At 67.0% G+C, this 57,671-nt stretch carries 47 protein-coding genes and 1 pseudogene (1 of these 48 cut by a window edge); 24 read left to right on the forward strand and 24 right to left on the reverse strand.

All coding sequences use genetic code 11. The annotated features are described in order from the left end of the window. The 9 genes from EV186_RS11890 to EV186_RS11930 all read left to right on the forward strand — a co-directional run. On the forward strand, positions 1-420 hold the 3' end of the coding sequence (locus EV186_RS11890) for a ketoacyl-ACP synthase III family protein (protein WP_166659133.1). The gene continues 459 nt to the left of window position 1, outside the view; the window shows 420 of its 879 coding nt (coding positions 460-879); its start codon lies beyond the left edge, outside the window; its stop codon occupies positions 418-420. Between the two features lie 260 nt (positions 421-680). Continuing rightward, positions 681-1,616 carry a hypothetical protein gene (locus EV186_RS11895; RefSeq protein WP_133849290.1) on the forward strand — a complete coding sequence of 312 codons (936 nt, stop codon included), beginning with the start codon at positions 681-683 and terminating at the stop codon, positions 1,614-1,616. Further along, a complete protein-coding gene (locus EV186_RS11900) occupies positions 1,613-1,864 on the forward strand; it encodes a hypothetical protein (protein WP_133849291.1) in 252 nt (83 codons plus the stop codon). The genes EV186_RS11895 and EV186_RS11900 overlap by 4 nt, the downstream gene beginning before the upstream one ends. Before the next feature lie 6 nt (positions 1,865-1,870). Beyond that, entirely contained in the window at positions 1,871-2,278 is a 408-nt protein-coding gene (locus EV186_RS11905) for a hypothetical protein (RefSeq protein ID WP_133849292.1), read from the forward strand. Beyond that, the gene (locus EV186_RS11910) at positions 2,278-4,866 is read left to right on the forward strand and encodes an ATP-binding protein (RefSeq protein WP_133849293.1); all 2,589 of its coding nucleotides are present in this window, start codon (positions 2,278-2,280) and stop codon (positions 4,864-4,866) included. The genes EV186_RS11905 and EV186_RS11910 overlap by 1 nt, the downstream gene beginning before the upstream one ends. A gap of 122 nt (positions 4,867-4,988) precedes the next feature. Continuing rightward, on the forward strand, positions 4,989-6,869 hold the full coding sequence (locus EV186_RS11915) for a hypothetical protein (protein ID WP_133849294.1): 1,881 nt from the start codon (positions 4,989-4,991) through the stop codon (positions 6,867-6,869). 1,218 nt (positions 6,870-8,087) lie between these two features. After that, the gene (locus EV186_RS40470) at positions 8,088-9,065 is read left to right on the forward strand and encodes a C40 family peptidase (protein ID WP_279538292.1); all 978 of its coding nucleotides are present in this window, start codon (positions 8,088-8,090) and stop codon (positions 9,063-9,065) included. Between the two features lie 53 nt (positions 9,066-9,118). Beyond that, complete coding sequence (locus EV186_RS11925) at positions 9,119-11,104, forward strand: type IV secretory system conjugative DNA transfer family protein (protein ID WP_166659134.1); 1,986 nt, start codon at positions 9,119-9,121, stop codon at positions 11,102-11,104. Then, entirely contained in the window at positions 11,101-11,670 is a 570-nt protein-coding gene (locus EV186_RS11930) for a hypothetical protein (RefSeq protein ID WP_133849297.1), read from the forward strand. The genes EV186_RS11925 and EV186_RS11930 overlap by 4 nt, the downstream gene beginning before the upstream one ends. A 134-nt stretch (positions 11,671-11,804) precedes the next feature. Here EV186_RS11930 and EV186_RS11935 read toward each other — a convergent pair whose 3' ends face one another. Next, a complete protein-coding gene (locus EV186_RS11935) occupies positions 11,805-13,310 on the reverse strand; it encodes a tetratricopeptide repeat protein (RefSeq protein ID WP_133849298.1) in 1,506 nt (501 codons plus the stop codon). Continuing rightward, complete coding sequence (locus EV186_RS11940) at positions 13,267-14,709, reverse strand: helix-turn-helix domain-containing protein (protein WP_133849299.1); 1,443 nt, start codon at positions 14,707-14,709, stop codon at positions 13,267-13,269. Before EV186_RS11940 ends, EV186_RS11935 begins: the two co-directional genes overlap by 44 nt. Positions 14,710-14,853: 144 nt before the next feature. Between EV186_RS11940 and EV186_RS11945 the strand changes: the two genes are divergently transcribed. After that, on the forward strand, positions 14,854-15,063 hold the full coding sequence (locus EV186_RS11945; protein WP_133849300.1) for a hypothetical protein: 210 nt from the start codon (positions 14,854-14,856) through the stop codon (positions 15,061-15,063). Between the two features lie 71 nt (positions 15,064-15,134). On the opposite strand, the gene mobF is transcribed toward EV186_RS11945, so the two are convergent. Then, positions 15,135-20,417 carry a MobF family relaxase gene (gene mobF, locus EV186_RS11950; RefSeq protein ID WP_166659135.1) on the reverse strand — a complete coding sequence of 1,761 codons (5,283 nt, stop codon included), beginning with the start codon at positions 20,415-20,417 and terminating at the stop codon, positions 15,135-15,137. A gap of 380 nt (positions 20,418-20,797) precedes the next feature. Here mobF and EV186_RS11955 point away from each other — a divergent pair, with 380 nt between their 5' ends. Continuing rightward, positions 20,798-21,238, forward strand: coding sequence for a hypothetical protein (locus tag EV186_RS11955; RefSeq protein ID WP_133849302.1), 441 nt, complete (start codon positions 20,798-20,800; stop codon positions 21,236-21,238). Positions 21,239-21,466: 228 nt separating this feature from the next. Here EV186_RS11955 and EV186_RS11960 read toward each other — a convergent pair whose 3' ends face one another. The 12 genes and pseudogenes from EV186_RS11960 to EV186_RS12005 form a co-directional block, all read right to left on the reverse strand. Further along, positions 21,467-22,369: a hypothetical protein gene (locus tag EV186_RS11960; protein ID WP_133849303.1), complete on the reverse strand. Its 903-nt coding sequence runs from the start codon at positions 22,367-22,369 to the stop codon at positions 21,467-21,469. A 418-nt stretch (positions 22,370-22,787) separates the two neighbouring features. Further along, entirely contained in the window at positions 22,788-23,480 is a 693-nt protein-coding gene (locus EV186_RS11965; protein WP_166659136.1) for a class II glutamine amidotransferase, read from the reverse strand. 53 nt (positions 23,481-23,533) lie between these two features. Further along, positions 23,534-24,307, reverse strand: a complete 774-nt coding sequence (locus EV186_RS11970) for a hypothetical protein (protein WP_208115572.1) — start codon at positions 24,305-24,307, stop codon at positions 23,534-23,536. 551 nt (positions 24,308-24,858) lie between these two features. Next, positions 24,859-25,323, reverse strand: coding sequence for a single-stranded DNA-binding protein (locus EV186_RS11975; protein ID WP_133849305.1), 465 nt, complete (start codon positions 25,321-25,323; stop codon positions 24,859-24,861). A 228-nt stretch (positions 25,324-25,551) separates the two neighbouring features. Further along, positions 25,552-26,031, reverse strand: coding sequence for a hypothetical protein (locus EV186_RS11980; RefSeq protein WP_166659137.1), 480 nt, complete (start codon positions 26,029-26,031; stop codon positions 25,552-25,554). A 17-nt stretch (positions 26,032-26,048) separates the two neighbouring features. Further along, entirely contained in the window at positions 26,049-26,618 is a 570-nt protein-coding gene (locus EV186_RS11985) for a hypothetical protein (protein ID WP_208115573.1), read from the reverse strand. 169 nt (positions 26,619-26,787) lie between these two features. Beyond that, the gene (locus tag EV186_RS11990) at positions 26,788-27,867 is read right to left on the reverse strand and encodes a DUF4192 domain-containing protein (RefSeq protein ID WP_133849307.1); all 1,080 of its coding nucleotides are present in this window, start codon (positions 27,865-27,867) and stop codon (positions 26,788-26,790) included. A gap of 454 nt (positions 27,868-28,321) precedes the next feature. Beyond that, positions 28,322-29,299 (reverse strand): DNA-processing protein DprA, encoded by a 978-nt coding sequence (locus tag EV186_RS39900; protein ID WP_243753982.1) that lies wholly within the window; start codon positions 29,297-29,299, stop codon positions 28,322-28,324. Next, the gene (locus tag EV186_RS39905; RefSeq protein WP_243753983.1) at positions 29,296-29,556 is read right to left on the reverse strand and encodes a hypothetical protein; all 261 of its coding nucleotides are present in this window, start codon (positions 29,554-29,556) and stop codon (positions 29,296-29,298) included. The genes EV186_RS39900 and EV186_RS39905 overlap by 4 nt, the downstream gene beginning before the upstream one ends. Positions 29,557-29,611: 55 nt before the next feature. After that, a pseudogene (locus tag EV186_RS40770) lies at positions 29,612-29,935 on the reverse strand (magnesium chelatase domain-containing protein); the annotation flags it as partial. Further along, positions 29,932-30,897 (reverse strand): bifunctional DNA primase/polymerase, encoded by a 966-nt coding sequence (locus EV186_RS12000; RefSeq protein WP_243753984.1) that lies wholly within the window; start codon positions 30,895-30,897, stop codon positions 29,932-29,934. The gene EV186_RS12000 and the pseudogene EV186_RS40770, both read right to left, overlap by 4 nt. Positions 30,898-31,029: 132 nt before the next feature. Next, positions 31,030-32,502, reverse strand: a complete 1,473-nt coding sequence (locus EV186_RS12005) for a ParB/RepB/Spo0J family partition protein (RefSeq protein WP_133849309.1) — start codon at positions 32,500-32,502, stop codon at positions 31,030-31,032. Between the two features lie 1,031 nt (positions 32,503-33,533). Here EV186_RS12005 and EV186_RS12010 point away from each other — a divergent pair. Continuing rightward, the gene (locus EV186_RS12010) at positions 33,534-34,490 is read left to right on the forward strand and encodes an alpha/beta fold hydrolase (protein WP_166659139.1); all 957 of its coding nucleotides are present in this window, start codon (positions 33,534-33,536) and stop codon (positions 34,488-34,490) included. A 675-nt stretch (positions 34,491-35,165) separates the two neighbouring features. Continuing rightward, positions 35,166-35,783 carry a tetratricopeptide repeat protein gene (locus EV186_RS12015; protein WP_133849311.1) on the forward strand — a complete coding sequence of 206 codons (618 nt, stop codon included), beginning with the start codon at positions 35,166-35,168 and terminating at the stop codon, positions 35,781-35,783. Positions 35,784-36,088: 305 nt separating this feature from the next. On the opposite strand, the gene EV186_RS12020 is transcribed toward EV186_RS12015, so the two are convergent. The 7 genes from EV186_RS12020 to EV186_RS12055 form a co-directional block, all read right to left on the reverse strand. Further along, the gene (locus EV186_RS12020) at positions 36,089-38,506 is read right to left on the reverse strand and encodes a helix-turn-helix domain-containing protein (RefSeq protein ID WP_279538293.1); all 2,418 of its coding nucleotides are present in this window, start codon (positions 38,504-38,506) and stop codon (positions 36,089-36,091) included. Positions 38,507-38,774: 268 nt separating this feature from the next. Further along, positions 38,775-39,443 carry a hypothetical protein gene (locus tag EV186_RS12025; RefSeq protein WP_133849313.1) on the reverse strand — a complete coding sequence of 223 codons (669 nt, stop codon included), beginning with the start codon at positions 39,441-39,443 and terminating at the stop codon, positions 38,775-38,777. A gap of 13 nt (positions 39,444-39,456) precedes the next feature. Next, a protein-coding gene (locus EV186_RS12030; RefSeq protein ID WP_424982535.1) for an IS3 family transposase occupies positions 39,457-40,628 on the reverse strand; the annotation gives its coding sequence in 2 pieces (ribosomal slippage) (positions 39,457-40,340 and positions 40,340-40,628; 1,173 coding nt in all). Positions 40,629-40,750: 122 nt separating this feature from the next. Then, the gene (locus tag EV186_RS12040) at positions 40,751-41,914 is read right to left on the reverse strand and encodes a hypothetical protein (protein WP_133849316.1); all 1,164 of its coding nucleotides are present in this window, start codon (positions 41,912-41,914) and stop codon (positions 40,751-40,753) included. 676 nt (positions 41,915-42,590) lie between these two features. Next, positions 42,591-44,777 (reverse strand): S53 family peptidase, encoded by a 2,187-nt coding sequence (locus tag EV186_RS12045; RefSeq protein WP_133849317.1) that lies wholly within the window; start codon positions 44,775-44,777, stop codon positions 42,591-42,593. Between the two features lie 145 nt (positions 44,778-44,922). Further along, a complete protein-coding gene (locus tag EV186_RS12050; RefSeq protein ID WP_133849318.1) occupies positions 44,923-45,459 on the reverse strand; it encodes a hypothetical protein in 537 nt (178 codons plus the stop codon). A 752-nt stretch (positions 45,460-46,211) separates the two neighbouring features. Next, the gene (locus tag EV186_RS12055) at positions 46,212-47,045 is read right to left on the reverse strand and encodes a hypothetical protein (RefSeq protein WP_133849319.1); all 834 of its coding nucleotides are present in this window, start codon (positions 47,043-47,045) and stop codon (positions 46,212-46,214) included. A 524-nt stretch (positions 47,046-47,569) separates the two neighbouring features. Here EV186_RS12055 and EV186_RS12060 point away from each other — a divergent pair. The 4 genes from EV186_RS12060 (at position 47,570) to EV186_RS12075 (ending at position 52,528) form a co-directional block, all read left to right on the forward strand. Continuing rightward, positions 47,570-47,764, forward strand: a complete 195-nt coding sequence (locus EV186_RS12060; protein ID WP_279538298.1) for a helix-turn-helix domain-containing protein — start codon at positions 47,570-47,572, stop codon at positions 47,762-47,764. Between the two features lie 126 nt (positions 47,765-47,890). Next, positions 47,891-48,868, forward strand: coding sequence for a helix-turn-helix domain-containing protein (locus tag EV186_RS12065; protein WP_133849320.1), 978 nt, complete (start codon positions 47,891-47,893; stop codon positions 48,866-48,868). A 347-nt stretch (positions 48,869-49,215) separates the two neighbouring features. Continuing rightward, positions 49,216-50,607 carry an MFS transporter gene (locus tag EV186_RS12070; RefSeq protein WP_341815044.1) on the forward strand — a complete coding sequence of 464 codons (1,392 nt, stop codon included), beginning with the start codon at positions 49,216-49,218 and terminating at the stop codon, positions 50,605-50,607. A 556-nt stretch (positions 50,608-51,163) separates the two neighbouring features. After that, complete coding sequence (locus EV186_RS12075) at positions 51,164-52,528, forward strand: GGDEF domain-containing protein (protein WP_133849322.1); 1,365 nt, start codon at positions 51,164-51,166, stop codon at positions 52,526-52,528. Between the two features lie 142 nt (positions 52,529-52,670). On the opposite strand, the gene EV186_RS12080 is transcribed toward EV186_RS12075, so the two are convergent. Next, complete coding sequence (locus EV186_RS12080) at positions 52,671-52,877, reverse strand: DUF397 domain-containing protein (protein WP_133849323.1); 207 nt, start codon at positions 52,875-52,877, stop codon at positions 52,671-52,673. Positions 52,878-52,881: 4 nt separating this feature from the next. Beyond that, positions 52,882-53,757: a helix-turn-helix domain-containing protein gene (locus tag EV186_RS12085; RefSeq protein WP_166659142.1), complete on the reverse strand. Its 876-nt coding sequence runs from the start codon at positions 53,755-53,757 to the stop codon at positions 52,882-52,884. Between the two features lie 510 nt (positions 53,758-54,267). Between EV186_RS12085 and EV186_RS12090 the strand changes: the two genes are divergently transcribed. The 7 genes from EV186_RS12090 (at position 54,268) to EV186_RS12115 (ending at position 57,570) form a co-directional block, all read left to right on the forward strand. Further along, complete coding sequence (locus EV186_RS12090; RefSeq protein ID WP_133849325.1) at positions 54,268-54,504, forward strand: hypothetical protein; 237 nt, start codon at positions 54,268-54,270, stop codon at positions 54,502-54,504. Continuing rightward, on the forward strand, positions 54,504-54,878 hold the full coding sequence (locus EV186_RS12095) for a hypothetical protein (RefSeq protein WP_133849326.1): 375 nt from the start codon (positions 54,504-54,506) through the stop codon (positions 54,876-54,878). Before EV186_RS12090 ends, EV186_RS12095 begins: the two co-directional genes overlap by 1 nt. Continuing rightward, positions 54,875-55,123: a hypothetical protein gene (locus EV186_RS12100; RefSeq protein ID WP_133849327.1), complete on the forward strand. Its 249-nt coding sequence runs from the start codon at positions 54,875-54,877 to the stop codon at positions 55,121-55,123. The genes EV186_RS12095 and EV186_RS12100 overlap by 4 nt, the downstream gene beginning before the upstream one ends. Before the next feature lie 250 nt (positions 55,124-55,373). Next, positions 55,374-56,162, forward strand: coding sequence for an SAM-dependent methyltransferase (locus tag EV186_RS12105; RefSeq protein WP_133849328.1), 789 nt, complete (start codon positions 55,374-55,376; stop codon positions 56,160-56,162). A gap of 167 nt (positions 56,163-56,329) precedes the next feature. Continuing rightward, complete coding sequence (locus EV186_RS12110; protein WP_133849329.1) at positions 56,330-56,569, forward strand: hypothetical protein; 240 nt, start codon at positions 56,330-56,332, stop codon at positions 56,567-56,569. A gap of 21 nt (positions 56,570-56,590) precedes the next feature. Further along, positions 56,591-57,349, forward strand: a complete 759-nt coding sequence (locus EV186_RS38865) for a hypothetical protein (RefSeq protein ID WP_166659090.1) — start codon at positions 56,591-56,593, stop codon at positions 57,347-57,349. A 2-nt stretch (positions 57,350-57,351) separates the two neighbouring features. Then, the gene (locus tag EV186_RS12115; protein WP_208115574.1) at positions 57,352-57,570 is read left to right on the forward strand and encodes a helix-turn-helix domain-containing protein; all 219 of its coding nucleotides are present in this window, start codon (positions 57,352-57,354) and stop codon (positions 57,568-57,570) included. The last annotated feature ends 101 nt before the right edge of the window (positions 57,571-57,671 follow it).

Here is a 57,671-nt window from a genome sequence, read left to right on the forward strand (position 1 = left end):
GCGCCGCTGGATCTCCGCTCGCGGAAACGCAGCTGGTTCGCAAGTCATGGCGGACCGGAGGTCGTCGTGCAGCGATCGGTTCGCGCTGTTCGACGCGTTGTGGGTCAAGCGTTGGCGGATGCGGGCATCGGCCTACTCGACGCGCGGTGGGTTCTGCTGCCGTTCTTCGGCGAGAAGATCATGCGCGAGCAGTACCTCGATCCGTTGCAGATCCCACGGTCGCGAACCTTGGTGGACCTGGGGTTGCGGTTCGGCCACCTGGGGGCGGCGGACAACGTTGTTGCCCTGCATCACCTGTGGTCCAACAAGATGGTTGGCTTGGGTGACTCGGTTGTGTTGGTGTCCAGTGGCGTTGGCATGACCTGGACCGCAGCTGTTCTCGAGTTCACGCGTGATCCGATTTCGTCGTCGAGCGCGTGATGAGAAGGAATCAGGCTCGCCAACCCGGAGCGTCTCGACTGCGACCTCGTCCGGCAGCCGGGCGTCAGGCGCCTATGGCTGGAGGAGCTCGCCTCGGCGGATCCTGTCCGCCAACTGATCGGATACCAGTTCTGTCGTTGCATCGACCGCCAGGACATGGCCGAACCGCATCGCCTGTCTCTGGCTGGGCCGTGATGGCCCGACCACCGGCTGAGCCGTGGCTTCGTCGTGCCCGGCGAACAGGAAGCATCCTTGGCTTGGTGGTCGTCGTGTTGGTCGGCGCTTGCACCATCGTGGCGCAGGTCATCGGCTGGGTACACCCGAGCGGGCCGGTCAGCCCGCACGGTCCGGCAGACGCCGACTTTCGTGCAGCCGCTGTCGTAACGGCGACGGACTACCTGACGTGGAGCCAGGCTGACCGATCCGAACGTCCGACCGTGTCGGCTCGCTTTGCACCATCGCCGCCGCAGGCAAACCCGCAGCAATCGCAGCCCGTCGATGGGTGGAACGGTGTCGGCCGTCAATGGGCCGACAGCGCGGCCGCCGTGGCGGTGTTGCGTATCGCGCCGGACGCCGCGCTGGTCACGGTCAACACCCGCGTCAGCTCCCTGCCAGTCGTCGGTGACACCACGTCCGGAACCGATCCTGGTGCGTCAGCGAGCACGACCGCACCGGCGACGACGACGCCGTCCGCGAAGAATCCCTCGATCTCGACCTGGCCGTTGGGGCGCTCTCGGTGGGTGATGCTGACCGTCGCGTTGGCGTGGCGGGATGCGCGGTTCGTGCTCACGGGATTGCCCGCACTGGTCGGGTCGCCGCCCGCCACCGCACCGGTAGTACAGAGGCGATCGGACACCGGCGACGCGGCCTTCGCAGAGTCCACCAGGGACGCCGTCGTCCGGTTGCTGACCGCTTACGGCACCGGCGATCTCGAGTTTGTGCGCGCGCCGGGCACCCGATTCACCGGTCTCGGTGGTGTGGCGTCGTTGCACGCGGTCACGAGCTGGCAGGTCGCACCGGCCAGCGCGGATGCGCGGACTCGGACGGGTGTTGCAACTGTCGTCTGGCAGCTGGTGAACGACGCGGGGTCTTCTGCGCCTGCGGCCATGTTGACGTGCGCGTATCGGATCGACCTGCGCTGGCAAGACGACCGCTGGCTGCTGCAGTCGATCACCGGGGATTGGGGGACGCTGTGATCGTCGCGCAAGGGGCGTTGAACTCGGATTCCGGCGCTGCGCTGGCGCATGTGGCGCTCGGGATCATCGGCAGCTTCATCCTGGTGATCTTGGCCTTCCGGGCGCTCGCGGCGTTCGCGGACGAACGCTACGGCAAGATCGTGACCTGCTTCCTCGCCGCCGTTCCGGTGTTCGGGTTCGCGTATCTGCCCGACCAGACCAGAAGCTTGCTCAGCACGTTGTGGTCGATGTTCGCAGGCGGCGGGTGACTCACGATGGCCATGCAGTTGCCGACCGACACGCAACATCTGCGGTTCGAGACCAGGCAGTACGAGTTGTTCCACCGCCCGCTGGGTCAGGGAGTGGCGCGGAACAAGCTCGCGGTGGGCGCCGCGGCGACCGGTATGTGGGCTCCCGTGTTGTTCCTCTGTGGACTCAGCCCGTTGACGGAGTTGGGCCCGTTACTCTATGTCGGCCCAGTGGCCGGATTCGTCGTCCTGGGTACTCGCTTGGACGACACCGGCCTGATGCATCTCATTGGTTGGCTGGACGCGCTCAGGGTTCGAGCACCTCGACGGCGGCGCGTGATCGACAACCCCCTGCTCCGCATGGCCACGGATCGGCCTGCGCAGGTGCTGAGCGTGGCCGTTCACGCCGAGCTTGTTCCGCCCGGAGGTGGCTGATGAGCAAGGCTCGCTACACCCGAGCCCAACTGGAGCGGGACAGTCGCACCCCGTTGGTCACGCCACGGGTGTTCGCCCGCGGTGTCCAGGTCACCGACGACGCCGTATGGGTGTGGGTCCAGATTCCCTCGGCATCCTCATTCCTGCTCGAAGAACCCGACATCGAGACCGCGACGTGGCGAACCGCGCAGGCGATGGCCGGTCTACTTCCCGCGGGAGCGGAATACCACCTGAAGGTCGTGTGGGCTCGGCACGAACCGGAGTCCTATGTGGCCAGTTGGGATCAGGTCCACAGTGTGCGCGCCCCGGGAGCGGACAACTACATCGCGGTGGGAACGGAGCGGATCGCACGCAACGCACGGGAAGGTCATTTCCGACGGCGGGTCGTTCTGCTGGGTGTGCGGTGGCGGGAGGCTGACCTGCTTCCTGACGTCGGCGCCGCCGGATCTATCGGGACAGCGGGCCGTCGTGCTGGGCGGGTCTTCCGGGCCAAGCTGCGTGAACAAATGTGGTCGCAACGGCAGTTGCACCGTGATGCCCGTTCCCGCCTGGACTTCGTGATGCCGGCGGTCGAGCGGTGGTTCGAGCAGGCGGCCAACTGCGAGCTGCGGGCGACTCCAGCCCCGGCGTCGCTGATCGCGTGGTCGTTCGCGCGGGAGATCCGGCGCGCGAATGTGACGGTGCCCAGCGACGAGGCGCTGGCGGGGCCGGTGCTGGTGGATTTGGCGCAGGGCAGCGTTGATCCGCGGGAGTCGCCTCGCTACGTCGTCGTCACCGACCTGAAGACCGGTGAACGCCGCTTCGTGTCGATCCTGGTGCCGGCGACCAACGGGTTCCCCGTGTCCGAGTTGGAGATTCCGGGCGGGGAATGGCTGGAGATCCTCACCGAGTTCGACGGCCGCGTTGAGGCTTCGGTCCGAGGTGTGAATCACGGCCAGGCCGAGTCGATCGCTCTGTTGGACGCCGGACGGAAGCTGACTCGGTCGCAGGCCCGCGAGGCCAGCGCTCAGGGCGCGCAGGTGCCCTTGGAGATCGTCGACGCGGACGACACGTTGAACATGCGACGTCGCGAGGTGCAGCGCCGGCTCGATGTGCTGACCACCAACCACGCGCGCTGGGTCGTCGACGCCGGTTCCCCGGACGAGCTCGAGGACCTGATAGCCGCGGTCCGGCACCGCTACACCGGGATCGTGCAGCTGGAGGTTGCCCGCAACCTGCAGGACCTGTTGTGGCGCGAACTGCTCCCCGGTGACAAGGTCCGCGTCCCCGCGTTCGGTCAGGACCAGCCGATGCGGACCCTCGCGGGTTCGTGGTTTCACGGTGGCTCCGCGGTCGGCGATGACACCGGCCCCTACCTTGGAGCGAACCTGGGCTCCACGCCAGGACCGGTGCAGTGCCACATCGTGTCCCGGGCGGAGACCGACCGGACGCGGCCGACGAGCGTGTCGTTCACCGGCATGTCGGGCGCGGGCAAGTCCACCGCGGTGTCGCTGGCGATCCTCGGTGCCCTCGCCGAGGGTGCGTGGTCGCTCCTGGTCGATCCGAAGGGAGATCTACGCGGCATCCTCCGCGTCGCGGAGCAGCTCCTGCGCGTTCCGGTGCAGGCCGTCGACGTCACCGATCAGCGGTGCTCCGGGATCATGGATCCGATGCGGTTCACGGCAACCGCCGACGATGCGCGCGGGCTGACCCTGGACGCCATGCTCGGTGCGCTGTCCGCGGACGACCGCCGCCGCGGCGAGGTCCTGCTCGAGCATGCCATCGACTCGGTGTTGCGCGACTTCCCGCAGCCTGTGTGGTCGGCGCAGGCCGTGATCGGTGAGCTGATGTCCACTCCGGACACCCAACCCGATCATCTGATCGCACGGGCGCTCGGGCGCACCTTGTCGTTGCGGGCGAAGCAGGCGCAGTTGCGCGCTGTGCTCGGTCCCCTGGCGGAGAATTCGCTGCCGCTGATGACTGGTCGCGGCCTGGTCTACCTGGGCCTGGCCGGCCTCGATCTGCCCCGCCACAACCCGGATCCGGACAAGTGGACCGTGACCGAGCGATGCTCGATCACCACCTTCCGCATGGCCTTGTCCTACGGGCTGCAGCAGTCCCGCAACGTTCGCGCGTTGAAGAAGCTAGTGGCCCTGACGGAGCTGCACCTGATCACCGGCTACCCGGAGGGCAAGGCGTTCGTCGAGTGGCTTGCGCGGACCGGCCGTGCGCTGCAGGTGTGGCTACTGCTGGACACCCAGGCCGCACATGACCTCGCGCAGCTCACCGGACTCACCGAGCAACTGGTCATGTCGTTTGCCTTCCGCGCGGTCAGCACGGCCGAACAAGACGCCCAAGCGGCCCTGCTCGGACGGCCAGAACCTGGACCCCGGCTGCGGCAGATGCAGCGTTCGCTGAGCACGGGGCAGTGCATCATGCGCGATCGCAACGGTCGGCTCGCGCCCGTGCAGTTCGACCGGCTGACCCAATGGATCGCCAACGCGTTGTCCACCGACGCTGCCGAGGACACCGCAGACGCAACAAGCACGCCAACTGCGGAGGACGCCGGGCCGGTGGATGCTGCCGAACACCAGGGCAGGCGTCCATGACCAGCGCACCGAGCGCCGTCCGCCCGATCCAACGCATCAGCAGGTGCCTCGGGCGTCTCCCCCGCCGACTGGCCACGGCGCCGAAATGGCCAGGACGATGGTTGCTGCGGCCTGTCGGGTGGTTGCTGCGCGAACCGCGCCGCCTGTTGTTGCTGGGATGGCTGGTCGGCCTGTTGATGGCGGGCGCGGCCCGATCGGCCGCTGCCGAAGGTTTCGTCGTCGGGCCCGACTTGGCGCACGGCCAGCCCAGAACCTTGTTCGAAACCTACGACTACTCCGACTACCAGCTGACCGTGAAGCCCGACGACGAGGCGTCCGGCTTCATGAACATCGGCAAGGTCGTCTTCGAAGTCATCGGGTTCCTGAACAACGTGATCGCCTGGATATGCCTTGGCCTGTTGTTCGGTGCCCTGACGCTGCTGGAGTGGCTGCTCAATCTGACCGTCTACCGGGATTCCGCCGGCCAAATCGATGTGGCGACCCAGCTCATTGCCTCACACGTGTTCTGGCCGCTGATCGCCGCCACGGTCGCTGTCGGCGCATTCGTCACGTACGCACGCTGGCGCGGCGACGGTCGTGGGTTCGTCTCGGACCTGGGCTGGGTCGTGGCCGCGGGAGCGCTCGCGGTCGGGTTCGCAACCGGCCCGTCGCAGGTCATGGACTCCGTCGATTCGCTGCGCACCGATCTCGCGACCGGGATGACCAGTGGCGCCGCCGACTACGTCGCGACGCAGGGCAGCCCGACTGGGTTCGCCGAGCCGCCAATCGGCGGTTCGGGCCAGGAGACCAGCACGCGACGGCTCACCGACGGGCTGTGGAACACCTTCGGCGCCACCACATGGTGTTTCGCCGAGTTCCATGACCTGGACATCTGCAAGGTCGCGGGCTATCACGCGCTTGCCCAAGACGAGACCTGGCAGAAGTGGATGGGCGTGTTCGACGACCAGGGCTCGGTGCCGGAGTTCAAGCAATACGGTGACTGGATCCGCGGCCAGGACCTCGGCCGCACGGCCTACCTGCTGATGCTGGCCGTCATCACCGTGCCCATGGGGTTCCTGCTGCTGCGGCTGGTGATCGCCGGGTTGATGGCCGCGGTCGGCTTCCTGCTGATGTTGATCCTCTGCTTGCTGTTCCTGACGTTCTGGGCGATTCCCGGGTGGCTACGACAGGTCGGAATCCGCTACCTGATCTACACGCTGGGCATGGAAGGCCAAGCCCTGTTCATCACCGCGTTGCTCGCCGGCGTGCTCGACGTGTCGGCGATCCTCGCCACGCTCGCCGGGAAGTACGGCTTCCTCGTCATCGCTTGCCTCAACGCAGCGCTGCTGGCGGCCGCGGTCCGTGCTCGCGCCTGGCTGGACATGATCACGACGGTTCCCGGCGCGGCCGGGATGGGTTATCTCGGCGCCGCGATGACCGTGGGTGCCGTGCGTGCCACTGGGCGAGCCGCCGGCGCGCTGGTCGGCGCCGCGACCGGTACAGCCCGATCCGGGTTGACCGCGGTCGGCCGTGGCGTCGCCAACGCCGGACTCGTCACCACTTCAGGGGGACTATCACCGCGTCTCGCCGGTGCACGATGGCGTCGCGTGGCACTCGCCGAGCCGTCGCCAGGTCGCCCGCTCCAGGTGAAGTCCACTCGCCTGGACACGATCCAGCAGGGCGGGCATACCGGATCCTCGCCGTCGCCGGGCGGCCGACCAGCAACTCCGAGTGGGCCTCCACCTTCGGGAGGCCCCGGCAACGGTCCTAGCGGCGCAGGCGGAGGATCGGCGACGCAACGATCTGACGGCGCCGCCTCAGGTCCTCAATCCTCGAGCAGGTCCGCAGAAGGCAAGGCACCCGGCGGAACCACTCCCTCACCGACCTCAAAGCCCGACGCCGGGCCGCCGGCTGCGGAACCAAAGCTCGGCAAGCAGCAACCGCCCCGAGGGCAAGGCAGCCTGCCGCATCAATCTGGCCTCGCCGACTTCGACGACTCTTCCGAAGGCGAGGACCCGCGATGAGAAGGCAGCGCGGCAAATCCCCGCTTGCACAGGCAGCACCCGCGCCCCACGACCACGATCAGCGAGACGACCGCATCCCGAAACGCCGCGGGCAACGCCGACCGTCAGCTGGCTGGCGAGGGCGCGCGACGCAGACAGCGCGGGCCATCGATGACGCGCTGAGCGCGGGACCGTTGCCCCAGCGGTGGGCGGCGCCGAAACCACGAGCCAACGCCATCGCGATCGCCACGCTCACCGGTTTGGTCGCGGTGGTCGCAGCCCTAGCCGTGGTGTTCTCCAGCCACACGGCCCCGAACTTGCCGGCGGTGACGACGAGCAAGGCGCTCGGGCCCGAAACGATGGCCTCTCGCCCAACTCCCACCTCCACTGCGGACCAAACGCACACCAGCGCCATCACGACCGGAACCGACGCTCCTGGAACCCGCCTTCGGACACTCGTCCCCGACCACGGCGTTCGCCCCATCACACCGAAGCCGCCGGCGAAAGCCGATCCCCGCTCAGTACGTCTGGCACCTGCTCCCACACGGCCACCCACCGCCGCGGACCTGGCGACACCCGAGTCCGCTGCACGGGCCTGGATGGCGCGGTCGTGCCCATTCGACTATCGCCGCCCACCGGACGCGGCCTGGCGCGCGGCCGCGCCCGCGCTGACCGATCAAGAACGACTGCGATCCGATCCCGCTCGTGACCCGCGGTACGCCCGCTCATGGCAGCAAATCGTGTCGGCGCAGGAGAACGGACGATGCTCCAGCCCGACAGCCATGGTGTCGCCGGAAGCGCCCCGGACGTCCGATCGTGCCGTGGTCATCGTCTCCGCCAGTCGGGTCGTCACCAGCCCGGTCCACCCGCCGTATGTCGAAGACCAATTTGCTGTGCGGATCGTGATTCGAGGCCAAGACCAGCTGTGGCGCGTCGACGCTGAAACCACTGGCGGATAACAGCTTCTACAGGTCAGACACTGAGCTGTCGAGCGGTCTCTGGGGGATGATCGTGATGAACAAGGCAATCCTGGGAGCAGGCGCGCTGGTAGTCATACCGCTGCTGGTGATGACCACCGCCGGCGGTCCCGCAGCCAATGAGGACCTGCCGGCCGGGAACTGCACAGTCCAAACGGGAGGGCGAGACCCAGCCACACCGGCAAGCGGCCGACGCACGACGACCCCGCAGAGCTCGGCGAGCTCGCCACGCCAGCGGACAGCCACGTTGTCAGCCTCACAGATGGCGATCGCCCGCACCGTCGTCGCGGTCGGCAAAGGCTTGAAGATCACCGAACGCGGAACGGCAATCGCCTTGGCCACGGCGATGCAAGAATCCGGCTTGGACCCGTCCGCCGTGCACGGGCACTCGGTCGGGCTGTTCCAACAACAAGGCAGCTACTACGCCGATGTACGGCGCACCGACCCGGTCGACGCCTCCCGGGCGTTCTACGCAATGCTCGTCAAACGCGTCCCCCGCTACGACGACCCCTCGACCGGCTTCGCAGAAGCAGCCCAGAAAACGCAGCAGTCGGGAGCTGGAGCGGGCAAGTACGCGGCTTGGCAGCGCTGGGCCACCACGCTCGCCGCAACGCTCTACAACGGAACCGAGCCCGTTCCCGCACGAAACGGCGACACGCAGACGGCCACGCCGCGGACCGGTCTGGACGAAGGCACGGTCGTGTGCAACGTCGGCGGCGGCAGCGGCACCATCCCCGTCGTCGTTCACGGGTTCACCGTCGAACTCCCAGCCCAGGCCGGCATCGTCGGCTCGGTGACCGCTCCCAACGAGCTGGCCGCCGGCGCGATCGCCGCCGCCCTGTCGTACCTGGGCACCCCGTACGCGTGGGGTGGCGGCGACCCACAAGGACCCACCCGCGGCATCCACGACAACGGCGTCGCCGACCAGCACGGTGACTTCGCCAAGATCGGGTTCGACTGCTCCGGCCTGACGCTCTACGCCTACGCCAAAGTCGGCATCGTCCTCCCGCACAACGCCCACGCACAGTGGCTGCAGTCCAAGACCCAAGTCCCCTACCCGGACCAGTCCGAACCGGGCGACCTGCTGTTCTGGGGCGAGCACCACGTCGCCCTCTACCTCGGAACGATCGGCGGCACCCGGTACATGGTGGAGGCCCCCGAGTCGGGCCAGGTCGTCAAGGTCAGTGTCGTGCGTGAAGGCGGCGACTTCAAACACCAGTCCACGAAACCGTGGCAATGAGGACCCGGATCCGTCGACCACCGCTACTCACCATTGGGCAGCGCCGCCGACGTGTGGGCGCCATCGTGGTGGCACTGGTGGGCGTTCCCGCTGCGGCCGTGTTCGGTGCGGCCATCGTGTCGTGGCTGAGCGGACGTGGCTTGGCGTGGCCACACATCAGCGTGCGATCGTTCGCCGGCCCCACATCACCATCGCATTCGTCACCGGTGCCACGATGGCGGTGGCCGATCGAAATCACCTGGCCGGCCTCGGCGGTCGGGACGGCCGCCGCTGCGCTGGCGCTGTGGGTGCTGTGGCTTCGCATGACCGTGGTCCCGCTCCGGCGTTCTGCCCACCACCAGGGACCCGAGCCGCTGGTGGAGCTCCGACGCATCCGAACCGCATTGGGGCGCCGTGCGGTGCGCCGCTCGGGACGCCTCAGCCGGCCCGAGCTCCGCGGATTCAGCAGACTCCTGGCGCCGACGGCAGCGTTCGGCATCCCGCTCGGACGTGCGCGGACACGCCCGACTCGACGAGGCGGGCCGCGGCTGTGGATCGATTTCGAGCAACGCATCCGAGTTGTCGGCCGGACCGGCTGGGGCAAGAGCCTTCGGGTCCTGATCCCCATCATCCGGCGCCTGCCAGGACCCGCCGTGATCTCGAGCATCGAGCCACAGATCTTCGAGGCCACCGTGACAGCACGCCAGTTCCGCCGCCGGCCGACCCGCCTGGACCCGGTCCTGCGCCGAATCCGCCCGGTCAGTGACAGATGGCCGTGGTTGCGCGCACGGCTCGACAGGTGGACGCCGATCCACGAGTTCCCCATTGCCGTCGTCGACTTCTCCGCACCCGAACGCCGCTACGCCGCCGGCTACCCCCAGGTGCGATGGCCCGACGCGATCACCGGATGCCGTGACTACGAGATCGCGCTGCGCCGCGCCACAGCCCTCGTGATGGGCATGACCCGAGAGCAGGACTCAGGACACAGCAACGACAACGACCGCTTCTTCCGCACCAGCGCAACGCAGGTCCTCGCGGCATGGCTGCACGCCGCGGCCCTCGGCAACGACACCATCGACGCGATCGTGCGGTGGCTGCGCACCAGCGACGACCCCCGTCCCACCCGCATCCTCGAGGACCACCCCGACGCGGATCCAGTCGCCGCGTTGAACATCCGCAAGCACCTCGACACCCGCGCCCAAGGCACCACCAGCGGCGTCGAACGCTACCTCCTGATCGCGATGAACGCTCTGGCCAGCGACGACGCCCGAGCTCTGTGCGGGGCTCCTGGCAAACAAGCCACGGCCGAACCGGTGATCGACCTCGACCTGCCGCAGTTCATTCGAGACGGGGGCACGCTGTACCTGCTGGCCGACCCCAACCGGATCGAGCGTGTCCGTCCCCTGCTCGCGATGTTCGCCGCCGAGGTGTTCCTCGCCGCGGAACATGTCGCCTTGTCCACGCCGCAACGACGGCTTCAGGTGCCGTTCTTTGGCGTGCTGGACGAGCTCCGCGCGGCCGTGCCCATCCCCAACCTGCCGTACATCGCGACCGTGCAACGCAAATACGGCATCAGCTACGTCTACAGCGTCGCCTCAGGAGACCAGGAAGACGCTCTCTTCGGGGCCGAGGCAGCCGCGCTACGCGCCGCAGCCGGCATCACAATCGTCGGCGGCATCGACATCGCCAGCGCTCAGGAGCTGACCGACCGCGCCGGGCCGGTACCGACCTTGTTGGGCAACCGCTCCTACAACACCGGCCACGGGGCGACGCTTCACGGGGACCACTCCCCCAGCGGCAGCCACGGCGAGCAGGTCCAACTACACGACGCCCTGACGATCGCCGACCAACAAGACTTGGCCGACGGCGAGGCCATCGTCGTTGCGCGCGGCATCAAGCCTTTCCTGGCCTGGTTCCCATCAATTCTGGACAGGCGGCGCGACCATCGTGCACTCCGGCGAGAAGTCGACCTCGTACGTCGGCGAGTCGCCGCAGGCAACGGCGCCGCGTCCTCGTACCGCCGATACCAGCAGACGCGCAGCACCAAGGACACCTCGTGACGGCTGAATCGCGTGGACGCAACGACGACATCGGCTTGCTCATCGCCCTGTACCGTGCCGACCCAACTGCACCAGACAAGAGCGGTCGCGCGGACGCTGAACAGAAGGCTGCCCGGCGTCCACCGTGGACCTGGTCTCTTCTCAAAGACCCCGAAGCCGCAGCGCTGAACGCCCTCGTCGCAGGTTTCGTCGAGTCCTACAACGAAGTTCACGCGAGCAGGCCTCGTCTCCTCGTCCCTCGGTGCTGGCGACTGCATCCCGGTCTTGCCACAGAACTCGCCGTACTGACGTGGACCTGGTACGCCGTCCACCGCGACCCGGCCGCCACCGCCGTGCAGGCGGCCGAGTACTACCTCCGGTATCTGCCGGGGTTCCAGAGCCGCCTCGACGAGATGCTCGGCCGCTCACCGATGGAATGCCGTCAAGGCAACCACCCGAGCAGCTGGCGGCGCGACGTGGACGCGCACAACACTGCATATGGCATGTCGATGCCGTTCAGTGAGAAGCAGGTGATCGACGAACTCCGGCGTCAACAGTTCGGGTTCGGCTCATCCACTCAGGGTTGACCGAAGACCCGTCACCGGTCGGGCTGTGACCTTAGGACAGACCGAGCTGGCTGTCAGCATCGTCTGGCGATGGCGGCCGTGCCTTTCCCTCGACACGGCCCTCTCCTGCCTTCCCAGCACCCCTCCGCGGCGTACTACAAGGCCAGGTCGGCGAGCAGGATCAGCTCTTCTCGGCGTGGTGTTCGGATCAGAGTCGGCGTCGCCGCTTTTGTGCCGTTCGTGTCGAGGGCGATGTCGCCGCGTGGTGTCAGGCCGAAGCGCCGCAGTTCGCCGGCATGAGCGAGGAACCCGGTTGCGGCCAGGAGTCTGAGGGCCTGAAGCGACGGGCCATCGCCGCTGACGGCGTCCCGTGCCAACATCTCGGGAGTGTGGTGAAACGCGAGCAGGGCCGCCAGGAACTGATCGGCGAACCGCTTGCCGGCTTTGCTGGCACGGCGAAGGTCGTCCACCCGGTCTTGTTCGGCCAGCTTCTTGGCCACGGCCGCGCGGAGGTCGAACCCGATCCACGGCGCACCTTTGACGTAGTCCTCAAGTAGACCTTGATAGCCCGCGAGGCTTTCGTGGTCGATGACCATCACGGCCAGGTCCACAAGCGCTACGTATTCACCACCTTTCGCGGACGCGACGAACCTCCGCGCTGCTTCGTCGATTTGTCCGTCGTCGCGGAGCAGTTTGCCCAGCTCGTGATTGGCGACCGCCGAGCCTTCGTCGGCCAGCTGTCGAAGTTCGTCGCGCCGGCCCGCACGGACGAGGATCCGGGCAGCGATCGCGTTGTTCCGGCGCTCAGCTTCCTCGGGAAATTCGACGTCGATCCGGCGAAGCTCGGTGAGCGCTTCGTCGACATGCCCGGCGTCGGCGAGCAACTCGGCCAACGCTACGGAGCGATGGCCGTAAGGGTCCGGCAGTTCGGCGCTTTGCTGCAGCAAGGCGATGGCTTCGTCCGTACGATTTTCGTCGTGTAGCACCCATGCCATTGCGATTCGCGCGTTGTTCACGATTCTTGGAGCGGTCGTCGACGTGCTTGAGTCCGCCAGCGCGCGAACCTCATCGGACCGTCGCAGGTGGACAAGCAAGTCGATGAGAGCGGGCTTGAATTGCCGTAGCTCGTCGATTGCCTCCGTCGCCCGGCCGTCGAGCACCAACGCGTGGACGAGCGTGTGAACGTGACAGCGTTCGGTGTCGTGTGCGCGGAGGAGGTCGACGGCGTCGGTGAACCTGGAATCGGACACGAGGAGTTCTGCCGCGCGGAGGAGAGCCAGGCTGTCGCCTTCTGCAGCGAGCATGCGCAAACTGTCGAGTTCGCGGCGTTTCGCGAGCCGGTCCACTGCGGCCGGATGTACTTCTCGCTTCGTCGGATTCCTGGCCAGGTCCACGATGTCGGAGGTGCTGCCGTGGTCGATCAACGCCCGGTCCAACTGCTTGCGCGCTTCGGCGTCGTTTTCCGCGAGGACGCGGAGCTCGTCCAGCCGGCCCGCCCTTCGCAAGAGGGAAAGCCGGACCGATCGTGAACCCTTGTCCGCTCGACGTTCTACTTCGATGGCTTCGTCGAAAGCGAGCCGGTCGGTCAACAACCCACTCAGTTCCCGGCCTGCCCACTCATGTCCACCGGCAAGCGCCTGGCGGTACAGGCGTTCGGCCAAGCAGTACAGCGCGCGACTGCGTGCGCGCCGTGCCAGGCCGAAGATCTCGTCCGGATCTGTGACGTGTGTTCAGCGCTTGCCAGGCTTCCACCGGTACGGGCTCAATACCGGCACCCTTTGCCAGGTGCTGGGCAAGGTAGTCGGTGAGTGTGTAGCCGATGGCCTGCTCGTCGTCGTCCGGATCTCGTTCCGGTACCAGAGCGGACACCGCATCCCGGATCGGCTTTTCGGCCTCGGCCAGCGCCTGTCGGAACCACTCCCGGGGGGCCGGCCGCCGATCCGGGAAGTACCCGCGCGCCGCCTCGCGAAGCAAGGTGGCGGGCAACGGGAGATGCACGCCGAGGCGCCGCGCGGCAGCCGCGGCCGCCAGCACGCACCGGGTGTAGGAAAATCGTGGTTGGGCCCAGCGTTGCACCAGCCACGGCGCGCCGGCCAAAACCTGGGTCAGCCCGTAGTCCCTGTCCGCGGACGCTTCCGCCAAATACGGGTCGTCGGCGGCCAATCGCCGCAGGCGCTCCAGTTCGGCATCGCTCAACCGATCTGGAACTTGCACGGGGCCACCGGCCAGCTTGAGCACGGATCCGGCCGTCTCGTCGGAGCCGCGGTTGAGGATCTGGTCGTAGACGTCGGGCCACATCGTGCCGACGACGACCACGGGCGTGTGCTGCTGCCACAGCGCCTGCAAATCTTCCTTGGCCAGGCCGTGTTGTGGCTGCTCGGGGAGATAGCGCTGTAGTTCGTCGAGCCAAACAACGGTGCGGGCGCGCAACGCAGTCGAGTTCGCGAGTCCGCGGAGCTGGTCGGCGTCCCGGGGCCGCACCACCTGCCAGCCGGAGAACGCGTCGGTCCGGACGGCTTCCCAGACCGATCGTGTCTTCCGGGCGCACGACGCACCGGTCACAAGGATGACACCGCCGCCCTCCGCCGCAGCAGCGGCCAGACGTTCGCGCAGTTCGACATCGTGCTCGCGCGCCACGTACGTGGGCAACTCAGCGCGGCTTGCACCATCGGCGCTGGATACAGCCCTATGAATCCCGGCCGCGCTGGGAGTGAAGTCCTCGACGGGCCACACCAACAGAGCGGGCTGCGGCTTCACGGGTGCGTTGGCGTGATTCCAGCACCGGTCGTACTCGGCCTGCCAGCGAGCTGGATCGAACAACTCGGTCGGCAGGCCCGCATGATTCGCATGCCTCGCACAAGCCCGCACGAAGGTCATGACCGTGGAGAACTGCGGTCGGCGGCGGCCGTTCAGCAGATCGGACAAGGTCGAGCTGGGCAACTTCTCTCCACGCAGACCGGCGTGTTTATCGAGTTCACGGTAGGTGGGCCGACCGACCTTGGCGCGCAGCGCCCGCAGTCGGTCCAGAAACTCCGCCGCCAGTTCGTCGGCCGTCGCCAACCCGCACCCCCACCCATAGTGCTCGTCGAGCCCATCAAACCAGAGACATCCGTCCGATTCCGGCGGTCCGGACCGGACCGCACCGGACCGCCGGACGATCAGGATCGAAGTCGTCCGGTTCACGACCCATGGAGGTATCCGCCAATGATCCGCACAGCTGCTCGAATCACCGCTGACGTCGGCACCGTGAGCGTGCTGGCGTTGATCGACAACAGCCGGCTGGTGCCGATCGTCGTCAGCGCCGCGCTGTTGCTGACTACAGTGCTCGCACTTACAGCGGCATTGTCAACGAAGAAGACTCGCCGCGACGCGGCCTATCGCGTGCTGCGCCAGCTAATGACCAGGAGACGTTAGAGGTGCCTCACCCCCACGTTGCTCAGCCGCCGTGCTCGGCCGAATGTTCGAACCGACCAGGAGGGAGAGTCCTACTCGATGTGGGGCTCGATTGGGTGGTCCATCGGCGACGGGGCGACAACTGAGGGTTCCTGAGCTGGCGTGAGTTGTCGTGGTGCGACCTCGGGCTGGCGTGAAGGGTTGTCGGGATGGGGCGCCGTGGATGGCACTGCGTTGAGCTCATTTGATCGTTGGTAGTCCTCGAACGCTTGGGTGAGGGCCGGCGCGTCGGCCCGCAGCTGGTGCTCAGTGGCGATGACAGTTTGGTGATCGTTGATGCTGGCGATCTGCGCGTCGACGACCGCAAGCTGTTGCCAAGTCGCTGTGAGAAGGCGTTGGTCTGCATCTATCGCCGCAAGACGGTCTTGGGGATAGTTGTTCTCGGCTCGCTCTGCTGCGTCCACGATGCGGTGTCGTTGGTCTGCGTCGCCGAGTTGCAGGCGGAGCGGTTCTGCTTGTTCGGTCAGTTCACGAGCTTGCTGGTGAGCCTGGTGCTCGGCGTCGAGGTGTTCGTGAATGCGCTGATCGAGCTCAGCCCGGCGGCGTTGGGAGCGAAGGCCGGCGAGAGTGCTGAGTTGGTATTCGGAGTCGGCGCGGATGGCGGCGTGTTCCGCTGCCGTGTCGAGGCAGGCTCGTGCTTGTTCGTGAAGGTGCTCGTAGTGTTCGACCTGCGCGCGTTTGGCCAGCAGGGCACGAAGATTGTCGTGCACCCTGCTTGCGTTGGGACCTCTGTCTTGGGCGGTGTCCGCGCGGAGGGTGTCGAGGCGTTGGACGAGTTCGGCCCGGCGGCGAACGAGGTCGTCGAGTTGTCGGCGTGCGGAGGTCGCGGCCTCGGCCAACTGCTCGGCGGTCAACGCGCCCAGTTCACGTGTGCGCCAGTGAGGCGTCGGGGTCGCGGTGCTGAGCTCGAGCTGTCGGCGCGACGGGCCAACCTGGCCAGGCGATGCGTCGGTCTTCCGCGGCGATGCTGTAGTCGCCGGTTCGGTGACCTTGCGGGCGAACGCAGCGGCGAGGTACGCGGCGGGGTTCGCGATTCGGGTGCTGGTGATGGTAGTGGCGTTGATCGACGCGATCGTCGTCGTGATGTGGGTGAGGGTGTGGCCGGCGTCGAGGGCGTCGGTGATGCGGCGGGCAAGGATCGGGAATGCGGGGCCGTTGATGGCGTGGTCGGCTGCGATGGGGTGGTGGTTCCAAGCCTCCCGGACGATGCGGGTGGCCAGCTCGTGTCGTTGTTGCCGGACGCGGTGTTGGTGGGCGGCGCGTTCACGAGCGTGGTGTTCGTGCTCGAGCCGGTCGGCGATCCGGGTGAGCAGGTAGGTCGTGAAGGCAGCCTTGTCGCGGATTGTCGGGTCGCTGATCTTGTCGATGGGAAGGGCGGCCAGCAGGGTGCGGGCACTGGCTTCCCCCAGGCGCGGCGAGTCCATGCCTCTGTTCGCAGTGTGGCGATCGAGCGCCCGTGCCAATGCGCCGAAGGCCGGCGAGCTGATGACGGCGTCGGCGAGTTCGGGATGCTTGTGCCAGGTTTCGCGGATGAGATCGGCTGCTTGATCGCGTAGTTGGGCGAAGTCGTCTTGTGCGGGTTCCTTGAGTCGGGCTTCGTTGCGTTGGTGGGCGATGCGGATCATGGCGGCGGTGTAGGCGGCTTTGTCATGGATGCGCGGAGAGCGCAGCGCGTCGGCGGGCAGTGCGTTGGTGAGCTGGCGTACGAGGTCGGGCAGGTGCTCGGGATCGCATCTGGTGGCGATGTCGGCGAGGTTGCGCGCTACGGCGGTGAACGCGGGACTGTCGGTGACGATGGCGAGGAGGTCAGGTGCGTCGGGCCAGATGGTGCGGAGGAGGTTGGCGGCGTCGACGCGCATCTGGTCTGTGACCTCGACAGGCTGTGGCCGTGGTGTCGCGTTTGGTTCGGACGTTCCAGCTATGTCTGCCGAAGAGTTCGGCGTGGAACTTGGGGTCTTTCTGGTGGAGTCGCTTGCACCGCCGGGAAGGCGTTTGAGGTCGGCGAGTACGGGCCGGTCGTTGGCGTTGGTGGCGGTTCGTTCGGCGTGTTCGGCGATTTTGGTGATGACGCGGCGGGTGCGTTCGAAGGCCGAGCGGGGCTCGCCGAGGACGTAGGTGTCTTGCGGGGTCTCGACATCGGTGCGGGCGATGAACGTCCAGAGGTGGTGTGTGTGGCGGGTGGAGGCGACGAAGTGGCCTGGGTTGTCAGCACCGGCCGCGTGGAACAGGACCGCGCCGCCATGGGTGGTGCCGTCGGGACCGGTCCAGGTGGCGTGGTCGGCGCCGATGGTGAGGCCCTGGCTCTTGTGGATGGTGAGGGCGTAGCCGAGGCTGACGTTGAAGCCGGTCGGCCGGGTGGCGGTTGCGGGCAGCTCGGTTTCCGGGGTGTGGCCGGTGACGTAGTCGGCCGGGATGGTCGCTGTTTCACGGATGCGTTCACCGCTGGTGGTGACGCGGTTCCACTCGACGTCGATGGCGCCGTCGGGATGGATGGTGGTGATGACGCCGCGGTAACCGTTGAAGACGTCGTCGCCTTGGTGGTGGTGTTCGTCGCGGTCGGTGCGGCGGATGTGGACGATGTCTCCTTCGTGGAGCCGGAGTTCGGTGCCGTCGGTGGAGCGGTAGAGGCGATCGGGGCCGAGTTCGCCGGCGGCGTAGCGGGCGGCTTGTGCGGCGGTGTTGAGGTGGTCGACTTGCTGGTTGGTGGCGGCCACCATGAGCAGGCCGCGTATTTCGGTGAGGGTGTTCGGTGCGCCGCGGCGTTGCTCGAGCCAGGTGGTGAGCATGGCGGCGGTCGCTTCTGCGGGCGTTTCGGTGGCGACGAGGCGTCCCCGGTCGGCCCAGCTGGTGAGGGCCTCGGTGTAGTCGCCGTTGCGCCAGGCGAAGATGGCTGCACGTTCGTATTCGTCTGCTTGGCGCCGGTTGTCGAGCAATTCGCCGCCGCCGACGAGCTTGTGGACAGTGCCGAACATGGATCCGCAGCCGACACCACGGAGTTGTGCGGGGTCACCGATCTCGAGGACTCGTGTTCCGGACTGGGACGCGGCACGGAGCAAGGCGGCACGGTCGCGGTCGTGGGTGAGGGTGGCTTCGTCGAGGATGAGCAGGTCGATTCCAGCGAGGCCGGGCCCGTTGTCGATGCGCCACAACCACTGGGCGACGGTGCGGGAGTGAGTGCCGGATTCAGCCTGGAGATTCTGAGCCGCGACGCCTTGGGTGGCGGCGCCGGCCACGACGAACCCGGCCGATTCGAACGCCACCCGGACGGCGCGCATGAGTGTGGTCTTGCCGCTGCCTGGGCCGCCGATGAGAGCGTCGTATGCGCGGCCACTGCTGGTGATCCTGTTGAACTCGCGGCGTTGTTCATCCGAGAGCGGGAAGCCTTGAGCGGCTTCGACGGTGGTGGCGGCGAGGTCGCGGGTGGAAGCGTCGACCTGGATCGGCATCGGCCGGTCCTTGCCGTGGACAGCGGTCTGCGCGATCAGCTGCTCGGCCGCGAGGATGTCGCTGGTCGTGTACAGGTCAGCGTTGGCCATGTGGTTCGCACCGAGTTGCCGGCTTGAACCAGCTGTTCCTAGCCATCCGGACTGCCGGTCGCCATCGGAGTGCGCGCCGCCCTGCAGTGTTGCGCGGTGGAATCCTTGTTGCGCGAGTACGAGTTCGGCGAGCTCTTCGAGGTATTCCAGGCTGGGTAGGTGGACGTATGCGTCGGCGATGGCGGCGAGCAAGTCGAGCCTGCTGAAACGGCGGGTGTGGGCAGTCAGGCCGGTTTCGGGGTCCTGGAGTCGCGCGATCAGCTCCGGCAGTGTCGGATTGCGCGGTTCGTCCGCCGCCGCCTGGCCGACCCCCTCTCCAGCCGCAGGGTCGGCGAACTCGTCGGGAGCGGCTTGGTCGGCCTGTTGGGGCGGCAGTTCGCTGTCTGGACGGTGGTGGCTCAGCGCGTCGGAAGCGAGTTGATCGGGGTCGATGCCGTGGGCGATGGCCTCGGCGCGCCAGGTCTCGCGAAGGGTGGCGTCGGGCGCGGCGGTGGTGTGGGGTTTGGGTTCGCGGACGTGGTGTTCGGCAATCTGCTGAACGCGGCGGGAGGCGTCTTCTCGGGTGAACCCGAGCGCAAGGAGCGTGTCGACGATCTTGTTGCCGTGCTTGGAAAAGTGGCGGATGGCGGTGTCAGGGACGTCGGCGATTTCCCACAGATTGGTGCGGGTGTTTCGGCGCCAGCGGATGCCGAAGCGTTGGGTGAGGTCGTGCCGGGCAACGGCCTGGAGGATCTTGTCGGCTGCGGGGATGTGGCGCATGAGGTCGCGGCCGCCGGCGGCGACGGTAGACCATTGACGGTCGTGTTGGCCGCGGGTCATGTTGGCGATCGTGTAGTGGACGTGCCAGTGCGGGTCGCCGATGTCCGGCACGACCTCGCTGCCCGATTCGGCTGAGGAGGCGCTGACGGGGCGCGCTGCGCGGTGGATCATCGCCCAGCCGAGGAATCCGGTGCCGGGCTCGGTCGTGGCACTGTGGCCGTCACCGTGGTGTCCGCGCATGCCGTAGGCGGTGTGGTGTTCCAGCCAGCCGAGCATGGTGTCGGTGCCGTGGATGTAACGGGACTCGAGCTCGGCGGCGGTGTCTTCGTCGGCGAAGGCGAGGAGCAGTGAGTAGGACTTGGGCAGGGTGAACGTGATGTCGTAGCCGAGGTTGCCGACGGTGATCCGGTTGGGTACCAGGCGTTCGTGGATCGTGCCATCGGGCTCGGTAGTGGTGTGGGTGCGGGTGAGGTTGCGAACGGCGTCCTCATAGGTGGTTCCGGTCCAGACCTCGTGGGGTTGCAGACCTGCGGCGTCGGCCAGTCGGCCGGCGTGGTCGGCGCGCAGCATCGCGGTTTCGCCCTGACGCGTGACCGAGCGTTGGGCACGTTCGAAGGCTTTGAATGCGGCGCGGCCGGCGGGGTCGAGCCCGAAGATGTCGGCGATGGTCGTGTCGGCTTCGGCGGCGATCCCATCGATCGCGCGGACGAGCGGGGCGAGGGGGACCTTCGCTTCGCGTGGCACGCCTTGCTTGTGCTGGACGAGGACGTCGCCGGTGTGCGGGTGTAGGCCGTTCATGAGGTTGCGGGCGAGGTGGAACTGTTCGGGCGTCAGTTCGCTGCCCGCGGTGAGCCCGACCTCGGTCAATCCCCGGCCGATCCACCGCAGCGGTCGCTCCCGCATGTCGGTGCGGTAACCGAATGCCCGGTTGTTGATCTGGCCACCGACGCAGCCATGGCGTAGCCCGAGACGGTAGTCGATTTGCAAGGGATTCGATCCGATCGGCGATACCCACGACATGGGTTCACCCCCCAAGGCAACCCTTGCCGCTCCCCCTTTTTCGCGGCGTACGTCGCCCACCATAGCAAATTGTTCGTGTATCGCGGAGCGATACCTTAGCGCACACCCCCAAACCGGATTTGGAAAGTTCTGCCGAACCTGCGGGCCGAGCTGGCTGCAGGCAGCTGCATCTGGTCAGACGGCGGCCGGAGTGCTGCTGGTGGCTCTTGGAACCGGACATGACATCAAAAGAGGCGCCGTACGAAACGAGAGACGACAGAGCCGCAGGAGCATTCTGTTAATTGCGCGCCCGTGGCGAAGGTTGGGAGTTCTGAAGTCGGTGCGTTGTCGACGAGATGATTAAGCTGGCACTAGTTCACGCGCAGGTAATGGGGGGCGACATGAGCACGGCTCAGGAGATTCGGCGTCGTGTACGGGCCGAAGAGCAGGCGCGGGCGAAGCGGCGGGAACGGGCCGCTGTCGCCGCGGGCGTCGCGGTTGCTGCGGTGGCGGCGGCGCGGGCCGACAGCGCGGCGCGGCTGGAGCGCGTGCGGGCGCGGTACGAGGCTGCGGTTGATGCCGAACGCCAGCGTGTAGCCGAGATCGAATGGTCGGCAGGAGCTGCGTTGCGGGATGCGCTGGCGGCGGGGTACAGCGATACGGAGCTGTGCGAGCTGCTGGGTATCGACGTAGCTGAGGCTCGCCGATGGGTGAAGCAGATCAGGCTGGTGGGCGATGCGGAGTCGCCCGGATTGGAGCGGGCGCGCGGCGGGATGGACGCCAGTTCGGCTGGTGAGCCATTCGGCGACGCCGAGGTCGAGCCTGCACCCGAAGGCCGGTAGGGCCGAGCCGGTCGCGGTCGACGGCGTCTGACGCTGGGAAGTGGGCCGCCCGGCGGGACTTGTGCGGTGGTCGGCGGTGGCGGGCGACGGGCACAGCATCCGGGCGTAGGCGCCCCAGCGCCGGAGCACGGATTCCGCTTCCGGCGCGACGGGCCGCTGTGAGGGCGCCTGGGGGTGGAGACGGGCGGCGGGCCTGGCCGTTCGACCCTGGCCCGCCGCCCGGGCTGGTCAGGCGGCCGCTTGGGTGGCCTGGGGGTTGCCGGTGGCGGGTGCCGTGTCGGTGTTGAGCAGGGCACGGTTCGACTTGATCCATGCGGCCATGACGGCGCGGTCGGCGCGGCCGACGGCGTGCCAATCTCGTCGGATCATGGCGCGGGCGGTGGCGGGCCGGTAGTTCGTTGCCCAGTGGTGGCAGCGGTGGCGGATGGCGTCGGCGCGGCTGTGTTCGTCCGGAAGGGCGGGCAGACCGGGACGGTCGCGTTCGCGGCATTCGCTGCAGAGTCCGTCATCGCTACCGGTGGCGCAGTGGTCGCGGGCCGCGCGTTCGCACCAGCAGAAGACGCAGCAGGTGCCGCGCAGTGGGTGGCTTGCGGCCTTGTCGTAGTCGATGGTGTAGCCGTCAAGCGGTTCTGACCGGGTGGGTTGGTCGTCCACGCCGCCGCGTTGCCGGACGTAGTTCTCGGTTCGGGTGTCGGCGGTCTTGAGCTGGCGGGCTTCTGCGGGGTGGCGGGGCGCATGCCGGGCGGCGTCTTCGGTGCGCGTGTGCGAGTTTCGGGGCGCGCGGTACTGGATGGCCTGACGGGTGGCGCGGGTTTCGGGCGTGGGGACGACGTGGCGCGACGCCTGGTCGTGCGCCGGGGTGCACTGTTCGATGATCGCGCGGTCGGCCGGGTCGGAGGTCTGTGCCAGGTGCCGCAGCTTGACGGCTGCGATGCGCGGGTAGTTCTGCCGGATCTCCACGCACTGCGTGATCAGGTTGAGCACGCGCGGGTGGGCACGGTCGAGTATGCGACGCATGTGGGCCTTGGCGGCGCGGAGATTGCCCACGCGGACATGGGCTGTGATCTCGCTGAGGTGGGCGGCCACCGCGTCGGCGGCGGTGTCGTTGCGGTGGGTGATGGTGTTGGTCATCGGTGGTTCCTCTTTCGCTCGGGTTCGCAGGCTGACCGCGCGATGCGCGGAGGGGTTGGCCTGCGGAGCAGGCCCCGTCCCTTGGGGGCCTGCCCGCGGGCGGAGGTGACCACGGCCGAGGAGGCTCGCGATCAAGGGTGAGGCGAAGCCTCATCGCGGAGCCTGCGGAGCGACGCCGAAGGCGCCCTTTATCGGGAGCTCGGCCGTGGTAACCGGACTTGTGGCGCGTGACGGCGGTGAGCGGGTTGGAGTCGCGTCAAAGGCAGCACTGGCCGGCCGAAGGACGGCACCGTCTCCCCGACCGCGGAGGGAGGGGTTCTTGGTGGCGGAAGCGGCGGCGATTGCCCGGCAGCTGCGCTGTCGTGCGGCAAGCGAGACGGGTCGCCTGCGGCACGACAGCGGCTGCGCAACCTCTTGGTCAGGCTGACGCGGGTTCGGTCGGCCACCGGTCCCGCAGGTACTGCTCATAGCAGTCACAGACGCCGGACCAGGTCATGCATTCGGCACATGCACCACACACGCGGCAGTACCTGTCGTCCACGAGTGTGTCGACCTGTTCGCAACACCAGCACACGCCATCCCACGCCGTTCCGGCGGCGTACTGGCTCAGTCCGCTGCGGAAGTCGTTGTTGGAATACCAGATGCCGTCGTGCCAGAGTCCGCTTGTTTCGTTGATGAGGTAGACGTTGTAGCGATAGCGGCGGTTCACCGTGAGAATGACCAACTTGTTGCTCGCCGTGATCATCTTCGCGAGCCTGGCGCGAGAACGACGGTTGCTGAGGGGCCCCAACGGTTGGGCCGGCAGGTAATCCTCGGCGAGCACTCTGGTGTCGGACCGGTTGTCGCCGCGCACCGGTTGCAGGGCGGCCGGAAGCACACCGTTGTGCGCAAGGACCGTCTTGCGGTCGTTGCCGATCTGGAACGGGTGGCAGTTGTCGACCGTGACCGTGCCGTGGGTCGCCCAACGGCTGTGGAAGAGCGCTGGCCCATCCGGGTGCCGCTCTCGGGTTCGGACGAACGACTCGATCACGTCCGCCGCGTCCATGCCGCGTTCGACGACCAGGATGTCATCGGCGACGATGGCGTATCCGTGGCCCTGGTCGTTGATCACCGCGCCGTTGGCCAGCGCGCCCGGGTCGGGTGCCATTCCGGGCGGGAGGTAGGTCAGCATGCACATGCGAGGTCCGCCCACTCTTCGTTCAGCGGCTGGTACTCGGGATGGGCGGCAGTCCAGGCGAGAAAGGATGCCCAGCTCCAGCCGCTGCGGCGGTGAACGTCCGCGACCGTGAGACGACGGGTGTACTCGACCGAGGCGGCGGCGAGCGCTAGGGCGGCCTGGACCTCGCGTGGATCGAGGGAGCTAGCGAATACCCGCATCTCGTAGGTCTTGTCGGGCAACGTGTTGATCGCTCGATAGCGAGCGTCGCCCTTGAGCCCCTTGGCATAGGACCTGGCATTGGCGCGGTCTGCCGGGCGGAAGGACGCCCACTCGCCGCTTCGACGGCGGGCTATCCGGCAGACGGGGTTCTCGTTGCGGTAGATGAACTTCAGCCAGCGGTAGCGGTGCGCCGTGGAGTCGAAGCCCTCGCGGCTGACGTGCACATGAAGCCCGACGTCCTCTCCGTCGCAGCCAAGGTCCTGCAGGGCCGTCAACAGTTTCCAGGGAAAGTTCTGGATGGCCCACTCGTAGGACATGGGGTGGGTGACCAGCTCGAAACCCAGGCTGATGGAGCCGTCTTCCTTGAGGTACCCGAGCGAGCCGAGAGCTTCGACCGCCGTGTTCGCGCACTGGGAAACCCGGTCCCGGAGGCAGTTGATCTCAAGTTCCAGCCCGAGATAGAGGGGGCCTTCCCCGTGGAACTGAGGGAGCGGTTTGTACGAGTAGCTGTAGATCGTGTCGTACTCGTCGCTTTCGCGTTCGCAGCGATCGCAATACAACCCTGAGTTGATGAGGCCGTCACAGCGGTCGCAGGACCAGAAGCTCTCCGCGCAGCACTCGCAAATCGTTCCCTGGTCTACGGTGGCCCGGGGGTCGTCGGTGAGACCGTCGCATCGGTCACAGGGCGAGTAGTGGTGGTCTGCGCAGAGTCCGCAGATGGATCGGCCGGTGACCGTGCTGGTCGGGTCCGAGGTCAGGTAGTCGCAGCTGCTGCAGGTGGTGAAGCCGTCGTTGGCGCATGATGGGCAGATGAGTTCGTGTCCGGTGGTGGCACGAGTCTGGTCGGTCCAAGCGCCACATCGGGAGCACGAAGTGCTGGGTCGACCGCACGACGGGCAGCGTCGGCTGTCGTCGCGCACGGTTGGACCGCCCTCGAGTGGGTGGTCACACGCATGGCATCGCCGTGCGTCGGATACGGTTGAGCTGGGCATGCCGGATCCTTTTCATCCGAAATGTCAAGGGCTCTGCCGGAACGGCAATTCCGGCAGAGCCCGCTTTTCTAGGTGGCGGTCAGAGGCGGACGCTCGTGGGCGTCCGCCCCTGAGTCCAGTTACGCGTTCGCGCCGGCCAACTCGCGGTCGTTCGCGGATGCGTCCTCGGCTGCGCGGGCGGTGTCCGAGTCGGGAGCAGCCGCCTCGGCCTGAGTCGCGCGCGTGACCTTGTTGACCTTCGCAGTGGCGTAGCGCAGGGACGGCCCGATCTCGTCGACGTCCATCTCGACGACCGTGCGGCTGCCGCCCTCGCGGGTGTCGAAGGTCCGCTGCTTGAGCCGGCCGGTCACGACGACGCGTGCGCCTCGGCCGAGCGACTCTGCGACGTTCTCGGCGTACTGGTTCCAGATGGCGCAGCGCATGAACAGGGGCTGGCCGTCGGTCCATTCGCCGGCGTGCCGGTCGAAGATGCGGGGCGTGGACGCGACCGTGAAGTTCGCCACCGCGCTACCTGAGGGCGTGTAGCGCAGCTCCGGGTCCGCGGTGAGGTTGCCGACGATGGTCGTGGTGGGTTCTCCGGACATGATTGCCTCCTGATTGGTTGCTGGAATCACAGCAATCGAGCTCCCTCGCCCCCAACACCCGGAGGGCGCGGGATCGAGGTGTGGTCGATCTGTGGTTGGCCGATCAGGTGGCGTTGGTGGGTCAAGGGTCTTTTCACCTTGACCCACCAACGCCATCTGATTTGCTTGTCGCGGATCGGCGGCTCCTCGGTCACGAACCCGAGCCTCTTATCGACGACGCAGTCGGGACTAGCGAGCGACGCTGCCGAAGAACAACCATCCCGTGTGGACCGATGCCCCGATGGTGTGGACTACTGCTGTTCCGTAACGGACTTTGCCGTTCTCGTCGAGCACCCAGCTCGGCTTGATGATCGCGTCGGCGACCTTCTCGCCCTTGGTCAGTCGCTTGCTCAGTTCGTTGGTGATGACGTTCGTGGGGTTGTCACATGCTTCTGCCGAGAGGTCGATGAGAAGAGCGCGTCGGCCACCTGTGACGGGTATGGCGCCGGCCGGTCCGCGCGGATCACCGAACGGCTCTTGTCGTAGCAGATGCCATGAGAGGCTCAGGGCGCGGTCCATCGGCAGCGGGTAGTCCGATACCACCTGGTAGTTCGGCTTGTCGGCCAGGGTGTGCCGACGTGGCCACGATCGCTCGGCCTTGCTGTCGTGGACGGAAACCGCATGCGCGGCGACAAATGCCGAGGCTGCGTCCCTCCCGTCCTGGAACACGTGAAAGGTACGGGTTCTCATGGTTGCGGCCCCGCTCGACTGGTCTCGGCATCCAGGGTTTCCGGCAGGCTCCTCACGAGCAGGTCGAGGAGGGCTGCAGATCGACCGATCGGGCGGATGCGAAGCGGCTCGATGTGCTGGTAGGACGCGACCGTGAGTCCGTTGCGGACGCCGATCTCGTAGTTGGTCAGCCATATCGCGAACCACGATTCCGCGGGCGCTCCGAGGCGGCGCTCGAGGTCGCTGCCAACGACCATGGTGTCGTCAACGGGATGGGGTGATCTCCGGTAATGCGCCGATCGCCCTGCAACCATGGGACACGCGGTCGCGGTGTATGCGGCGCATTGTGGGTGAAGCGCGGGTTCGACGGTGCATCGCGACGCCAGATCCGACCCGCGCATCAGGAGCACGATCCGCGCGGGCGTGGAATCGTCGGGCTGCCCGCGGAGTGGCCGGCCGCACACTCCGCACAGGTACCGCCTGATGGCGTGGTCAGCGCGTGCCTGGTCGATAGCTCCGAGCAGGTGCTGACCGTTGTCACGGCGCGGCGTGATCCACGGGATGACAAGGCCCGCTGCTTGAGGCATGGGGGCTAGGTGCGCAGGGATCGGCGGTTTGTATTGCATTTGGGGTTCCCTGATATCGAGTTGATGTGGTGCGCTTCAGCCGCGATGAGGTCCGGTTGGGTGGTGAACAAGTCCAGACATGCTGGGCGGGCAAACGATCAATGCCCGCCCGGACGCTGCAGTCGGGTCGCTACCCGACGTCGTCAGTCCTGGCGTCGCCGGATGCCGACTCCGTGGTCGTTTCGGCGAGGATCGCAAGAACCTTTCGCCTCGGTAGACCCATCCGGAGAGCCTGGTCGAGCACGGAGGCCAATCCGTGGTGGGGATCTGCATCCAATGCGACATCTACGGCCGCTCTCGCGAGCACGCCCTTGCCTTGGGCGTAGGCGCTGACAGCGAGAAGACACGCGGGTTCGGCTCGCCATGGGCCGGGCGTGGCTTTCGTCAGCGCGATCCACAGGCGTTCGGCGTCGTGAGCGCGGTCGTCGAGTGCCATGCCCATGCAGACCGTGCGGACGGCCGGGGGCCTGAGCGCGGCGATCAAGTCGGCGACGTGGTCCGCTCCGTCCGGCTGGGTCAACTCGTGGGTGTTGGCCATTGCGTCCATGAACAGCTGTACCGCGGCTGCCGTGTTCGTGTTGGGCGCGAGGTGTGCGCGCGCTTCCAGGGCGGCTTCGGTTCGGCGCAGCGTGTCTGACGGGACCGGCTCCAGCATGACGACCAGCTCATCGCGATCGCGCAAAGTCACGTCACCACTGACAGCCGAGGCCATCGCCAGTGCGGTGCTCCGCACATCGGGAAGCTCGCCTGTGCAACTCGGGTCTTCGTAGCACCACCACCTCTGGCCGGTCTCGATTCGCGGCGTCCAGACCGCTCGCACGACATCGATCTCCGCGTCGGCCAAGGCAGCGGTGAGGGCGTCAACGAGCGACCGGTGTGGCAGACCGTCCTTCGACGGTTCGGTCCAGCCACCAGGCGGTGTGTTCGGGTCATGGCGCGATGAACCGACAAGCACCAACGTGGCGGATACGACGTCGTTGATGATCAGCGGTTGGAGGAGAGAGCGCGCGGTGAGCTCGTAGTACTGCGGCGGAGGGAGATCGATGCGAACTGTGACGCCGAGCCGTGGTGGATCGCCGGCCGTTACCGTGACCAAGACCAGTGAGTCCTGGGGGTAGAAACCAAGCAGATGTGGCACGTTCGATGTGACGCTGGCGGGATCACCGATGCGGAGTTGAATCGGCGTATTCCACAATGGATTGTCGTTCATGACTATCTCCTTTGAAGTTGTGACGTGGGTCGGGTGCGGACAGGCAGCGGCTTGCCTCCACCTGGTGGTGGCGGGAATCAGCCCAGTTGCGCGACGGGATCGCCAGCGGCGTCGAACACCGTGGCCGTGGCGCCTTGACCGAATGCCGAGACGACATCTGCGCCCGCTTCATGGGCATGGCGCTGGGGGTCGATGACGACGTTGCCCGAGCACGCCCGCGGCGGGGCTCGCCGCCGGCGGTTCTCGTTCGCTCGATCGGGTGTGATCGCCGAAGGCGACCCGGAGGGCTTGTCTCACCCGATCAAGCGGGCGAAGGTTCGTCGGCGGTCCCGAAGGGACCCCGCTGGGGGCGTGCTCCGCTCGGGCGTCATCGGCATACCCAGTGCGGGCTTCACGGTGACGACCCCGGTCAACAGGGTCCGGCCACAGCTGCGGCTACGCCGAACCGAGCCTGTTATTCCGATCGGCTGCCTGGGGCAACGGGAAAGCCGCAGGTCTGCCAGACGTGTTCGGCGCTGCCCACCGCGACAGCCTGGCCGTGGCGAAGCAGCTCGAGGCAGCCGCTCGACATCACTGAGGTGATCGGGCCGGGCACCACCATCACTGGCCGCCCGAGAGCGCAGGCGGTGGCTGCGGCGTCAACTGGGCCGCGGCGACGCAAGGATTCGACCACGACCAGGCCGCCGGTGGCGCCGGCGATCAGGCGCCTCGCTAGGTGGTGGCGTCGTCGTGTGGGCTGCGCGGTCGGTGGATATTCGCTGATCACCAGGCCGCTGTCGGCGATCTGGTCGATCAGTGGTCCGTTGCTGTGCGGGTGGGTGACAGCGATGCCATTCGCAAGTACGGCGATCGTGGAGCCGAGAGCGGCATGTGCGCCGCGGTGCGCCGCGGCGTCGATGCCGTGACCGGTGCCGGCGACGATCACAGCGCCGAGCTTGGCCAAGTCGTGTCCGAACTCGGTCGCGACCTGAGCTCCGTATTCGGTGGCGGCACGAGCTCCGACGATCGAGATCGCGCAGGTCAGTGCGTGGCCGAGGTCGGCGGTTCCGCGGACCCAGAGCCCGAGAGGCACGCCGTGCCGGTGCGGGTCTTCGTGGGTCGTGGTCAGCGGCCGCAGTGCTTCGGCCGGCCAGTCGGGGTCCTCGGGGATCAGCAATCGCGCATCGGCAGCACTGGCGCAGGCGAACTGTTCGCTGACCGGGACCATGCGGTGGTGGGCTGTGCGTGGCGTTGCCTCGTCGATGACGCATGAGGGCGCGGTGCCGTCCCGTACTCGCATCGCTGCCTCGATGGGCCCCACCATCTGCACGAATGCCCGCAACGCGTGGCCCGGTGGTTCCGTGATGCTCATCAGGTAGGCCCGCGCCTGCCTGATTTCGTCGTCGTCGTCGCGCCGGGCGCCGGTGTTCGCGGGGTGGCCGTGGACGTTCATCTCGGGTCCTTTCCGGTGTTTCCACTGTCTCCGTGGCGGTCGCGGTCGTCGACGTGCTGGATGTGGGTCAGCGCGGCGCCGTCCCCGTCCATCCATGCGAGGACGTCGGCCAGCTGCGCTGCGCCGAAGATCTCGATCCCGGTGACCGTGGATGCCTCGTCTTCGTCGACGGACGGGACGACTGCGCGGATCAACCCGGCATGGCGTGCTGCTCGTAGTCGGGAAGCGATCTCGGGAATGTGGCGGATCCCCCCCATGGATGGCGAGTTCGCCAAGCAGCAGCGTCTTCTTCAGTGGTTCGGGTGAGGCAAAGCCCGCAGCTGCCATGACCGCGCACGCGGCCGCGAGGTCATGCGACGAGGCTTGCTTGATCAGAGCGCGTGGTGCCACATCTATGTGGATGAGGCCGTCTGGCCACTGTGAGCCGCTGTTGCGTACCGCCGCTCGAACGCGGTCGACGAACTCTCTTGTCTGCATGGGAGCCAATCCATCGACCATGGTGGCTGGCGTGTGACCGATGTGGATGGTTGTGGTGATTGCGACGAGCGAGCCCAGGGTCCGGTGCGGTTCGGCGGACCATGCTCGTCCGTCCTCCGAACACGTGGTGATCGTGTGCAGGGCACGGTTGACGGTCATCGGTGACGCTCCTTTGTGGACCGGTGCCGCTGATGGGACTCCGGTCGTGTCGTCGGCTGGGACGACAATTCGCGGGGATGTTTGATGCCTGCGGCCAATCCGTCGTGAATCGTGCGTTTGGCCTCGGCGAGGGTCCATTCGTCGACTCCGAGGTGCGCGGCGGCGGCCTCGTTCAGCACGGCGACCGCCTGGTGGTGGGGCAGTTCGCCGCCGCCGACCAGCCGACCCAGGGTGTAGGCGGCCAGGTTGAGGGTGTGGTGCCGGGTTCCGGGCTCGGCGTGCCGGACGTTGTGCGCCACATGAGCCACGTACGCGTCCATGCGCTGGATCGGAGCGGCGTGTGGCAGCGGTATCCGGCCGGGTTCGTCCAGCGGCTGCGTGGTGAGCTTGGCCAACAGCCATTGCGGCAGGCGCGTGATCGAGGCGTTGTTGGTGACGACATACGACCCGCCCGGACGCACGGAGCCGGCGGCCACCACATACCCGCCGATTCCGCGGGTGTCGATGCGCCAGCCGAGACGTCCGACGGTGTTCCGCAGCTTGGCGTGGCCCGCGGGCATCGCGAAGTAGAGGTGTTCGCCGTTCGTCGGCGTTGTCACCGTGAACGTGTCCGATGGGTAAGGTTCTCCGGCGGCCGCCGCCAACCGGGTCAGGACATCACGGCCATGGGCGGCGCCTTCCGATCCGGGCGGTGGTTGGTGGCCGTGCCCGTCATCGAGGTCGATCACGTACAGACCACTTGGCTCGCAGGCGATTCCGATGTTGAAGGGGCGCCGTGCCCACTGCTCTCGGATCAAGTCGCCGGAGCGGGTGGCAGCGCCCTGCCACCGGCGAAACGCCGGCTTCTTGGACATCGGAGCCAAGGGAAAGACGAAGTGACCTGCGTCGGCGGCAGCCAATGCTGCACACAGCAAGGTTTCCCTGTGCTCGGCGGGGTTGGCGGGCGAGCTCGGGCTGTTCATGGTTGCTCCGATCAACATGCCGCGTGCGGGCGGCGATCGGTGTGGGTCGGGTCGATCGGGGCCGGGTGCCGGCGGTTCCGTACCGCGACGGCACCCGGCCGGAGCGACCACAGCGGTCGCTTGCGGCGACGGTCAGGCGGCCACAGATTCGCCAGAAGATTCGTCGTCGGTGTCCGCGTCGTCTTCAGCGGCGGCGGCGGGCTCGGCGAGATGCGGCCACTGGTCGGCGTCGACGGTGGGATCGAGGACCAGCTGTTCCACCAGGGACGGCTTGTAGCCGAGGTCGCGCAGCGCGGCGAAATAGAGCTTGTCGTCGTCGTAGGGCGATCGCCAGGTGTTGACCGTGTAGTCGGAGTCGTACCGCTGCTCGAACGCGCCGAGGATGACGGCGAGGATCATCATCTGCAGGTCTGCCGCGCTCGCACGACCGGCCTTGCCCAGAATTGGGTGCCGACGTCCAGGTGCCGGCCGCTTGAGGCCCAGCAGCTGGCTGGCAAGCGTCGACTTGGATCCGATGCCGGCCTGCAGCTGCGAGTCGCTCTGCAGCAGGGCGGTGAGCGTGTGCTGGTACACGCGTTTCGGGGCCGCCTTGCCTCGCACGAGGTTCTGCAAGAACTTCCGCCTGACCGGGAGCGCTGCTCGCCATGCCTTGTTGTTTTCACGGACGCGGCGAGCTTCGGCCTTGTCGAGCTCTGTCATGGTCCGTGAGGCATTGCCGTTCCTGGCACGATGCCGGTTGAGATGGCCGTGCCGTTCGGGGTTGAGGCAGCCGTAGGTGGTGTGCACGCTGCCGGCGTAGGTGATGCGGACGGTGGCGGCCTGGCCTGGGCAACCGGCGTGGTCGTCGGAGGTCAGGGGCTCGCGATCCTTGCTCATCAGACTGGTGAGCGGGAAGAACTCCGAGGTGTGTTCATCGACAACGGCCAGTCCCAGTTCGGTGAGCCTGCTGGTCTCGGCCTCGACGAGTTCCCGCTCCTGTCGGTCTTGGCGCAGGCGCGATACCCGGTGGTCGAAGCCGTCCGGGTCCGAGTCCAGGGTCTGCTGCAACTCGGCCAGCGCATTCTCGTCGTCGTCGAACTCAGCGACCGCGGCTCCCTGGAAGAGGTCGAGTTGCGGGTGCTCAACGAGAACTTGCACCGCCTTCGCGCTTCGAGCGACCTTCAGGCCGGCCACGACGTCGTCTGGTTGTGTGACGAGTTCCGAGGCGATGGCGTCCTCGGACATCCCCGACAACGACAGTTGTTCCAGCACTCGCACCTTGTCGGCGGCGCCGAATCCCTGGCGGTGCTCGTTGAGGATCCACTGGTGGATCAGGCGACGGCTGTGCGGCTCGTCATCGGTGTCGGTGACCAGTACCGGGATGGTCGGGTGCCGGTCGACGTGCTTGATGGCGGTCAGGGTTCGGCAGAACCCATCCTTCACGCGCAACTTTCCATTGTGATCGCGATGGGCCACCACGGGGAGGAGGACGCCGTGCTGTTCCACGCTGGCCAGGTCGGGCCGGGCTGCTTCGATGTCGTCGACCGTCCGCGGATTGCCTTCCAAGACCAGCTCCCGCGGGTCGATCTCCAGAATCTGTGCGCCTCTCCACGTCTGTGCACTCACGATCGGACCTTTCTGATGATGTCGTGGCGAGCGGATCTCGCCACGACCCCGGCAGGTCCAGTCGGCACTTCCCTCAATCGGGTTCGATCGCCGTGCTGCCCTGTCGGGTGGACGCAGGCGATCGGCGCCGGTGCCCGCACCGCTGTCAACCCCAGCGAAGCGGGTTGACAGCGGGGCAAGGGCATCGGCGACCGTTCGCTGCGCCACCCCGACGGGCAGCCGGAATCCGCCTGCTATCAGATCGTCAACGCCGCAGCGCCGGCCAAGGCAGCCGAAGTGATCACCGTTGCGATACGCCGTGCTCTATTCCTACCCACACTTCTCCTCCGTGTTGTGACCGTATACGAACGGCCGACATCAATGACCCGAACGTACGAGTTATGGATAGCCACGTCAAAGCCGTCGACACTCTGGAACCATCCGGGATTTGGGAGTCTCCAGATGCAGGAAGAACAGCCATCGCAAGGCTCCCTTAGTCGATTCACGCGCTGGCCGTACCGGAAAACGAGCCAAGGGCCACGCGGGAAGACGTGGCCCTTGGCCTTGCGCGGAGCAGCGGCGCATACGCTCGCTGCCAGGACGCTCACGTTCGGCTTGACCGGTCGCGAGACCCCCTATGCCGTCTCTACCGCGCACCACCCACCATGAAGGTGCGTCGGCAGGTTGTCGCCCCCGCGCGGGCGCTGTGGCCATTTCTTGGGCGCGCAACGCCCCGACCAGCCACATTTACGGTCGGCATTCGGCGCGGCGTGGCCAATAGTGGCCACCATTAGGCCACGACAACTGCGGCCGGTCGCGTACGGCACGGTTCTGAAGGGCTGATGCGAATGCCAGTCTTGCGTGGACTCACGACGGGTGGGTGAAAGGTCGATTCAACTGGGGGCAGAGTGAATTCTGTTCATGCGGAGAAGGCACGATTGGGCGTGTCCGCAATGCGGCGCGACCGGCGACGTCGTGGGCTGCGCAGTCTGGTGGCGGTCTTGGTTTCGGCGGTCGGCCTCGGCGTCCAGCCTGTGGCACCCGCAGGCGCCATGGCGTCAGACGTCAACGCCGCGGCGTGCCGGGATGTGACCGTGCCGATTCAGCAGTCCGCGGCGCGGTGGCAGGTCCACGGACGGTTGTGCGCGCCGAGCGGGGCGACGACCATCCAGGTTCTTGTTCCCGGCGCCACCTACAACTCCTTGTACTGGGACTTCCCCGGCGGCCCGTCGTATGTGCACGACGCAAATACGTCTGGCTACGCGACCTTGGCCATCGATCGGCTCGGTACCGGGCAAAGCAGCCACCCATCGGGTCTGGCGTTGAGCGGTGACCTCGAGGCCGAGGTCGTCCACCGGCTGGTGCAGTTGCTGCGGGCGGGCCAGATCGGGTCGAAGCCGTGGCGTCGGGTCGTCGTGATGGGGCACTCGATGGGTTCGTTGATCACGATCCTCGAGGAATCCCGTTGGCATGACGCCGACGCGGTCGTGCTCACCGGGTTGCTGCACAGCATGCCGGTCGCGTCGCTGCTGACGATCCTCACCCGGGATGTGTACCCGGCACTGCTGGATCCCGCCTTCGGTCTCGGCGCTGACCCGCTGTCGTTGACGACGATCCCTGGCCGCCGTGGCCCCGCCTTCCATGCCGCTGGCGACGTGGATCCCGCGGTCGTGCAACGGGATGAAGCGACGAAGGACGTCGTTCCGGGCAAGGAGCTCGTCGACGTCGTGGTGAAGGGTTTCATCCTGCAGGCCGGCCGTGGCATCACCGCGCCGGTGATGGTCGCGGTCGGACAGTCCGACGGGATCTTCTGCGCCCCTGCCCCAGGCGGGGCGGACTGCTCCAGCGCTGCTGCCCTGAAACGCGCGGAAGGACCTGCGTATCCGTCCGCGGCCTCCTTGACGACGTTCGTGCTTCCTGGCGCGGGTCACGACCTGCAGCTGGCTCGCAACGCGGCGGCGTTCAGTTCCGCTGCCAGCGCTTGGATCCACGCCAACGTTCCCGCCTAGCATTTCGCCTCTGATCGTAGTCCGCCGCCACGTTCGCCCCGCCAACACGCTGGTATGAGCCAGCTTCATGGGTGCGGACGTGGCGGCGCTCTTGCGGCTGGTGCCGCATATGAAGGACGACGGGCAGGTGTCGACTTCGGACTGTCCCGTAGGACGCGGCGGGTCGGAAGCGACCACGAGCCGGGCGCATGGGTTTGGTCTCGCCACCGGCAGCAGCTGAGGGCCATGACCGGTCCGGCGCGAAAGCAATGATGCCACCTACGTCATCGAAAAGTCGGAACCCATCAAGGTTGATGCGCTCCTCCAGCGCGTCCACTACCAGCCGCAGCCAGTTGATCGCCGCCTGCCGCACGCGGTCGTCCACCGTCGCCAGCAGCGCGGGGTGCACGTGGCTGAGTGACTGCCGTCCCTCGTAGTATCTCAACAGAGCCATTAAGTCCGGCAATTCTCCGTTGTGCGCGCCCAATAGCCGGGCTAACTGGCGTTGGTCCAATTTCGCCGGGCGGACGGTCGCTGCGCATAGCTCACTCGATGTCTTTATCTTCCTGCCGTGCGCTTTTATGGGGCTGACCGGCGGGAGCTGTGGCCAATGCTTCGGCGAGCCGACGGAATGAGCTACCCGAAGCTCCTGGAACGGCTCAGCCGCACCGCCTTGGCCTCGGGTAACCTGAGTGAGTGGCCTTCTTCCGGCGGAAATCGCGACACGCCATCGACACCGGTCGTCGCCTGCACCAGGGCGGCGACCTCGACAGCGCCCGGCGCGCATACCAGCGGGCCGCCGATTCCGGCGACCTGCACGCCGCACCGGCAGGTCAGTGGAACCTGGGCATGCTGGCCCGGGATGCGGGCGACGACGCCGCGGCCCGCGAGCACTATCGGCGGACCATCGAGTCCGGGCACCCGGCGTGGTCACTGCGGGCGGCCCTTGCCCTGGGACAACTGCATGAAGATCACGGCGAGGTCGACAAGGCCATCGCCCGGTACGAATGGGCGGTCGACTCCGGCACCCGTGCCCCCGAAGAAGGCACCGATGTCTTCGTCCGCCAAGCGGTGGCCAAGCTGGACGTGGTGCTGACGCAGCGGGGCGAGCACGCGAAGGCTCAGGCGCTGCACGACCGCGTAACCCGCGGCCTGCCGGAAGAACGGGCGCGGTTCCTACTGAACCGGTCGCACGAACTCGAGACCCGCGGGGACGTCGAGGGCAGCACAGCGGCCCTGCGCGAGGCGGTCGCGATCGGCGCCCCGACCCTGTCCGCGCGGGCGGCGCAGTTGTTGGCCCTGCGGGACTGCTGAGGAATTGCGCCGGAGAAACCGGAACGCCGTTGACGACGTGCGGCGGTAGCTGCTGCAGAACCAGCTCGGGTCTGCGCATGCGAGAGCCGGCAGGCACGTAGGAACTCGTGGATCTGTTCCGGCTTCGTCGACCTCCGTCCTATTGACCATCGCCGATGATGACAGCGCCAACACCAATCTGATGTCTAACTGTTCGTGTAGCGCGGAGGGTCAGCACTACGATCTTGCTGACTGCCCATCGCGTCACGTTGTCGCACTAGGAAAGCACCGCAGGGTTCATGCAGGATCGGGTAGGCATGCGCCGTCTAGTCCAGTTGATCCAAGCGTTGCACGGCGTCGCGGTAGCCACGGGTGTCGTCGAGGTCGCGGCAGTAGGCCACTGCATCGAGCCACTGATCGCGAGCGCCGGCGTCGTCGCCGAGTTGACGCAGCATGTCACCAAGGCGCAGGCGGTGCCGCGCCTCGCTCCAGTGATCGCCGGCGTCCGCGGCATAGGTAGCTGCGGTGGCGAACCAGTCGGCCGCTTCGTTGAGGTGCCCCGTGGTCGCGGCGAGTTCGGCGAGATTGCTGACGGCCAGGGCGGTGCGGTGGATGTCGTCGTGCTGGCGCAGGGCCCGGATGGCGTTGGTGAGAAGCCGTCGTGCGTCGTTGTGGCGGCCACGATGGCTCAGTGCGCGGGCGAGCGCGACGCGGGAGACGGCCTCGCCGGTGGAGTCGCCGAGGCTCCGGGTGAGGTTGAGGGCGTGGCGCGCGTAGTCGCGGGCCGCGTCGTAGTCGCCGCAGTCGATGGCGAGGTAGGCGCAGCCGGCCAGTGCGCGTGCCGTGTTGTGCGGGTCGTCGTGTCTTGTGCTGACTTGTATTGCCAGGTCGTAGAGGTGTTGGGAGTCCTTGAGGTCGCCGACCTGGCGCTGCGCCTCGGCGAAGCTTGTGGTGACCAGGGCGTAGCCGCGCCAGTCGTCTTGGTGTTCGCTGATGAGCATGGCCAGTTCGTGGGTTTGGCGCCAGATCGTCCACGGCTTGCGCCGGTTGAGATAGCCGAACAGGCCTGCGCAGAATTGCCATGCCGCTCCCGGCGGCCCTTTGCTGATCATGAGGCGGGTGACGGGCACCATGTTGGGGAGCTCCGCGTCGAACCACGCGAGCGCGGTCTGCGCGGTGAAGGTCATCCTCGGGGTGTGGTCGTCGCTCGAGGAGAGAGTCATCGGGTGGGTGGACGGCCCGAGAGCGTGGCTGGCCTGGTGAGCAGCGTAGACGTACCAGCTGGTCAGTCGGCGAACCGCGCGGTCGCGGTCCTCTGGGGCGTCGAGCCGGTGCGCCAGCTCGTAGGCGTAGGTGCGGATCAGTGCGTGCTGGGCGATCCGGTCGCGCCCGGCGGGCTCGACCAGGTTGGCGTGGCGCAGCACCCGGATGGCCTTCTGGACTGCCCGGAGGTCCAGGTCGGCGAGCGCTGCCGCAGCGTCTGTGGAGATGGTCGGCCCACCGAACAGGCCGAGCAACCGGAACAAGCGGGCCGCCGGTGGTGACAGCGTGCGGTAGGACCAGCTGAACACGGCGCGGATGCCCGTGTCGCTACCGGGGCCGATGTCGGCTGCGAGTTCTTCACCACCGAGGCCGCCGGCGTGCGTCGTGACGGGGCGCCGGTTCCGGCCGTCGGACCCGTCAAGTTCATCTAGGCCATCGGAGCCGTCGAGCCCGTCGAGGCGGTCGGCGGCGGCGCGCAGGTCGTCGACGAGTTCGGAGATGGCGTGGTCGTGGTCGGCGGTGACGCGTTCGGCGGCGATGCGCAGCGCGAGGGGTGTGCGGCCGGTGAGCGTGATCAGATCGGTTGTGGCGTCGGATTCGGCGGCCACGGGGCCCTCGCCGATGACGGTGGCCAGCAGTTGGTGGGCATCGGAGACGGTGAGATCTCTCAGGTGCAGGCGGTGGGCGTCGGCGTGAACGGCCAGTCCGGACAGGACGCGGCGGCTGGTGACGAGCACAGCGCAGCTGCCAGTACCGGGTAGCAGGGGCACGACCTGGCGGTCGTCCAGTGCGTTGTCCAGGACGACGAGGAGCCTGCGGCCGGCGATGAGCGACCGGTAGTGGGCGGCGAGTTCGCTCTCGGTGCGCGGCAGTGTCTGGGGATCTGCCCCGAGGGTCCGGCAGAAGGACTCGAGGACCGCGCTGGCGCTGGCCGCCGGGTATCGGGTCGGGGCGAAACCGTTGAGGTCGACGTACAGCTGTCCGTCTGGCCAGGCGGATTTGTTGTGGTGCGCCCAGTGCAGGGCGAGACCGGTCTTGCCAGAGCCGGGCGGGCCGTCGATCGCGATGACCAGCGGCGCGGAGGATCTTGTCGCCGAGCTGGAACGCGCATCGTTGGCCGCGGCGTCCAGGAGGGCGATGTCGTCGAGGCGGCCGACGAAGTGGCGTGGTGCCGCGGGCAGCTGGGCGGGGGTCAGGGCGCTGTGCTCGGTGCTCCAGATCGCCACCAGGCGCCCTTCGGCGGCGAGCGCGGCGTCGCAGTCCCGGACGAACTGCAGCTTCGGCGTTCGGTCTCCTCGTTCGACGCGAGCGATGTAGCTCTTCTCCCAGCACACCCGCGCGGCCAACTGGGCCAAGGTCATGCCGCGAGCCTGCCGCCAGCGCCGCATCTCGGCACCGAACGCTGACGCTGCTGTAGTGGGGTCGCTCGGTGTGTGGATGGCCTGTCCGGCCGACGACCGGGTGGTACGCCGAGCCGTCACGGTTCTGGTCCTTCCTCGGTCTCGGGGACCGACGTGGTCGCTGACGAGTCTCGAACGGTAGTGAGGGGCGTGGGCAGCGATGTTGATGTTTGTTGGTGATCACCCCATCGACGTAGCTGCGCACCACCGGTGATGACATGGGGCTACAAACGCACACTTCATTCGCGGTGTGATGAGGCCCAGGCCGGGTCATCAGGGCCCGGTTCGGCTACCGATGGTGATCGGGATCGGTGGTCCGCCCGGACGGGTGGGCCGGTCGGAGCCTGAGTCAGGGCACGCGTTGGGCGACGGTCCCCGCGAGGGTGTCGCTGATCGAACAAGGCGGCACGTCGGGATACCGGGTGTTGACCACGCCGACCGCAGCGATGTTGGCACCGGCGAGGACGACGTAGCTGATGCACGAGTGGACACCGTCGAGTGTCTCTTCCTTGCGCCATCCGGGTTTCCCGGCGTAGGGGTGGTCGATTGAGGGTGGGTTGGCCGAGGCTCCGGGGGTGAGTTGCCGGGGTTTGAACCAGGCGACCGACGCGACGAGCACGGTGGAGTTCGGGTTCGAGCGTGTCGGTTTGGTCGCCTCGAAGGTGCATCGGGCGCCGAACTTGCTGACGTCGACTCGTTCACGCGTGGGGCGCGGCTGCTTGGCGTCGCGTGCTCCTTCAGGAAAGTCACTCCAGTGCACTATCGAGCATGGGTCGAACGGTGCGCCTTGAGTTGTCGGGTCCGGCAGCGGGTCCAGGTCGCCGAGATGCTGCGCGTGCTGCTGCCCCGGTTTCGCGTTCGCGCGGTTTGATGTGGTGTGCGCGGTGACCGGGTTCCCGGGGACGGTCGTGGTGCAACTGACGGCACCCAGGGCGAGTCCGGTGAGGACGACGGCTCCCAGAAGAACGTTTAGGTGTTTCGATCGTGGCGATTGAGCTTCCCCCCGTTCGCCGGACACGGCGGGTGTGAGGTCAGGCCAGCGCGTCTGGTGGCTGGTTGAGGGCCTCAAACGTGACGGGGCTGTGCATCCCGATCTTGGAGTGTCTCCGTTTCGGGTTGTACCAGCACTCTATCCATTCGAATATCGCGTTGGCAAGTTCGTCGCGGGTTTTCCAGGTTTTCGAGTCGAGAAGTTCGAGCTGAAGCGTTCCCCAGAACGATTCCATCATAGCATTGTCGTAACAGTCGCCGATCGTTCCCATGGACGCGAGCAGTCCGGCCGCGCGGAGGCGTTGCCCGAAAGCCCATGACGTGTATTGCGAGCCGTGGTCGGAATGTAGGATCGTTTTGCCGTCATCGGGTTGGCGGCGGAGAATGGCCATGCCGAGAGCGTCGGTGACCAGTTCGGTGCGTATGTGATCGGCGATGGACCAGCCGATGATGAGCCGGGAATAGGCGTCCATCACCGCGGCGCAGTAGACCCGGCCTTCCTCGGTGGGATGTTCGGTGATGTCGGTGATCCACAACAGGTCCGGGGCGTCGGCGGTGAACCGGCGGTTGACCAGGTCGGCGCTGGGTTGCCCGGCCGGGTCACGGACCGTGGTGCGGTGGCGCCGGCGACGGTAGAGGCCCTGGATGCCGGCCTCACGCATGAGCCGCTCGACCCGCTTGAGGTTGACGGGCATGCCCAGCCCGAGCGTGAGTTCGGCGTGCACCCGTGGCGAGCCGTAGGTGCCGCGGGAATCGGCGTGGATCTGTTCGATGTGTTTCAGCAGCACCGTGTTCTCCTCCTCTCCGGGTGAGGGCGGCCGGTCGCGCCATTCGTAGTATCCGGAGCGGGACACGTTCAATACCCGGCAGGCCACCGCGACGTCGATGCCGTCTGCGGCCAGTTCATGGACCAGCGGGAAGGTTACTTTGGGAGGATGTTCTCCCGCGCGAAGTACGCCGCGGCGCGTTTCAGGATCTCGTTCTCCATCTCCAGTTGCCGGTTCTTGCGGCGCAGCTCGGCGAGTTCTTTTTTCTCCGCGCTGGTCAGCTTGGTGGCCGAGCCGCTCTCGTCGACGTTGGCCTGGGTCATCCAGTTGCGCAGGCAGGACTCGCTGATCCCCAGATCCTTCGCCAGCGCGGCGACCGGCTTGTCGCCGAGACGGGCCAGCTCGACGGCACGCTGACGAAACTCAGGCGGGTGTGGTGCAGGCATCGGAACATCCTCCCTGGTGACCGGGGGTCACCTCAGGTCAGGTGTCCGGCGAACAGGGGGAAGCTCAGATGGCATGGCGAGCCTCCGAATGAGTGGTTGCGAGGTCAGCGAGGCGTGCCCGGTCAGCGGACTGTGGAGATGACGGCCGCGGCTGCTTGACTGCTCAGCGCGCAGGTCGGCGCCGTGACTTCGACGATCTGGACCCACGGCGGCTCTGAGCTGTTCTCGTCGATCGTGACGCTGACGCTGCCGATCCGGAACAGCGTGAGGCAACCCTGGGTTGCGCTGTGCGAGTCGTGTTGTGCGACCGGCATCCCGGCGATGGCCGCTTGTTTGTAGGTGGCGTCGTCGTCGCCGGTGAGGGTGTCGGGACTGTCGAGCTCGTAGCGGACGTCGACCATCTTCAGTGGTGCGCCGGCACCGGTGCCGTCTGTGGATTGCCGTGGTGAGGCGTAGAGGCACTGGTGCAGGTCGGCATGAGCGACGCGTCCGCCGCCCAGAGCGGTCAGGATGCCGGTGGCCGCGCAGGGATCGGCGGCGGCGAGATCGAGGGCTGGGTCGGTCCGGTGCTCGGCGCGGGTGGGCGGGGTGCGCCAGCGTTCGGCGGTTGCCTTGAGATACGCAACGGCCACATCGCAGACGTGCATGGCCCCGTCGACGGGATCAATGGGAGGTTCGACCTGGAGATACAGGGCATACCCGTCGGACTGGGGAAGGTAGACGACACACGGACTCGTCTCGTGCTCGTCGTTGGTTCCGGTCTGCTGCCTGCTGTAGAAGTTCAGTCCAGCGATCTGCAGTGGCTGTCCTTGCTGGATTGTGTCCTGGTCGACGGCATCGACACCGATCGCCATGGTGTAGTCGGGTACGAGCTTGTCGGCGCGGTGCAGGTTCAATGTGCAGTCGTTGAAGTCGTCGCTGGGTAGCAGGGAGTCCGCCACCTCACCTTTGACGATCGTGGTTGCGGCTGGCGGATTGTGCATCGCGCAGAGGTCGATCGCTCTGAGCTTGGCCCTGGTCGCGTCCGCTGGTGTCGCGGGCGGAGGCGGCGGCCCGGGCGGTTGCGTAGTCGCGCCGGCACCGGGACTTGTGTCGGGCTGCTGGGGTTGTCCGGGTGTTGACGGTGGCAGGCTGGCGGTCAGGCGCGGAAGCACCTGATCAAGCCACGACCCGGATCCGTCGTGCTCTTGTGCTGCGGTGGTGTCCGAGTCGCCGGTGCATGCCGTGAGAGCACCGCCGATGGCGAGTACGAGCGCGGTGGCGATGGTGAGAGATGTTTTGCGCATGGTGGTTCCCCGGTCGATCTAGTTGAACGCATGGCTTGTTGAGCGAGTCGGTTCATCGGGTCGTTGACGACGCCGGTGAGGTGTCACCCGCTCGAACGCGGGTGGTGGCGCGCAGCGTGGCGAGGCAGACGATGGTCGCCAAGGCGACGGTGGTGGCGCTCGTGCTGACGAACCGCGGGCGGCGTACGGGACGCTGAACCCGATGCCGTCCACGGCGAACGCTCTGACCGTGTGGCCAGTGATGCTCGTGCGGATTGGTGATCATGATGATGACCGTCCTGTGTGGTGTGTCGAGGCCGCTATACGGCATGTGCGGCGAGGGCGCCGGCGATGTTGATCGGGACGATGAGCAAGGTGATCGCGACTATCAGCTGAAGCACACCGGACAGCGCACGCGACGTGACTCGCTCTGATGCGAGAGAGAGGCGCGCGGAGGCCGGCTTCGCCTGCCCGAAGGAGGGAATCTTGCCGCCGGAGGTGTCGGGTGGGGCGGCGCAGGGCGATGTGGGTGAACTCCTGCGCCGCCCCGCGGACGGATCGGCGCCGTGCGAGTCCTGTCGGTTGCGGTGCGGGGCTCGTCGGGCCGATCGACCGTCATTCGACGGTCGCCTCGAGGTTGGGTGCGGTGTGTGGTCGGATGGCATCGCGGTTCTCCCTGTGGCTTAGGTGTTCGCTGCTATTCGTGGAAGGTCGCGTGCTGCGGCGGTCGCGCCGCGAGAGGTCGGGCACCGTGGTTGTGGCCGGTGGGTCTCACGTCGGGTGATGTCGCTGCGATCGCGAGCACGCGGTAGAGCCAAGTCAGCCAGTTCTGGCCGTCGGGCAGCAGGAAGGGACCTACTCTGTGTGGCCAATGCAAGAGGTTGAGGTGTGGCTCTGAGACCAGCGTGGGAAGGCTTCCCGCAGTGAGGGTTCCCAGTCCGGTGACTGGGTCCCAGCCGGGCGCGCTGCGCAAGCTTTGTGGTCGCCCGTCGACCTCGATGAGATATGAGCCGTGGTGTTGTTGACTGGGCTTCCCGACGGAGGTCGTGGAGACCTCGGGTGTCCAGATCCCCGCCGCAGTCGGCTGCACATCGAAGATCGGACCACTGTGGACGGTTGCGTCGCGATAGAGTTGGTAGAGCGTGGGGTTGAGTAGACCTGCACGAGTCGGGACGCTCGTCTGATCGGTTTCGCTGCAGAGCTGCAACGCGTCGGCCACGGCGCCGGCGAATAGCGTCGCTGCTAGCGCGGTGCCGCCAGCGGCGAAGGATCGGTAGCCGCTCGGCATCCCGGCGCCCAGTCGCATGCCGGTGGTGGGATCACCGAGCATCGCGATGTCCGGTGTCGAGCGGTGGCCGGCGGCGATCAGATCCGCTTGGTAGTCCGGCTGCTTGTAGACCTGGGATTCGCCACCACTTGCGCCGCCGACGAACGAGGTGTTGCTGTCGGTGCGGCTCCAGCGGCCGCGATGCTCTGTGGTGGCAGCGGATTCCCAGCCGGCAGTGAACATGGGACGACCGGTTGGGTCGGCGGCGACCGTCGTGGCGCCGACTCCGGTGATCCACGGCGAGCTGGCCGGGTAGGTCGGCTCGGGGTGTCCGGTGATGTGGCTGTTGTCTCCGTTGTTCCCCGTTGCTGCCACGACCGTCTGGCCTTGGGCAGCGGCCCTGATTAGGAGTTGGTCGATGTGGTTGCGCAGGGTCGCGCTGTACCAGCTCTCCGGTGCCGTCCAGCCGAGGCTGAGCACGGATGCCTGGTCGGCGGTGACGGCCCGTTCGAGCGCCTCGTCGACGTCGGTGCAATCGCTCGAGCCGTACCACGTGATGTCGGCGGCCGGAGCGATCGTGCGGATGGCCTCGATCGCCTGTACCTGGGTCAGGGCCCATGCCGCGACAGCGCAATCGGACGGCCGATGGTTCGACGTGGACGCTGTCTGGTACTGGCCGGGCGCCAGTGCCTGCAGTCCGGATGCAGTGGCCCATCGGTCGGCATCGGCGGGTGCCTGCTGGTCGGTGTGGGCACCGATGAGCCCGACACGTTGTCCAGCCCCGGTCGCGCTCGGCGCGAGGTCATAGATTCCGCGGACTTGGCTGGGCGTGTAGCCGCAGAGGCGGTTGGATTGCCGAGAGGACCGGTATCGTTGCGGCACGGCACTGTTGTTCGCTGCTGACCACGAGGTCGCGCACTGAGTCGCCCCCGAAGTGGCCTTGGATGCATGGGGTGTCGAGGGACTCGGCCATCTTTCGGCGGTTGCCGGCGTGGCGACGGCCGGCTCAGCAAGGCGTTGGGTGTCGTCGAGATCGAGCACCGCTGTGATCGCGGACCGTAGGCCACCAGGTACCTCTGGATCGGTGTCTGCGGCCACGAGGGTTGTGGTCCCGAGCCGATACCGGTCCAGGCGCACGCCGAACAGGTGCTCCAGGTCTGCGACGGTCCCGGTCGCCGCGACCGTCGAGGTTCCGGGAGCAGCGTTCTCGACGTTGAGGCCTGAGTCCTGTAGCCAGCCGCGGACCCTCTTGATGGTCTGTGCGTCCGGGCCGAATAGTTCGCGCCATTGGTCGGAGGTGACGAATCTCCGGTAGTCGCGCGTGCCGGGGGTGCTTACCTGGTGGGCGAGGCGCTCTGCCGTGCCAGGGTCGCGTGGTGCCAGTGCGATGCGGATGCGTCGCAAGTCGCTGGGGTTGGTGCTCCCGAGGCGAACGGCATGGGCAACCCATCCCGGCACGCTGCCGCTGACCGGTACGCGCAGTGCTTCGCCATCCGGTCCGATCGGTCCGGGGATGGCCGCGGCTGGCGCAGTGGTCGTGACGCTGAGGCCCGATGTGGTCACGACGGCCAAGCAAACGGCCATGCGCATGGTCGCGCGTATGACCGCGACGAGCACTGGAGTAGGCCCTCCGGTCGGGCCGCTGCGTGCCGTCACGGTGCGGCTCGCCGTAACGGCGATCGGTGACGTTGCTGGTCGTCTCACGACGTTCCCTTCAAGACGGGCACAGTGACGGAGATTCGGGTGGTACGCCGAGATCGGCTCAAGGCTGGATGCGAAGGCCCAGCAGCGCGAGCGTTGATGCGTTGTGCCAGAACCATTGCAAGTAGGCGGACAGCATGGCGAAGGCGGACGGGCCCGCGGTGAGAGCGTCGGGCGCAAGGCAGCTGGTTAGTCCTGTGTGGACGCTCGTCAGTGATGCGGCAAGGGTTGCGACGACAACGAGGAACGCGACGGCGAGATAGGTCAAGGGATTCAGCGTCTGCGCAACGCGACCCAGCCGGTTCATGACGCGAAAGGCGACCGCCGCGCCTCGGCATGACTGGCGAGTGCAGGTCGTCCACGCTCCGAGCGCGGGGGCGTCGTTGGGACCGCTGGTTCCGCCGCCCGGGGTCGCGGGCGCGAGCGGCGGAACCAGCTCGACCGACGCGGCGAGCTGTTGCGGTGGCGACGGAGTCGGGTATCCGTCGAGCTCGTCGTGATCGGTCGGCTCAGGAGCCGGCGGCGTGAATACCGTGCGTCGGCAGGTTGGTTGCGGACATGCGCTCGAGCGGCGCTCGTCCATCGACGGCTGAATCATGTGATCACCACGCATGCCGGACGGTCGGCATCGGCGATCTCGACTCCCGGTCCCTCGCGCCGGATCCAGAGTTCGCGCCACGCCTCGTGCTCGGCAACTCGAGCGAGTGGAGCATCGGAGCCGCCCTGGACATGTACGGCCGTCCATCCGGCTTGTTCGGCGCGCCGGGCGACAGCCTCGACGTCGGATCTCGGGAGGTGCACGAAGGTCAGGAACCACACACGATTGCCGTCGTAAATACCAGCGTGAGCCCAGCTGGAATCGGTTTCCCAGCGGAGGACCACGTCACCTCGAGAAGGTTGACCGAGGGTGATGTCCGGCCGGACGCTCACTGGTGATTGCTGGTCCACGGTTTCCCCCGACTACTGATTGATCGACCCATGGAATGAATACAGATCTGGTAAAAGCGCATTCTGGTTTCCGTCGCCCCGGACGGCGTATGGGACGCCCGGACTACCGGCTTCAGGGCGACGAGTCGCACGATGACGGCGGCTGGCACTGCGTCGAGCGATGCAGTGGACCCGGCCTGCGTAGCGGTCGGCAGGTGCCGCTGGATCGATGTCCGGACCTCGCCGACTTCGTCCAGTCGACTACCATTCGTAATCACCTCCGCGTCACGTTGTACCTGATCAGGTCTATCGCGATTACCGAACGTGCACCAGGCCTCCTGATCGTCACCACCTGGTTGGCGGGTACGTGTGGTCTCGTTGGCCACAGGACCGGCGGGCCCTGTCGCTGAAGGAGAGCCGCCGTCAGACGGACGCACCGGCGGGCCCGAATTCGCTGGTCTGCGTGGTCGGTTGGGCGTGCGCGGAGCACAGGCAGCCAGGCGCTCGAGTGGCGAATCGAGGGTAGTTCCACCAGGTGTGTGGCCAGTCGCCGACAAATCGACCTTCGGGTGCCACACGGGTTCCTATGGGGCGAGTGCCCGGCAATGGTGACCGCGGTATGAACGGTGGACGTGGTCCGGTTGACGATTCGTCGAGGTGCTTCAGATAATCATGCCGCGGTTCGAACAGTGTGCTTCCGCACGTTGTCAGGACCGGTGCGATCGCAGCCCACAGAGGGTCGGGGAGCTCACCTTCGATGCCGGCCCCGTAGACGACTATGGCCGGTTGCGTGTCGCCGTCATGCTCGTAGCTTGCGCCCCGACTCGCTCGCCCTTCGCCAGTGTCGAGGGTGAGGTGGGATTCCTTGACGGGCTCGATCTGCACGTCGAGGATCAAGCGTCGACCGGCCTCTGCCGCCGTCGAACTCGCCTCCCACAGCCAGGTTGGTTCGGGCGCGGCACCGACCGATGTGAGTCCACGCCAGAACAGATCCGGGTCGGTCAGCCACGCCAACTCCCAGTCGATGTGGCTGCAGGCCACGCGGATAGCGGGCGCGATCACGCCGGTCGTGCGCGGACGGAGATGTCCGTTGATGAGCTCGGCCAGCCAGGCAGGTACCAGCCGTTGCCGCGGATCCAGAAGCCAACCGCACAAACCTGGTTCCGGCCGCCACACACCGGGAGCGGGCGCTTGGCGACTCGGGTGGTCAAGGAGCAGGTTGGCCGCCGACTGGTCGAGGTCATCCGTGTCGTGCACGGACTGGCGTCTACGCGGGTGAGCAGATTTGCGGGACATGGCGATTCCCCAATCGGTGGCGCATGCCACGCTGAGCTAGCGGGGCTATGCACCGTCAGCGGATCGTTCGCAACCGAAGTGTCGAGACCAGCGCACCCACCTGCGCTACCGACCGTTCGACAATCGCATCACACATCTCAGAAAGCCAGCGTTTCCAACAGGACTGGCCTCGGCAAGCGCCACGTTCTCTGTGGCCACACAATCCACTGTGGACCCCAAGGGTCGTCGTGCGGTACTAGCGAAGTCTCGGCGATACCTGCGTTCCCTCGTGCTTCTTCTTGACTCGCAGCCTCTCCATCACCGACGATGATGTTGGGTCGCACCGTTCAGAGCTTGGGGGAATCGTGAACGAGCCTCGACCCGCACCGCGCTACCCGACCGCTGCTCAGGGGTTTCCGCCCGGTCAGCGGGCGCTGTCACCTCAGGAGCGCAGAGCGCTACCCCACGGGCCGCGCCCGGCCCGCGCAGAGGAACCTCTGTTGACCGTGGCCGAGGCCGCCGAGAAGTTGCGGGTGTCGAAGATGACGATCTACCGCATGATCAGCGAAGGCGAATTCCCTGCCATCCGGCTACGCGGAAGGTACTCCGTTCCGCGAGGCCCTATCGACGCCATCATCAGACAAGCCATCGTGACCAACTCCACTGTGGACGTCTCGGAGTGGACGAAGGGACGGCGTTGACGAGTCGGTGGTGCTCACTGTCACGCGGCGGCCGTGTCAGGACCGGGCCGAGCTGACGCACGTCGGGTCGGCCCGGCGCAACGCGGGCACACGCGATGGAGGGGCTGCGCGGATGGACTGGCACTGATGAGCATCCGCGTCATGAGCTGGGTGTGGGACAACAGCCCGGTCAAGGGCGGGGAACTCTTGCTGCTCCTGGCGATTGCCGACCACGCCGACGACCTCGGCGGCAACGCCTGGCCGTCCATCGATCGTCTGACGACACGCACCCGCGTCGACCGGCGCACGGTGCAGCGGATCCTGCGAAGCCTGGAACGCAAGGGCCTGATCGTGATCGAACGTGGCAGGGGTCCCGGCGGTACCAATCGCTACACGGTCACGTTCACCAGTGTCCCCACCGACGCCGAGCTCCCTCTGCCATCGGGGATCCGTGAACGGCACAGGGAACCGACGGCCGCTTCTGTGGATACACGTGTGGACAGCCCTGTGGATGACCCGGCCAAATCTGTGGACAACGGGGCGGCGAAATGCCGCCCCGGCGAAATGCCGCCCGCGGGACGAATGCCGCCCCGGGGGCGGCACGAAGGCGCCACCGGGGCGGCACCACTGCCGCCCGAACCGTCCTTAACCGTCCATGAACAATCCGCGCGTGCACCCGCGTCGGGAATCCGCGGCCGCTCAGGCTCCCCTGCGACCGACACGACCGGATCCTCACAAGACGACAGCGACGCCTGGCAGGCCGGAGTTCGAACCGAACCGGTCCTCGCGGACCTCGGACTGGCGTTCGACCTCGTGCCCGAGACACGCCACCAGCTCGACGAACTCATCGCCCGGGCTCTCCGGGCAGGATGCCCGCCCGACGACATCCGGCAAGCTCTCGTCACGCCCGCCAGCGACACGGCCGATCTCGTGGTTGTCCTGAGGTCCCGACTGCGCAGCTTGCTCAACCAGACCGCCGGCGACGCTGAACGGCCGCGGGGGAAGCGAGGGGCCACGCCGCCACGCCCGCCTTGGTGCGGGACTTGTGACGAGCGGACACGTCATCGTGAGAACGCCTCTGGCGCGCCGTATCGATGCCCGCGATGCCATCCCCTGTCCCGGTAGCGGCCATGGCCCCCGCGTACATCGCTCAACGATGCGGACTACCGCGCCGTCTGCGCTCGCAGGTCCACACGTGGGACAGACGTAAGCAGCCCGTGCGTCTGTCGATCCACCCTCTCTGGTCGATTGCTGTTCGCGATCGCCGGGCAGAGCGTGTCGGCCTTTCGGGTGAAACCAGCGGATCGATTGCCAGACAACGGCTTCGTCCCGCGATTAATCGACCAAACGAGATTCGTCGCGCGCCATCACCGAATCTGCGTTTCACCTGGGCGCTCCCAACGCGGCGCGTCAGCAACGTCAGTCGGAAGGCCGGATGCGGCGCTCCTCCAAGATCAAATAGGGGCAGGTTGGTGTCGTTGACGATTCACGAGCCACCGAGTAGGACCGATAAGAGGTTGCGATCGAAGGTCCGGGGGGACGGATTGGTTGGGGGCAATGTGTATCGCAGGCGGGATAAGTGGCGCACATATGAGCCGTCCACACCCACGAGGGACACCACACCCGGCGTCTCGACGGTCGGCGGCGTCTCCCTGCAGTCGGCACAATTTCGCGCGTTGTGGGTCGCTGAGCTGACATCGGTACTCGGAGACCAGCTCGCCAAGGTCGTCATCGCGTTGCTCGTTTACGCGCACACCGGCTCGGCCGCGGCTTCTGGCGTCGCCTACGGCCTCACGTTTCTGCCGCCGTTGGTGACCGTTCGCCTCTCCGGGCTTGCCGACCGGTATCCGCGTCGCGACATGCTGGTCGTCTGCTATGTCGGACAAGCCTGCGTTGTCGCGGTGATGGCCATCCCAGGAATGCCCGTGCCTGTCCTCGTGGTCGCGGCGATGGTGGTCGCGGGCGTGCAGAGCTTGGGCAAGGCGGCGCAGGGAGCGTTGATCACGAATCTCGTAGGGGCCGAGCAGAACACGTCGGCTCGCGCGAAGCTGCTGATGTACCGCGAGATCGGGCAGCTCGGCGGTCTCGTCGGTGCGGCCGCGGTCGTCGTCGTGATCGGCACGACCCCCGCGCTGGTCCTCGACGTTCTGTCCTTTGCCGCCGCGGCCGGGTTGGTGGGATTCCTTGTGCCCCGTGCGCCCAAGCCGGTTCCGAGCGGCAACCCGGGTCAACGACCTGGTCTCCGCGCGGTGATCACGGACGCTCGGAACGACCGCGTGCTGAGGACGCTGTGGATGGTCCTGGCCCTGATCGGGTTGACCGTCGCGCTGCGGGCCGTCGTAGTGCCCTACGTCGACAGCATCGGAGCGCCGACCTGGTGCATCGGGATCCTGTTCGCCGCGGATTCGGCCGGCTACGTCGCGGGCAGTTGGTGGGTAGGACGCCTGGGCAAGCAAGCAGGTCAGCGACGACAGACGCAACAGAGGTTGTTGTTGCCCTTGGCGATGGCGAGCCTCGCGCCCCTGGTCATATTCGCGATGCCCCTACCGTGGTGGACAGCAGCGATCTTGCTCGCTGTGTCCGGCGCTGGACAAGCCTATCTTCCGATCGCTCTCGGTGAGATCACCGCGCGGACGCCGGACGGACACCAAGGCCTGGTCAACGGCGTGCAGAACATGGTCGTGCGCGTCAGCCAGGGCATCGCGGCCATCATCGTCGGCTTGCTCGCCCAGGTGCTGACCGCCGCGATGGCGGTCGCCCTAGCCGGACTGTGCGGTGTCGTCGCGGTCGCCGCGCTCACTCCGCCTGCACGGGGCACCTCGTTCTCGCCGAGGCAAACTCGAGGGGAGGTGGGAATCAGCTGACCGCAGACCTTGATCACCGTCAGGTTTCGCGGTCACGCAATGGGTGCTGAGCCATGGGTGCACCTCCTTCGTATGGCCTGGGCTTCCGCGTTCGCGCGCGTGCCGGTTGCAGCGACACGACGGGCGACAAAGCGAAGCGATTGATCGACAAAGGTGGGGTCAGCGAACGCCCGATCACCGATCAGGTCTCCCGGTCAGCCACGGAGGTTCCTCCCTTCGCAGTGATCAACTAACAACTCATGTCGGGACGAAACCGTCGAGGCGGCCGCAGGGTGGGCGGCCGCTCCGCCATCGACGAGCGGCACTCAGCCGCGGCCACGACCTGTCCACGCGCGTTCCTACCGGCTGCGCGCTGACGAGAAAGGGGGTTCCGGTGCCGCACGAACTCGGACACGCCGCAGCACCTCCCCACCTGCTCCAGCACGGTCAACCCCGACCGCAAACCGTCAGCCGGCAAGTCGCGTCACGCCGCGTGCTCAACCGGAGCCGGTCCGCGTTCTCCAGTCTGACACACACTGTCACCGATTGGTGGCGATCCGCGAGTCACGCCGCGCAGGTGGTGACCCATGCGCGCTCCTGGCGGCTGTGGACCTGGAGCCGGCCGGCCATCGCCTTCCTGCTGGTCGACGAGCTCCTTGTCGCGGCGTGGCTCGTCGCCAGCGCGACGACGTCGACCATCACCGGTCACGACCTCGTGCTGCTGGCCATCCTGCTCGCCTGCGGAATCGCGCACGTCTCGATCACCAGCGCTGACGAGGAAAGACGACGCGCCGCCCACGGCGACAGCACCCACATCGACATGACCTGCATTTGGGTGTTGCCCGCGGCAGTGCTGCTTCCGCCGGCACTGGCGGCGATCCTCGTCGTGGCCCTCCGCCTTCAGCGGCTTCGCATCGCCCGCAAGCCCCTGTTCAAGTGGCTGCACACGACCGTCGCGATGATCTGCAGCGTCTTGTGTGTGCACCTCGTCAGCAGTGCGACCCCACTCCCCCAGTGGCTGGCCGCCGGGATCCTCACGAGCCGTCACGACATGCCGGCCGTCGCAGGATGCTTGGGTGCGACCGTCATCGCCTACTACGGCGCGCAGACCGTGCTCGTCAGCGGAGTGCGTGCACTGGCCTACCGCTTTCCACGCGACAATCAGCGACCGGCCCCAGAGACACAGTCCACGTTCGTCTATGCCGTCGGAACGTGGTGGGACAACTGGCTCTTCGGGTTCGCCTTGCTGCTGGCCTTCATCGGCACCATCGCCCTGACCGTCGCGCCCGAACTGGCGGTCCTGCTCCTGCCCATCGGCGTATTCGTACAGCTGCTGGTCCAGCGGTGGGAAGAATCCCGCACCGACACCCGCACCCGAGCCCTCACCGATGTGGGATTCCGGGTGCCGGCACAACGGATACTTCAACGCAGCACCTTCGCCAGAAAACCCGTCAGCCTGGCGATGATCGACATCGATCGGTTCAAGGCCATCAACGACACCCACGGCCACCCGGCCGGCAATGAGGTGCTCAGCGCTGTCGCCGCCTTGATCGACTCGACCGTGCGCGACAGCCATGACCTCTTCTGCCGCTGGGGCGGCGAAGAGTTCGTCGTCCTGATGCGCGACACGGACCTGCCCGCGGCGCTCCAGGCAGCCGAGCGGATGCGCACCACCGTCGCGGGCGAGGACATCATGATCACCGACCGGAAGACCGGCGACGAGATCCGTCTCGGTGGGTCCGACCGCAAAAGACCCAGCTGCACCGTCTCGATCGGTGTCGCCACCGCGCCCGAGCACGGCACCACCCTCGACGAACTCGTCCAGCACGCCGACCAGGCCCTGTACCGAGCCAAGAACGCCGGCCGCAACCGGGTCGAAGCCGCACCAACACCCGTCGAACCGCCTACACACCAAGCTCTGGACGAGGCTCAGTCAGCCTGAGCAAGACAGGGTCCGGAGCCTGCACGCGCTCGGGGTCGAGCATTCGAACAACCAGTTACGGTGCTATCCGAGCCGCTTTCGCCATACATGCGACCGAGGCTGGGCTCCGCTTGAAGCCCAGCCTCGTTGATCGGTTTGGCGATCAGGACAAGTCGAGATCGCCTTGTTTGGCAGCAGCACGGAAGGCCGTCCATGCATCTGCGCCGAGCACGAGCGCGCCCGCGGACTGGTTCTTCGAGTCCCGCACGGCCGCTGCCTCAGGCAAGACTGCGATCTCAACACATGCTCCGCCGCCGTTGCTACGACTGCTTTTGCGCCACATGGCGCCGGTAAGGTCTGTCGTGCGCATCGACCTACTCCTTCAGCTTCCAGGCCCTCTTGATCTCCGCGATCCGCCGAGCCGATTCGTCCGGGCTGAGCGCTCGTTCGCGCAAGCGCTCAAAGTTGAGCGTATATGCGGCGACCTGATCCTCTTCCTCGATGTAGGCGCCGTCTGTTAGGCCGTCCACATAAGCTGCCATCGCTACATCCTGCTCGACATACACCAGGTGGTACGCGGTACCGAAGCCCGGGAAGGCACCAAGGTTGGCGGGAAGAACTTGAATCGTGATGTTGGCCTTCTCGCTGCAAGTGGCAAGGTGATCGAGCTGGTCGGCCATGATCAAGGGCCCGCCGATCGGAAGAGTCAGAGCAGTTTCAAGCATGATCGCGTGTAGCCGTAGCGGATCTGCCTGATCGTCCAGCCGTGCTCGTCGCTGGCGTCGCAGTCGACGACGTTCGTCGAGCACCTTCTGATCGAGGTCCGGCTCCCAGGCCCGCAGCAGCTCCTCGGAGTAGCGATCGGTCTGCAGCAATCCGGTGACCAGCACCATCTCGACCGTTCGAACCTCAACGGCTTCTGATTCGTCTTCGATGAAGTCCTTGAGGTCGCCGCGAAGGCTGCCGGGTCCGTACGTTCCCCATTCGTCTCGGCTTTGAGTCGCCGAGACCGCCAAGCGCACAGTCCTGTCCCGCTCGGCTTCGTCCACGCCAAGGACCGTCGCGAGAGCGATGATCTCAGCCGGGCCGGCATGGACAGCGGCAGTCTCGAGACGACTGAGCTTCGAGTCCGACCAACCGAGTTGCTTCCCGGTCTCGTCGAGCTTTTGGCCAGCATTGTTGCGCCAGCGACGCAGCGCCCGAGCGACGCGCCGTTGCCGCACGTTCGGCGGCTGCTGGCTTGGTGGCACTTCGACCTCCGTTGACCTGGGCGGTAGTCCGCCGTGACGCCTGCACCTTATCGACTCGCAACCTCATCCTCAGCAGTGGCCGGGAAGTTTCGTGAGTGAGCACTTGCGCTGGTGCAAACTTGCACCCATTATAGGTGCAGAGGTTGCAGAGGAGAGTCAGATGATCGCGGAACGTCCATGGGGCGGTAGGAGCGAGAGAAGCCGCTACCTGGCGCTCGCTCGCGTCGACCTGCCGTTCTCGCCCTCCTCCCCAGACCGTCCGGCGAGCGTCCGCGTTGCCCCAGGGCGCTCGCCGGACTTCCACCTGACCGGCCCGTGCCGGTCGCACGCGGTGGGTGTGGATTCGCGTCCACGCCGGAGGTGCGCCGAACCATCGCGTGATTCCCGGGGCCGGCGGCACGCATCGGCGACACGCCCGCCAACCGCCGGTCCTGCGCGGCCCGTGCGATCTGCCATCTCCGCGATCCTGGATCGCGCGGGCCGCCCCACCTCCACGCGGGCGGTGGCGTCGTGATCGCCGCGCTCCTGGGTGTGCTGATGTGGCTGCCGGTCATCGTGTTCGGGCTGTTCTTCGTCGTTCCGTTCCTGCTCGACGCGGTTCCGCCTGCCATGCCGAGGCCGCCCAGTCGCAGTCCCATACAGCTGGCTGAGATCGCTCATCGCCGCACCGCTCGCCGACGGCACCACACGCCGGTTCGTCGTCCGCCGAGCGTTGGAGCGCGTGAGCTCGAGGGAAGGAGCAAGTGATGTTCCACCGCAGACCGGCCAACTCGATGCTGCGCTGTGTGGCGCGCCGCCCACGCAGGCAGCACGACCGCGGCCAGCGAGTTGCCGCGTTCCGCCGGGCACTGACCGAATGGGGCTGGCGTGCCGACCTCGGCCACGGCCGATTGGCGTGCCGCGACCATCACGATCGACGTGCAGTGTTGCTGGTGTTGCCCGCTGAGGGCGGCGCCGTGCTGATTCCGTCACGTCCTGGCCCGCTGTACCTGCCCGCCCTGACCACTGGCGCTTTGCGCGGCGTGTTGCAGACCGCCGTTCTGGCCCCTGACCCGTCTGTGCCCGCGACCGAGCGCGCCGCGATGACCCGACGGACGGCCTGGTTCAAGGCGGCCGCGTGATGATCTCGATCAACATCTGGTGGCTCATCGGCGGTGCCCTGGTCCTGCTCACCGCTGCTGTGTTTGCCGGTTTGCGGTGGAGCGGTCGACCGACGCGCGGCAAGCACTCGTTCTACGGCGACGAAGTCTCGGTCCGCGCTCTCACCTCGTCGCCCCCTTCGACCTTCGGTGGGCGGACGTGCGGCCGATGGCCCAAGACGGACCGGGACGAGGTTCTCGCCAGCCTGAGGAGGGACAGGTCGTGACCAAGGCAGCCGCAGTGAGCCGCCACTGCACGATGCCGAGCACCTGGCTGCCTGGCCTGCTCGACCCGGGCGAGGAGCACGTGCTGCAGACCTGCGACGGCGTGCCACGCCAGTGTCCAGCGCCTGGCGGTCCAGTGCCGGTAGCGGTGTGCCGTGCATGGCTCACGGCCGATCCCAGCGCGCGGCGATCGGGGGCCCGACGGTGCCGACGCTGTCGTGAACTCGTCGGCCAGCCGAAGGACACAGGATCGTGAACCGCTGGATACCTGCTGATATGGACCTGGAGTCGGCGTGCACGGCACGAATCGATGACTACGTCGCCGGCGGCACCTCGAACCTGGCGGTTGACCGTGCGGCCGCTGAACGGCTGCTGACAGCGCTACCCGAGTATCCGGGATTCGTCGTCGACAGTAGGCGATACGCCCTGTGGGCTGTGGACGCCATGCTCAGTGCCGGAATCGACCAGTTCATCGACATCGGCGCCGGCATCGACGCCGTTGGGGTCGTGGACAAGTTGGCCAGCTGGCCCGAGTCGGCCGCGCGCATCGCCTACGTGGAAACAGATCCGATGTGCGTGGCGCAGCTTGAATCGCGCGTGCACAAGGACGAACGCGTCGCGGTCTTCCCCATTGACCTGTTCGCTCCGTCTTGGGTGACGGATCCAGAGGGCGTGTGGCGCCTGCTGGCCGCGGACCGTCCAGTCGGTCTTCTGATGGCCTCGATCGCGCACTACGAGTTGTCCGACGACGTCTTGGCTTCCGCGCTGACCGACATCTACGACAAGGTCGCCGCGGGCAGCATGCTGGCCATCACTCATCTCTCGGGCGGCCAAGACCCCATCGCAGCAACTCGGCTGGAACAAGCGCACACCCAGGCCGGATTCCCCGTCCGCGCACGTAACCGCAAGGAACTGGCAGCCCTGGTGCGACCCTGGACTCCAGCGCCTTGGGCACCGAACGCCCTACCTGGAGCCCTCCGGCTGGGCATCGGCCTCCTTGCACGCAAGGCAGCGCCACCATCGTCCTCGGCCAGCTCGTAGAGACGGCCTGACGGCGGGCAGAAGCCACATCACCTTTAGCTCGTCGCACCGACCCGCGTCCGTAGCACTGTCCACAGTGGAGCGCCAATGAGGAGCATTCTCATGAACACCAACATGATCATCGGACCTTGTCGACGCTTGAAGCGCCGGTTGGAGGTGGCGTACGCATGACCACTCCGTCCGCAGGCGCCTACATCAAAGTTCCGGCCGGCTGCGAGATCACCTACCGCTTCGACGTCGACGGCGACATCGAGATCCTGCTCGGTTCGGTACACGACGGCTTCGAATTGCTCTTCGAGCCCGCCGCGCTGGCCCGGTTCACGGCCGTGGCTGAACAAGCCTTGAAGGCAAACGTTGACCACGGTTGCGAACAGACGTCCACGTTCACGCCAGCGGTGGTGGTGTAGGTGGCGGGAGTTGCAGGCATCATGAGCACCTCGACCGTCGCGGACCTGGTGATGCTCCGACCACAGGTTCCTGACGAGCAGGTGACCACACGCACTAGGCCTGGCATGCCGGAGAAGGGCGTGTCGGTGTTCCGCGGTCCACACGGCCCTGTGCCCTACGTCGCGATGTGGAGCGCCGAAGAAGTTCAGCAGGGGCCCCTTGTCGAGACTCGACAGGGCATCGCCTACGCCGACGAGTCCTCAGTCGACCGCGACCATTACGGCTTGCTGTGGTCGCGCGTGACGTCTCGCCAAGGAGTCGGAGAACCCCGGTATCGGCAGATGCACCCTCTGCGCCAGCGCAGGGCCATGAACCGCCTGCTGTGCCAGGTATGTGCCGGACCGGCCGACCACAACGACGACGGCACGCTGTGGCTGGTTCCCGATCAACCGCCGCTGTGGCCTGGCTGGCCCGAACGGTCGCAGACGACCCAACCGCCGCTCTGCATGCGCTGTGCTCGGATAGCTGTGAAAGCGTGCCCATCCCTGAAACCTGGCTACATCGCCATCCGAGCACACTCGTTCGTCAGCGGCGCTTGGGGTGGGTTGTACCGCACTGGATGGCCACAGCGGCCGCCTATCCTGACGGAAGCCTGCACACTCAATCTCGGCAATCCTAGTCTTCGATGGCTGCAGGCCGACCAACTCGCGCGGGAGCTGGTGGGATGCAAACTCGCCGACCTCGACCGGCCGGCCGCCACGTCGCCGTCCCAGGCGAGTTGCCCCGTACAGGGCGCGTAACGATGCCAAAGACCAACGGAACCTTGATCCGCCAACGACGCCAGGAGCGGGGCCTCACCGCAGACGAACTGGCCGCTCGAGTCGGGTACAGCAACGCCGGCTCGATGCGCAACATCGAGAACCGCAACGACCCGGCCGCCATGACCAAGCTGTACCGCATCGCCCGCGAGCTGGGCATCGCAGTCGACGAACTCCTCGCGGCCGACGAGAAGTCGTCATGACGGGTACAGACGGATCAGCCACCGGGCGGCATCGGCTTGGAGACCACGGTGTGTCTTCGTCCATCCGGCGGCACGAAGCACTGATCGTTGCGGTCCGCGTC

The organism is Labedaea rhizosphaerae (assembly GCF_004362825.1).
Classification (GTDB): domain Bacteria; phylum Actinomycetota; class Actinomycetes; order Mycobacteriales; family Pseudonocardiaceae; genus Labedaea; species Labedaea rhizosphaerae.

Coding starts and splice junctions, on each gene's coding strand:
- EV186_RS11905 (WP_133849292.1), top strand. CDS start 1,871: ATGGCCATGCAGTTGCCGACCGACACGCAACATCTGCGGTTCGAGACC.
- EV186_RS11910 (WP_133849293.1), top strand. CDS start 2,278: ATGAGCAAGGCTCGCTACACCCGAGCCCAACTGGAGCGGGACAGTCGC.
- EV186_RS40470 (WP_279538292.1), top strand. CDS start 8,088: ATGGCGATCGCCCGCACCGTCGTCGCGGTCGGCAAAGGCTTGAAGATC.
- EV186_RS11945 (WP_133849300.1), top strand. CDS start 14,854: ATGATCCGCACAGCTGCTCGAATCACCGCTGACGTCGGCACCGTGAGC.
- mobF (WP_166659135.1), bottom strand. CDS start 20,417: ATGTCGTGGGTATCGCCGATCGGATCGAATCCCTTGCAAATCGACTAC.
- EV186_RS11955 (WP_133849302.1), top strand. CDS start 20,798: ATGAGCACGGCTCAGGAGATTCGGCGTCGTGTACGGGCCGAAGAGCAG.
- EV186_RS11960 (WP_133849303.1), bottom strand. CDS start 22,369: ATGACCAACACCATCACCCACCGCAACGACACCGCCGCCGACGCGGTG.
- EV186_RS11975 (WP_133849305.1), bottom strand. CDS start 25,323: ATGTCCGGAGAACCCACCACGACCATCGTCGGCAACCTCACCGCGGAC.
- EV186_RS11985 (WP_208115573.1), bottom strand. CDS start 26,618: ATGCCTCAAGCAGCGGGCCTTGTCATCCCGTGGATCACGCCGCGCCGT.
- EV186_RS11990 (WP_133849307.1), bottom strand. CDS start 27,867: ATGAACGACAATCCATTGTGGAATACGCCGATTCAACTCCGCATCGGT.
- EV186_RS39900 (WP_243753982.1), bottom strand. CDS start 29,299: ATGAACGTCCACGGCCACCCCGCGAACACCGGCGCCCGGCGCGACGAC.
- EV186_RS39905 (WP_243753983.1), bottom strand. CDS start 29,556: ATGGGGGGGATCCGCCACATTCCCGAGATCGCTTCCCGACTACGAGCA.
- EV186_RS12000 (WP_243753984.1), bottom strand. CDS start 30,897: ATGAACAGCCCGAGCTCGCCCGCCAACCCCGCCGAGCACAGGGAAACC.
- EV186_RS12010 (WP_166659139.1), top strand. CDS start 33,534: ATGGCGTCAGACGTCAACGCCGCGGCGTGCCGGGATGTGACCGTGCCG.
- EV186_RS12040 (WP_133849316.1), bottom strand. CDS start 41,914: ATGCGCAAAACATCTCTCACCATCGCCACCGCGCTCGTACTCGCCATC.
- EV186_RS12050 (WP_133849318.1), bottom strand. CDS start 45,459: ATGATTCAGCCGTCGATGGACGAGCGCCGCTCGAGCGCATGTCCGCAA.
- EV186_RS12065 (WP_133849320.1), top strand. CDS start 47,891: ATGAGCATCCGCGTCATGAGCTGGGTGTGGGACAACAGCCCGGTCAAG.
- EV186_RS12080 (WP_133849323.1), bottom strand. CDS start 52,877: ATGCGCACGACAGACCTTACCGGCGCCATGTGGCGCAAAAGCAGTCGT.
- EV186_RS12095 (WP_133849326.1), top strand. CDS start 54,504: ATGTTCCACCGCAGACCGGCCAACTCGATGCTGCGCTGTGTGGCGCGC.
- EV186_RS12110 (WP_133849329.1), top strand. CDS start 56,330: ATGACCACTCCGTCCGCAGGCGCCTACATCAAAGTTCCGGCCGGCTGC.
- EV186_RS38865 (WP_166659090.1), top strand. CDS start 56,591: ATGAGCACCTCGACCGTCGCGGACCTGGTGATGCTCCGACCACAGGTT.
- EV186_RS12115 (WP_208115574.1), top strand. CDS start 57,352: ATGCCAAAGACCAACGGAACCTTGATCCGCCAACGACGCCAGGAGCGG.